Origin of the sequence: Paenibacillus solani (assembly GCF_001277345.1) — a bacterium.
Lineage (GTDB): Bacteria > Bacillota > Bacilli > Paenibacillales > Paenibacillaceae > Paenibacillus_AQ > Paenibacillus_AQ solani.
The window spans coordinates 3004119-3061789 of the sequence record NZ_LIUT01000001.1 but is presented as its reverse complement, the minus strand read 5'-3'; the positions used below and the strand labels follow the sequence as shown (position 1 = coordinate 3061789).

The 57671-nt window shown below is 46.9% G+C and carries 57 protein-coding genes and 1 riboswitch (1 of these 58 only partly in view); of the genes, 39 read left to right on the top strand and 18 right to left on the bottom strand.

Going from position 1 to position 57671, the window contains the following annotated elements:
* From AM231_RS13855 to AM231_RS13845, 3 genes are all read left to right on the top strand, one after another.
* On the top strand, positions 1–344 hold the 3' end of the coding sequence (locus tag AM231_RS13855) for a DEAD/DEAH box helicase (protein ID WP_054403063.1). 2980 nt of this gene lie to the left of the window's left edge; the window shows 344 of its 3324 coding nt (coding positions 2981–3324); its start codon lies off the left edge, out of view; the stop codon is at positions 342–344.
* Positions 345–403: 59 nt separating this feature from the next.
* A complete protein-coding gene (locus tag AM231_RS13850; RefSeq protein ID WP_054403062.1) occupies positions 404–979 on the top strand; it encodes a hypothetical protein in 576 nt (191 codons plus the stop codon).
* An 80-nt stretch (positions 980–1059) separates the two neighbouring features.
* Positions 1060–1392 (top strand): potassium channel family protein, encoded by a 333-nt coding sequence (locus AM231_RS13845; protein ID WP_054403060.1) that lies wholly within the window; start codon positions 1060–1062, stop codon positions 1390–1392.
* 102 nt (positions 1393–1494) lie between these two features.
* Here AM231_RS13845 and AM231_RS13840 read toward each other — a convergent pair whose 3' ends face one another.
* A complete protein-coding gene (locus AM231_RS13840; RefSeq protein ID WP_054403058.1) occupies positions 1495–1977 on the bottom strand; it encodes a hypothetical protein in 483 nt (160 codons plus the stop codon).
* Positions 1978–2123: 146 nt separating this feature from the next.
* Here AM231_RS13840 and AM231_RS13835 point away from each other — a divergent pair, with 146 nt between their 5' ends.
* Positions 2124–2741 carry an NUDIX hydrolase gene (locus AM231_RS13835; protein WP_054403056.1) on the top strand — a complete coding sequence of 206 codons (618 nt, stop codon included), beginning with the start codon at positions 2124–2126 and terminating at the stop codon, positions 2739–2741.
* Positions 2742–2770: 29 nt separating this feature from the next.
* A complete protein-coding gene (locus tag AM231_RS13830) occupies positions 2771–4825 on the top strand; it encodes a peptidoglycan D,D-transpeptidase FtsI family protein (protein WP_054403054.1) in 2055 nt (684 codons plus the stop codon).
* A 98-nt stretch (positions 4826–4923) separates the two neighbouring features.
* Here the strand turns inward: AM231_RS13830 and AM231_RS13825 are convergent, their stop codons facing one another.
* On the bottom strand, positions 4924–5328 hold the full coding sequence (locus tag AM231_RS13825; RefSeq protein ID WP_054403052.1) for a hypothetical protein: 405 nt from the start codon (positions 5326–5328) through the stop codon (positions 4924–4926).
* Positions 5329–5560: 232 nt separating this feature from the next.
* Here AM231_RS13825 and AM231_RS29965 point away from each other — a divergent pair, with 232 nt between their 5' ends.
* The 11 genes from AM231_RS29965 to AM231_RS13780 all read left to right on the top strand — a co-directional run bounded on the left by AM231_RS29965 (position 5561) and on the right by AM231_RS13780 (position 11742).
* Positions 5561–5764, top strand: a complete 204-nt coding sequence (locus AM231_RS29965; protein WP_242615146.1) for a Gfo/Idh/MocA family oxidoreductase — start codon at positions 5561–5563, stop codon at positions 5762–5764.
* Entirely contained in the window at positions 5731–6645 is a 915-nt protein-coding gene (locus tag AM231_RS13820; protein WP_242615145.1) for a Gfo/Idh/MocA family protein, read from the top strand. The genes AM231_RS29965 and AM231_RS13820 overlap by 34 nt, the downstream gene beginning before the upstream one ends.
* A 10-nt stretch (positions 6646–6655) precedes the next feature.
* Entirely contained in the window at positions 6656–7543 is an 888-nt protein-coding gene (locus tag AM231_RS13815) for a sugar phosphate isomerase/epimerase (RefSeq protein WP_242615144.1), read from the top strand.
* A 116-nt stretch (positions 7544–7659) separates the two neighbouring features.
* Positions 7660–8451, top strand: coding sequence for a lipid II flippase Amj family protein (locus AM231_RS13810; protein WP_054403049.1), 792 nt, complete (start codon positions 7660–7662; stop codon positions 8449–8451).
* A 42-nt stretch (positions 8452–8493) separates the two neighbouring features.
* Entirely contained in the window at positions 8494–8787 is a 294-nt protein-coding gene (locus AM231_RS13805) for a hypothetical protein (protein ID WP_242615143.1), read from the top strand.
* Between the two features lie 24 nt (positions 8788–8811).
* Positions 8812–8994 (top strand): hypothetical protein, encoded by a 183-nt coding sequence (locus AM231_RS13800; protein ID WP_054403048.1) that lies wholly within the window; start codon positions 8812–8814, stop codon positions 8992–8994.
* 20 nt (positions 8995–9014) lie between these two features.
* Entirely contained in the window at positions 9015–9386 is a 372-nt protein-coding gene (locus tag AM231_RS13795) for a PfkB family carbohydrate kinase (protein ID WP_082341633.1), read from the top strand.
* Between the two features lie 226 nt (positions 9387–9612).
* Positions 9613–9798: a hypothetical protein gene (locus AM231_RS28180; RefSeq protein ID WP_082341632.1), complete on the top strand. Its 186-nt coding sequence runs from the start codon at positions 9613–9615 to the stop codon at positions 9796–9798.
* Between the two features lie 232 nt (positions 9799–10030).
* Positions 10031–10579 (top strand): nucleotidyltransferase family protein, encoded by a 549-nt coding sequence (locus AM231_RS13790; protein WP_054403047.1) that lies wholly within the window; start codon positions 10031–10033, stop codon positions 10577–10579.
* Positions 10580–10714: 135 nt separating this feature from the next.
* Entirely contained in the window at positions 10715–11185 is a 471-nt protein-coding gene (locus AM231_RS13785) for an NUDIX hydrolase (RefSeq protein ID WP_054403045.1), read from the top strand.
* 14 nt (positions 11186–11199) lie between these two features.
* A complete protein-coding gene (locus AM231_RS13780) occupies positions 11200–11742 on the top strand; it encodes a histidine phosphatase family protein (RefSeq protein WP_341271609.1) in 543 nt (180 codons plus the stop codon).
* A 121-nt stretch (positions 11743–11863) separates the two neighbouring features.
* Here the strand turns inward: AM231_RS13780 and AM231_RS13775 are convergent, their stop codons facing one another.
* Both AM231_RS13775 and AM231_RS13770 read right to left on the bottom strand, forming a co-directional pair.
* Positions 11864–13114 carry a methyl-accepting chemotaxis protein gene (locus AM231_RS13775; RefSeq protein WP_054403039.1) on the bottom strand — a complete coding sequence of 417 codons (1251 nt, stop codon included), beginning with the start codon at positions 13112–13114 and terminating at the stop codon, positions 11864–11866.
* Between the two features lie 183 nt (positions 13115–13297).
* Complete coding sequence (locus AM231_RS13770) at positions 13298–14020, bottom strand: class I SAM-dependent methyltransferase (RefSeq protein WP_054403037.1); 723 nt, start codon at positions 14018–14020, stop codon at positions 13298–13300.
* Positions 14021–14384: 364 nt separating this feature from the next.
* Here AM231_RS13770 and AM231_RS28175 point away from each other — a divergent pair, with 364 nt between their 5' ends.
* Positions 14385–14480, top strand: coding sequence for a sporulation protein YjcZ (locus AM231_RS28175; protein WP_082341631.1), 96 nt, complete (start codon positions 14385–14387; stop codon positions 14478–14480).
* A 70-nt stretch (positions 14481–14550) separates the two neighbouring features.
* On the opposite strand, the gene AM231_RS13765 is transcribed toward AM231_RS28175, so the two are convergent.
* Positions 14551–15150, bottom strand: coding sequence for a YkoF family thiamine/hydroxymethylpyrimidine-binding protein (locus tag AM231_RS13765; RefSeq protein ID WP_054403035.1), 600 nt, complete (start codon positions 15148–15150; stop codon positions 14551–14553).
* Between the two features lie 103 nt (positions 15151–15253).
* Positions 15254–15357, bottom strand: a riboswitch (TPP riboswitch).
* A gap of 196 nt (positions 15358–15553) precedes the next feature.
* On the opposite strand from AM231_RS13765, the gene AM231_RS13760 reads away from it, so the two are divergent.
* The 3 genes from AM231_RS13760 to AM231_RS13750 are packed head-to-tail and all read left to right on the top strand — an operon-like array spanning position 15554 to position 18666.
* Complete coding sequence (locus AM231_RS13760; protein WP_278044633.1) at positions 15554–16096, top strand: sigma-70 family RNA polymerase sigma factor; 543 nt, start codon at positions 15554–15556, stop codon at positions 16094–16096.
* Positions 16089–16442, top strand: coding sequence for a hypothetical protein (locus tag AM231_RS13755; RefSeq protein ID WP_054403029.1), 354 nt, complete (start codon positions 16089–16091; stop codon positions 16440–16442). Before AM231_RS13760 ends, AM231_RS13755 begins: the two co-directional genes overlap by 8 nt.
* Positions 16399–18666 (top strand): carboxypeptidase-like regulatory domain-containing protein, encoded by a 2268-nt coding sequence (locus tag AM231_RS13750; RefSeq protein ID WP_082341630.1) that lies wholly within the window; start codon positions 16399–16401, stop codon positions 18664–18666. Before AM231_RS13755 ends, AM231_RS13750 begins: the two co-directional genes overlap by 44 nt.
* Positions 18667–18760: 94 nt before the next feature.
* Here the strand turns inward: AM231_RS13750 and AM231_RS13745 are convergent, their stop codons facing one another.
* Entirely contained in the window at positions 18761–19363 is a 603-nt protein-coding gene (locus AM231_RS13745) for a nitroreductase family protein (RefSeq protein WP_054403027.1), read from the bottom strand.
* A 475-nt stretch (positions 19364–19838) separates the two neighbouring features.
* Here AM231_RS13745 and AM231_RS13740 point away from each other — a divergent pair, with 475 nt between their 5' ends.
* The 5 genes from AM231_RS13740 to AM231_RS13720 all read left to right on the top strand — a co-directional run bounded on the left by AM231_RS13740 (position 19839) and on the right by AM231_RS13720 (position 25273).
* A complete protein-coding gene (locus tag AM231_RS13740; protein WP_054403026.1) occupies positions 19839–20792 on the top strand; it encodes an ABC transporter permease in 954 nt (317 codons plus the stop codon).
* Positions 20782–21729, top strand: a complete 948-nt coding sequence (locus AM231_RS13735; RefSeq protein ID WP_053492545.1) for an iron chelate uptake ABC transporter family permease subunit — start codon at positions 20782–20784, stop codon at positions 21727–21729. Before AM231_RS13740 ends, AM231_RS13735 begins: the two co-directional genes overlap by 11 nt.
* Positions 21726–22484, top strand: coding sequence for an iron ABC transporter ATP-binding protein (locus AM231_RS13730; protein WP_054403025.1), 759 nt, complete (start codon positions 21726–21728; stop codon positions 22482–22484). The genes AM231_RS13735 and AM231_RS13730 overlap by 4 nt, the downstream gene beginning before the upstream one ends.
* 208 nt (positions 22485–22692) lie before the next feature.
* Positions 22693–23667, top strand: a complete 975-nt coding sequence (locus AM231_RS13725) for a siderophore ABC transporter substrate-binding protein (RefSeq protein WP_054403024.1) — start codon at positions 22693–22695, stop codon at positions 23665–23667.
* A gap of 181 nt (positions 23668–23848) precedes the next feature.
* On the top strand, positions 23849–25273 hold the full coding sequence (locus AM231_RS13720) for an NAD-dependent succinate-semialdehyde dehydrogenase (protein WP_054403023.1): 1425 nt from the start codon (positions 23849–23851) through the stop codon (positions 25271–25273).
* A 157-nt stretch (positions 25274–25430) separates the two neighbouring features.
* On the opposite strand, the gene AM231_RS13715 is transcribed toward AM231_RS13720, so the two are convergent.
* From AM231_RS13715 to AM231_RS13690, 6 genes are all read right to left on the bottom strand, one after another.
* Positions 25431–26393 (bottom strand): Gfo/Idh/MocA family protein, encoded by a 963-nt coding sequence (locus AM231_RS13715; RefSeq protein ID WP_054403022.1) that lies wholly within the window; start codon positions 26391–26393, stop codon positions 25431–25433.
* A gap of 193 nt (positions 26394–26586) precedes the next feature.
* Positions 26587–27570, bottom strand: a complete 984-nt coding sequence (locus AM231_RS13710; protein ID WP_054403021.1) for a Gfo/Idh/MocA family protein — start codon at positions 27568–27570, stop codon at positions 26587–26589.
* Positions 27571–27585: 15 nt separating this feature from the next.
* Complete coding sequence (locus AM231_RS13705) at positions 27586–28608, bottom strand: Gfo/Idh/MocA family protein (RefSeq protein WP_054403020.1); 1023 nt, start codon at positions 28606–28608, stop codon at positions 27586–27588.
* A gap of 43 nt (positions 28609–28651) precedes the next feature.
* Positions 28652–29488, bottom strand: a complete 837-nt coding sequence (locus AM231_RS13700; RefSeq protein ID WP_054403019.1) for a carbohydrate ABC transporter permease — start codon at positions 29486–29488, stop codon at positions 28652–28654.
* A 16-nt stretch (positions 29489–29504) separates the two neighbouring features.
* Positions 29505–30446 (bottom strand): carbohydrate ABC transporter permease, encoded by a 942-nt coding sequence (locus tag AM231_RS13695; protein WP_054403018.1) that lies wholly within the window; start codon positions 30444–30446, stop codon positions 29505–29507.
* A 122-nt stretch (positions 30447–30568) separates the two neighbouring features.
* Positions 30569–31831: an ABC transporter substrate-binding protein gene (locus AM231_RS13690; RefSeq protein ID WP_054403017.1), complete on the bottom strand. Its 1263-nt coding sequence runs from the start codon at positions 31829–31831 to the stop codon at positions 30569–30571.
* A 428-nt stretch (positions 31832–32259) separates the two neighbouring features.
* Here AM231_RS13690 and AM231_RS13685 point away from each other — a divergent pair, with 428 nt between their 5' ends.
* The 4 genes from AM231_RS13685 (at position 32260) to AM231_RS13670 (ending at position 38066) form a co-directional block, all read left to right on the top strand.
* Complete coding sequence (locus AM231_RS13685) at positions 32260–33468, top strand: ROK family transcriptional regulator (protein ID WP_242615207.1); 1209 nt, start codon at positions 32260–32262, stop codon at positions 33466–33468.
* Between the two features lie 69 nt (positions 33469–33537).
* Positions 33538–35028, top strand: a complete 1491-nt coding sequence (glpK, locus tag AM231_RS13680; RefSeq protein WP_054403015.1) for a glycerol kinase GlpK — start codon at positions 33538–33540, stop codon at positions 35026–35028.
* 189 nt (positions 35029–35217) lie between these two features.
* Entirely contained in the window at positions 35218–36948 is a 1731-nt protein-coding gene (locus tag AM231_RS13675; RefSeq protein ID WP_054403014.1) for a glycerol-3-phosphate dehydrogenase/oxidase, read from the top strand.
* A 125-nt stretch (positions 36949–37073) separates the two neighbouring features.
* Positions 37074–38066, top strand: a complete 993-nt coding sequence (locus AM231_RS13670) for an aldose 1-epimerase (RefSeq protein ID WP_054403013.1) — start codon at positions 37074–37076, stop codon at positions 38064–38066.
* A 93-nt stretch (positions 38067–38159) separates the two neighbouring features.
* Here AM231_RS13670 and AM231_RS13665 read toward each other — a convergent pair whose 3' ends face one another.
* Entirely contained in the window at positions 38160–38927 is a 768-nt protein-coding gene (locus AM231_RS13665; RefSeq protein WP_054403012.1) for a YwaF family protein, read from the bottom strand.
* A 130-nt stretch (positions 38928–39057) separates the two neighbouring features.
* Here AM231_RS13665 and AM231_RS13660 point away from each other — a divergent pair, with 130 nt between their 5' ends.
* The gene (locus AM231_RS13660) at positions 39058–40005 is read left to right on the top strand and encodes a hypothetical protein (protein ID WP_054403011.1); all 948 of its coding nucleotides are present in this window, start codon (positions 39058–39060) and stop codon (positions 40003–40005) included.
* An 84-nt stretch (positions 40006–40089) separates the two neighbouring features.
* Here the strand turns inward: AM231_RS13660 and AM231_RS13655 are convergent, their stop codons facing one another.
* The 3 genes from AM231_RS13655 to AM231_RS13645 all read right to left on the bottom strand — a co-directional run bounded on the left by AM231_RS13655 (position 40090) and on the right by AM231_RS13645 (position 43001).
* Positions 40090–40434: a hypothetical protein gene (locus AM231_RS13655; protein ID WP_053492561.1), complete on the bottom strand. Its 345-nt coding sequence runs from the start codon at positions 40432–40434 to the stop codon at positions 40090–40092.
* Between the two features lie 130 nt (positions 40435–40564).
* On the bottom strand, positions 40565–41749 hold the full coding sequence (locus AM231_RS13650; RefSeq protein ID WP_054403010.1) for a peptidyl-prolyl cis-trans isomerase: 1185 nt from the start codon (positions 41747–41749) through the stop codon (positions 40565–40567).
* 181 nt (positions 41750–41930) lie between these two features.
* Positions 41931–43001: a permease gene (locus AM231_RS13645; RefSeq protein ID WP_054403009.1), complete on the bottom strand. Its 1071-nt coding sequence runs from the start codon at positions 42999–43001 to the stop codon at positions 41931–41933.
* Between the two features lie 287 nt (positions 43002–43288).
* Between AM231_RS13645 and selD the strand changes: the two genes are divergently transcribed.
* From selD to bcbE, 7 genes are all read left to right on the top strand, one after another.
* Positions 43289–44341, top strand: coding sequence for a selenide, water dikinase SelD (selD, locus tag AM231_RS13640; protein ID WP_054403008.1), 1053 nt, complete (start codon positions 43289–43291; stop codon positions 44339–44341).
* Positions 44342–44380: 39 nt separating this feature from the next.
* On the top strand, positions 44381–45433 hold the full coding sequence (mnmH, locus tag AM231_RS13635) for a tRNA 2-selenouridine(34) synthase MnmH (RefSeq protein ID WP_054403007.1): 1053 nt from the start codon (positions 44381–44383) through the stop codon (positions 45431–45433).
* Between the two features lie 276 nt (positions 45434–45709).
* On the top strand, positions 45710–46387 hold the full coding sequence (locus AM231_RS13630) for a phosphatase PAP2 family protein (protein WP_054403006.1): 678 nt from the start codon (positions 45710–45712) through the stop codon (positions 46385–46387).
* A gap of 117 nt (positions 46388–46504) precedes the next feature.
* A complete protein-coding gene (locus tag AM231_RS13625; RefSeq protein ID WP_053492567.1) occupies positions 46505–47563 on the top strand; it encodes an FUSC family protein in 1059 nt (352 codons plus the stop codon).
* A gap of 290 nt (positions 47564–47853) precedes the next feature.
* The gene (helD, locus tag AM231_RS13620) at positions 47854–50184 is read left to right on the top strand and encodes an RNA polymerase recycling motor HelD (protein WP_054403005.1); all 2331 of its coding nucleotides are present in this window, start codon (positions 47854–47856) and stop codon (positions 50182–50184) included.
* 310 nt (positions 50185–50494) lie between these two features.
* Entirely contained in the window at positions 50495–52198 is a 1704-nt protein-coding gene (locus AM231_RS13615; protein ID WP_054403004.1) for a methyl-accepting chemotaxis protein, read from the top strand.
* Between the two features lie 110 nt (positions 52199–52308).
* The gene (gene bcbE, locus AM231_RS13610; RefSeq protein WP_054403003.1) at positions 52309–53589 is read left to right on the top strand and encodes a bacillibactin exporter BcbE; all 1281 of its coding nucleotides are present in this window, start codon (positions 52309–52311) and stop codon (positions 53587–53589) included.
* 99 nt (positions 53590–53688) lie between these two features.
* Here bcbE and AM231_RS13605 read toward each other — a convergent pair whose 3' ends face one another.
* Positions 53689–54927 carry an MFS transporter gene (locus AM231_RS13605; RefSeq protein ID WP_054403002.1) on the bottom strand — a complete coding sequence of 413 codons (1239 nt, stop codon included), beginning with the start codon at positions 54925–54927 and terminating at the stop codon, positions 53689–53691.
* Positions 54920–55384 (bottom strand): MarR family winged helix-turn-helix transcriptional regulator, encoded by a 465-nt coding sequence (locus AM231_RS13600; RefSeq protein ID WP_054403001.1) that lies wholly within the window; start codon positions 55382–55384, stop codon positions 54920–54922. Before AM231_RS13600 ends, AM231_RS13605 begins: the two co-directional genes overlap by 8 nt.
* 225 nt (positions 55385–55609) lie before the next feature.
* Here AM231_RS13600 and AM231_RS13595 point away from each other — a divergent pair, with 225 nt between their 5' ends.
* Together AM231_RS13595 and AM231_RS13590 are read left to right on the top strand one after the other, a co-directional pair.
* Positions 55610–56347 (top strand): glycerophosphodiester phosphodiesterase, encoded by a 738-nt coding sequence (locus AM231_RS13595; protein ID WP_054403000.1) that lies wholly within the window; start codon positions 55610–55612, stop codon positions 56345–56347.
* Between the two features lie 4 nt (positions 56348–56351).
* A complete protein-coding gene (locus AM231_RS13590) occupies positions 56352–57557 on the top strand; it encodes an SLC45 family MFS transporter (RefSeq protein WP_054402999.1) in 1206 nt (401 codons plus the stop codon).
* Positions 57558–57671: the final 114 nt, after the last annotated feature.

The window sequence follows — 57671 nt, the reverse complement described above, 5'->3', positions numbered from 1 at the left end:
AGCTGTGCGAACGCTTTAACGAGGGAGAACGTGAGTTATTCCTGATTTCGCTGAAAGCGGGTGGGACAGGCTTGAACCTGACTGGGGCGGATACGGTGATCTTGTATGACCTGTGGTGGAATCCGGCAGTGGAGCAGCAGGCTACGGATCGGGCACATCGAATTGGTCAGAAGAAGGTGGTCCAGGTCATAAGGTTAGTCTCTCAGGATACGATTGAGGATAAAATGGTCGCACTTCAGCAGAAGAAGAAGAATCTTATGGAAGAGCTCGTTCAGCCGGGAGAAGGGGCGCTGTCGAGCTGGACCGAGGCGGACATTCGAGAGCTGCTGGCACTCCAGGGCTAACTGCCGTCCGGTAATATTCAAGGGTCAGTCTCCCAAATGGATGACAAGGAGTTGTTGTTGTGAAGAAGATATCTTTTCTTATACTGGCAGCCATTGTGGTCGTCATTAATTATACGCCACTGTTTCTAGGCGGTTATATGTACAATGAAGAGCAGGCCGTGCGGCGTCTCTATCCTGAGTATACGGGGAATAAACTTTACGAGAAGAGGGAAGATCAACATAAATTGGTTGTCTGGTCGGATGGTAATCAGAAGATAGTTACTGTCGTAGAGAATAAGTGGGGATGGCTGTACCGTGCTCGGAACTCAGTTGAACTGGTCAGGACGTCTCAAGATGAACCTTTCATTCGGACCTGGTCTGCTACTAATCATGGAGGGAATGATATCTATGATACCATACTGGCAGTTGAGACTTCAGAGAACGAGAGCAGTACAATAGTTGTCACGAATGAGCCGATGGATGAAGAGCCTGTGGCTGATCTGGAACGGCTTAAAGCCTTATCGGGGATCTACATCGAAATGGATGTGGAACAAGGGTATGCCGTCTATTACGGACAATTGCCTGCCGATCAGACTGGGGGCTTTGTATTTCGCAGCATCGATTCCGAAGGAAAGATCCTCTCTATTCATAGGTAATGGATGGAGAGGTTATGATTTTGATATACTAGCAATATGTGATTCTTTTAACTTACACTCCGGAAAGAAAGGATTTTAGGATGCTCTCTTTTTTACTAACCTTAAAACGCCTCATCAGCGGCTTAATTCGAGCCTTTAAGCAGCGATATTTCGTAGCGCTGTTTGTATTAATTGTCATCATGCTGTTATCAGGGACGTTGTTTTATACCGGTCAAGAAGGATTATCTGTACTGGATGCTCTTTATTTCTCTGTAGCGACCTTAAGTACGGTAGGTCATCCGGAATTTGTGCCGCAAACTCCGCTTGGCAAGGTATTCACCATGGTATATATCGTAGTTGGTACAGGTCTATTCCTTGGAATGGTTGGGCAATTGGCGTACGCAATTATCAAGACCAACCAGAAAGAAGAATAGACCGTTAAAATTTCCTATATGCACAGTGCAAACAAACAGCCCTCAATTCATGAGGGCTGTTTGTGTTTAGACACCGAGGTGGGGTACTTCATCTTATTAAACTTATTGAACTGTGACCGCAAAATAGAAACTGGCGTGTCCCTGATCCATAAACCATGAGCAGTAAATTTCGTAGAGATACGAACCCGGTTCAGTCGGTACGGTGTAGCCGTCGATTTCGGGAGCAGTAAGGTTTTTGATCGTAAATTCGTTAATTCCCTCGGGTGGCGTAGTTATAATCTCAACTCCACCTTTCACCACGACAGGCGTCATATCCTCCAGCGTGAGCGGAGCAGCATCCGTCGTTACACAGTTATCAGCGTTGCACCAAGAATATCCGCTGCGGCGCAGCGTGATATCAGTATCTTCGATTACCACCTTGGGCATTGGAGGTTCATCAGATTGCACCCATAGCAACTTAATAGCTTGTCTGGCATTTTCCTTGGTAATCGGCTTTACGTTCTCGGAACGGGAGCCAACATAATATCCGGTACCGAACACAACGATAAGCAGGATTACATATAGAACCGATCGGGTTTTCTTCATATAATAATGCCTCCTAAATACAACACTCGTCTCATCATTCATCTGTATTTATGTTATAATCTTGAAATCGTATGTTTCCATTATAAACCATTCGCCTGCAGTAGGCGTTATATTTTATGAGATGATACCGAAAAGGAATGATATCTATGTCAATAAAATGGTTGGAATGGGCAAAGGAAATTCAGGCTATCAGCCAGGCCGGACTGGCATACACGAAGGATGTTTACGATAAGGAACGGTTTGAACAGCTGAGGGAGCTTAGCATTACCATTATGCAGGAGTATACAGAAGCTGGCGAAGAGAAGATTCGTACGCTGTTTGCGAGTGAAACGGGGTATCAAACGCCGAAGGTAGACGTGAGGGGCGTAATTTTTCAAGACGGAAAGCTGCTGCTGGTGCAGGAAAAGGCAGACGGAGCATGGGCACTTCCAGGCGGATGGGCAGACGTTGGCCTGTCACCTGCCGAAGTGGTTGTGAAGGAAGTGAAGGAAGAAGCGGGTTATGATGTGACTGCAACGAGGCTGCTGGCTGTCTTGGATAAGAAGTTTCATCATCATCCGCCCTCTGCCTTCCACGTGTACAAAATGTTCATCCAGTGTAACATTATGGGCGGAACTGCAGGCGTAGGGACGGAGACGTCAGCGGTCGGTTTTTTCAAACAGGGCGAACTGCCGCCCTTGTCCGAGGAGAGGAATACCAGAGAGCAGTTGAACCGACTCTTTGAATTTGAGAAACAGCCAGATCTGTCAACATGGCTGGATTAATACAGTTCACCAAAAGGAGCGTATAAGATGTGAAGGGCTTTAAACCGTACAAAGATGTACCCGATGAATCGGAAATCAAACGCAGATTTAATGGAAGGATCAATATTTTCTTTTTTAGTACATTTGTTATCTTTTGTGTCATCATTATTCGAATGGCGATCCTACAATTTGTTGAGGGACCAGAGCTCGCGAGTCAGGAAATCGGAGGAGAGCAGAAGAATTTCCCCTTGCAGCCGATCCGTGGCTCCATCATTGATGCATCCGGCAACAAGCTTGCCTACTCTACTTCATCGGATTCTTTATATATTACACTCATGAAGGATTACAGCAAGAAGACGGACAAGGGAAAAGCCAACAGGCCTGAAGCCGAGGAAATGGCGAAGCAAATCGTCCAGGCGTTTAACAAGTATGGGGACCCAAAGGCAGAACCGATAACGGTGAAGGAAGTAATCAAACGCCTCGATTTGGAATATAACAAGCAGCATGGATATGAACCGAGACTCATCAAGTCGGATTTGTCCAAAAAAGAGATCGCTTATTTCATGGAGAACCGTGCAAAGTTCCCAGGCGCTCTAATCGTAGAAGAGAATGTGAGACACTATGATCCGGATACGGTAGCGGTTCAGACGATCGGATACCTCAAGCAGTTTAAAGGGGCTAAAAGTTTAAAGGACTACGAGGCAATCGACCAAGGCAACAAGGATCAGAAGGATCCTGGACTAATCTACATGGAAGAAGAATGGATTGGCTTTGACGGATTGGAGCGAATGTTTCAGGAAGAACTTCGCGGCAAGAGCGGATATCTCAACATTCCGATTAATCCCCAGAATATGGTGGATGGCGTACCGACTATGGTCGCTCCTGAGAAAGGCTATAATATCCACACCACAATTCATAAGGACATTCAGCTTGCGACAGAACAGGCCATTATGGAACAACTCGAGTATCTACATACCCACCCCGTATCGGGAAAACTGCATAAGGACGCCTTAACCGGATACGCGGTCGCCATGGAAGTTGATACGGGCAATATAATAGCAATGGCCAGTATGCCGGATTACGACCCGAATGAAGGACTAGACATAAATGCGTCGGGTAACGGCACGATAACGATATTTGGATCGGGACGCTCTGGACACAATTTTGAATCCATGATTTTTCTAGGTTCCGTTATTAAGCCGCTGACGGTGATGATCGGGCTTAATGAGGGATTATTTGGCCCTGACTATATATATAACGACCAGGGTTATGCTCTTATAGGTCGGGAAGGAAGCGAAACGAGAATCTCCAACTCCAGCGGGCATCGGAATGGGCCAATTAAACCTAGCAAAGCAATTCAGCAGTCTTCGAATGCTTTTATGATTGATATGATTGGCAAGGAGCTGGTCAAAAAGTACGGCGGGGAAAAAGGTGTTAAGAAGTGGGATGAATATATGGAGCTGTTTGGTCTAGGCGTATCGACCGGAAGTGGCTTGCCGGGTGAATTATCGGGCCGCAAGGAATACTTTGATATCAAATCAGCAGGAAGTAATTTGGCTGCGTTAGCTTATGCGTCATTCGGACAGATGGGTAAATACACTCCTCTGCAGCTTGCTCAATACACGGTTATGCTGGCGAATGAAGGGAAGCGAATCAAGCCGCAGCTGGTCAGTAAAATTACGGATCAGAACGGTAATGTGGTCGAGAAATTCGGAGTTGAGGTTCTTAATGAAGTCGATTATCCCAAAGCGTACTGGCAGACTATTAAACAGGGGATGAATACGCAGGGACTTGCTGCCTTTAGTGACTTCAAATATGATTTTGCTCGCAAGACAGGAACCTCTGAACAGGCCGCAAGAGTGGATGGACGTTGGACAAAGATTGATAACGGTGTTTTTATCGCTTTTGCTCCGCGTGAGAATCCGAAGCTGGCGGTAGCCGTCGTTGTACCGGAAGGCGGCTTTGGGTCCCAGAGTGCTGCGCCAATCGGGAGAAAAATATTCGATGCTTATGATGAAGTCTACGGCTTGGATGGGACACCTCATCCAAAGAAGACTGAGGAGCAGACCGAAGATAGCAGTCAAGGAGAAGCGGAAGGAAACTAGCTCGAATTTGATAATAGAATGTACAGCGATAGAAACAGAAAGGGCTGTTCCACAAGTCATCGAAAATGGCTGTGGAGCCCCCCTTTTGCTTTTGAAACTTAGAATTTTGCATTCTCAACCATTTCATAGACTCCAATGGAATTTTCGCGTATTTCCAGGGCAATCACTTTAGCGTCTTTTTCGAAATAGTGAAAGTGCCCCGCGCGCTTATCTTCTAATTCGTCCCATCCTGAAGCTTGGATTTCTTCGAAGTATCGTGTGGGCAATGATAAGCCTTGTTCACCGCCAATGCCCTTCACTTCATACTTAGCCCCATTATCTATATTCGGATTTCCAGTCTCCGTAATCGTTTGCAAAAGGGTTGCGCTGTTCGGGATTGGGAAATCGTCATGTACGGATGAAGATTTATAACTGTCCACGGGTTCTTCATAGACAGAAGTACAACCGATGATCGCGCTGAACAACAAAGAGAGAATGACAATGATTGTTGTATTCCTTCTCATATAGACACCTCCTCTCTATATTATGAACGTTTATATCTGGAAAAAGTTGTGGGTGTTTGAGAACATCTGATTTAATACTAAGCTGACCATATAAAACAATAGAGTTATCATTGCCTCGGTCTAATAGTACTAAGACGCAAGAGGGAAAACATGGTAAAATAAACATCAGGCAGACTGCTTGGTGTTTATTTTGTGTTCGTTCATCTTATTATTTATTACGAGGTGACCCAGGATGAAATCAATATCCGTAGGAATCATCGGGACTGGGTTTGGCGGGGCGGTTCATGCGCCCATTTTTCAGCTTCACCCGGGGTTCGAAGTAAAATCTATCGCCAGTGTTTATCGAGAGAGAACGGAAAACCGAACATGGCAGGGAATTTCTTATTACAGGGCTGGCGTTGCATGCTGGGATCTGAGCAGCTGGATCTGGCCGTAATCGTATCAGCACCGGTTCATCATTATAAAATGACGATGCTGGCCTTGCAATCTGGCTGTCATGTATTGACTGAAAAACCACTGGGGATAGATAAAGAACGAACATTACATATGCTGAAGGAATCAGTACGAGTCAAACGTAGAGCTTTTGTGAACTTCCAATGGAGATGGACGCCGATCAGGCAGCGGATCAAGCTTATGCTTCAGAGCAAGGAGCTAGGAGATATTCAGCATATCAAATATACAGGAAGTTTCTCCGGATATAATATGCTGGCTAATTCTTACCGGGGATGGGAATCCCGCACAGAAGAGGGGGGAGGGTTCCTGTTTGCCGTTGGTTCTCATATGGTCGACTCCCTTCTCTGGTGGATGGACGAAGAGATTACCGATGTGTATGGCGAATTGCGGACGCAGATCCCGGCTTATGCAGGAGAAGCCGGACTTGAAGTCAGGGATGCAGATGATGCTTTTACCTTAAACGGTCGTTTTAGAAGCGGTGCTTCGCTTCTTGTGGATGTTTTTTATCCTGGAGTACGCGGTACTGGCTGGATGCTGGAGATGTACGGGAGTAAAGGGACACTAAAAATGCGGGATGACCAAATCCTCGAGTGCAGCTTTGGCGGATCGTTTGAGCCGATTGAGATCGAGCCATTTCCACCCCCGGCAAATCTGGAAGCACCAGCGATACACTATTATAACGGCTTTTTTCAAATGGTTGATGCCATATATAACAGCCTGACAGAACATACAACATCGGCAAGCATGCCACAATTTGCTGACGGGCATAAGGTGCAGGCCGTTCTGGATGCGATCCGTCTTTCGTCCAAGACGCACAGTCGAATTCTTGTCGACTATGGTCCTTATATTGATTCGGAATGTTGACAAGGAGGTGGTGACTTTGAACTCGAGACGTTTACAAGTCGGAATGTGGAATCAATTCACGGAAGAGGACTGGGGACAGCTGGCAGACAAGCATATCAGTGGGATGGAAATATGCAGCCTTCCAAGTCAGGATGCTTTACGGGAAGTAAGCCATTTTTGCCGCAATCATGGGGTTGAGATGGGGGTACATGCCCCTGTGCTCGGGGACGCAGGCTTCTGGCTGCCTCAAGTTAATGCACCAGACCCTGAACGATTTCAGTTAGCACTTGGGCAAGTCGCTGAGGAAGTCCAATTAGCCTCCTTGTACGGTGCAGATTATGTGTTGTTCCATTACCCATTTTATCCAGTCTTCCAGGAACCTTTCATGACATACCCAAGACTTCCTGATTCTAAGCATCGTTATAATTACAGCCAGTTGAGCAAAGATCGGTTTCGTGACATCTCACAGCGGTTATTCGAGCATCTCTGTGAGCTTCAGCTGCGTTACGGGCAGCGAATTGTGTTAGAGCATGATTTTTTTGGTGAGTATGGCGATGTGCTTGTAGATAGCTTTTGCGCTTATCCCGAAATCGGGTTTGTGCTGGATACAGCCAGACTTGATATTACCCACAGAGCTTTTCACGGATTCGATCCATATCATTTTCTCGATCAGATCGCGCCGTCAGTATATTTGGTTCATTATAGTAATGTGTATTATGAGGAAGAAAAATTTACTCACCATCTGCCTGTACTGCCGGAGCAAGACCATGATGGAAGGTATGGGGATGCCTCCGCTTATTTACGATACCTGGCTGCGAAGAACTCCAGGTTTCATATTACATTTGAACATAACGCCAGTCTTGTTACTCGCGAGCAATTGATCCAGCTCTATGATCGAACCGTAGGGATGCTTGAATAGCAGGGAGGACATGTACTAATCCGATAATTCTCTGGATAGATATGAAGGAGAGCCGTTACAGCAGCAAGGATCTTGAAGACGGCATGACCTGAATATCAGATGGGGAGGAACCCTTAATGATACATAGCTTGATCGTTGTATTTGTGCTGACGATGATTATTCATACGGCGGAAACATTGTCGTATTCAGCGAGATATGCTGGCGTGAAACTGAATAAGATTGCCGTCGCATTATCATTGACCGGGATCATTGTGTTAGTATCGCGAACATCCAATTTGGTCCAAGCACCGCTGACGGCGAAATTCGTGGATTATGCAAGAGAGGAGCCTACGTTTGATGTGCTCTCCTATTTCAGGGCGATTTTGTTGGCAGCCTCGATAGGAACCATCGCTGCCATTGCGTTGTTTCCTACCTTCGTCAATCTGTTCAGCAGAGTCATCAGCAAGCTGGAGGTTGCCGGATCAATTCCTAAGCTCGTAACAAGCGTAACGATTGGGCAGCTCAAAAACACGAGGCACTACATTAAGAAACCCAATTTAGCGTGGAGTCAGTTTCGATATTTAGGAGTGCCCAAGCGGTTTGTGATGCTTAACATTGTCGTTACGGCCTTTTACACGGTGGGCGTTCTCTCCTCGTTATATGCTGCCCACCTTACTCCCCAGTTCAGCACGACAGCCTCTCAAGCATCTGGGCTGATTAATGGAATTGCCACCATTATACTAACGATATTTATCGATCCTCAGCTAGGATTGATTACGGATAAGGCCACTCGAAATGAGGAGGCGAGAGATCAATTAGGCAAAGTATACACGATGTTAATGGTCTCCAGATTCTTCGGGACGATGCTGGCACAGCTAGTTATTATTCCCGCCGCTTATGTAATCAGTGAAATTGTGAAATGGATTTGAGGAGTAGTGAACAAACATCTTAATGAAAAAGGAGGAGTCATAGTGACACGCAAACGTATCGTATTAGAGTCCGTACTATTCGCTGCAGCGATTTATGCAGGTTGTATGGCATTTATGGTAGTGCAAGGCATGATACTTACACAGAGATATGTGCCCAATCTGGAGATAACCAGCCAATACGAACATGCCCAAACGCTGCAATCTCAGGTCAACTTTGGAATAATGGAGCAGAATAGCGGCTGGGCAGTGGTGACAACCATTGGAGGCCTCATCCTGGCTGGCGGATTGTATGGCTATATTCGTTGGTTTTTTACTAGACGAAGAAAGCAAACTTAGTTCGTGAGTTGAATATCAAGGAGTATGAACCCTGTTGTAGACTCCACTGAGAAGGACCAGTTCAGCTTGTACATTAATGGAGATCATGTGCTCGAATGCAAAGACGACGCCTATGCTCGTGGCATGTTCGGCTTTGGCTGCCTGGAGGATGGCGAGAACGAGATTAAGGATGTTCATGTTCTAACGTCCACGCAGAAGCTGGTTTAAGAGAAAGGAGCGAGTTATCTTTGCGTAGACTCGTTGTAATTGGTAGCATTAATATGGACGTTGTTAGTAATGTAGCACAGTCCCCCCAGCCGGGGGAAACGATTCATAGCAGGGATACATCGTTTTTTCCCGGAGGCAAAGGAGCGAATCAGGCTGTGGCCGCATCATCGGCAGGTGCCGATTGCGTCATGATTGGTGCCGTGGGACTTGATCCATTTGGACATACATTAATGGACTCACTGAAGGATCGCGGCGTTGGAGTAAAGTCCGTGCTATCCAAGAAAGGGACCTCCGGCATTGCCATCATTACGGTTAACTATTTCTTTATATTATTGCCATCGAACGGATGTAATGGGTGGCAGACCGCTGGAGTGAAGGCTGTTGTCGGGTAAATCTACATGTCGTCAAGTAGTAGGCCTATCCTATTAAAGATATGTCGGAAGATAACTGCCCCACCAGTTTCGATTCACTGTACACCGAGCTACTGTTAAAAGGTTCCGTAACTTCTCGGATGTAATGCGTAAAAATGCTATGAAGCTGACCGACATGTTCTGCTAACCCCTTTCATATAGTTAAGAGTGACGATAACGAAATGATGAAACGGGGGAATTTCAATTCATGGCAAAACAAAAAAGAGGCAAATCACTTTGGCACTTACCCACTCGCGCCCGCGGCACATGTCCGGTATGCAAGAGTACTCGAACCAAGCTGTTATATCCTCGTACCAAATCGGATGGGACTCCTCTAAAAGTATGCAAGCGATGTGACGGCGCTTCGCAGAAACGTGTGGATGCAGCTGTATAGACAGATATCGGCGGCAGTGTCAGACAGCACGATGAATGATCTACTTCCTCTTGCCGATTAGGGATTATCTGGAATATAATAGTTTGGCATAGACCGTTTTCCTTGAGAAGCGGTCTTATCTTTTTTATACGGAATTAGGTATCAGAGTGTTCCTATTCGATGGTGCGACTAAACTCCTTGGAACGTTGAGATGCGATAACCAGGGGGGATATCAAGTGATGGTGGTGATTGAATGCTAGAGCAGCGATTAAAGGATTACATAGGGCACCATAAGCAATTAATGACAGATTTGGGGATCGTTCGCGATTTAGGCTTGCCGCAATGCTATATAGCTGCAGGTTACATTAGGAATTATGTATGGGATCTGCTGCATGGGCTGGAGGGGACGGACAGGCATACGGATATCGATGTCGTATATTTCGACCCCAGCGATGTGTCTGAAGAGCGAGATCTTCGATTGGAGGATGGCTTAAGAAGCGTAACGGGTAACCCGAAGTGGTCGGTTAAGAATCAAGCCAGGATGCATGAGAAGAACGGCGATGAGCCCTACAGTTCGACATATGACGCATTAAGTCATTGGACAGAAACGGCTACTGCCATTGGGGCGCAACTGAATGAGGCGGGCGAAATTGTTCTCTGCTGTCCTTATGGACTCGAGGATTTATTTGCTCTTCGCGTTCGAAGATGCCCGGAATTCCACAAACGAAGCTACTATTTGCAGCGCGTGCAGAAGAAACAATGGAAGGAACAGTGGACGCAGCTTACCATTATGGAAGATTAAGATTAGAAGAGTGTTGCGTTCCATAACGAATACATAGTGATATTTTGGCATTAAATACGAGATTCAGGTTGGCAGGGGCGTTTTCATTCAGTGTGTTACAGATTACGCCTTTGCCAAATAACAGGGGGCTTGATCATGGAGAAGTATACACATCTGGGTGTTTATGGCGTACTGGTCCGGGATGACCATATTCTGTTGATCCAGAAAGCGAGGGGGCCGCACAAGGGAAAATGGGATTTGCCGGGCGGTTCCATCGAATTTGGAGAAGAGCCTGAACTTACCCTGCAGCGGGAGTTTATCGAGGAAACCGGACTTGCACCCATTACAGGAAACATCCGGACAGCCGTATCTTATACCATCATTTATCAGTACGATGTAAACCAGATGGAGGAGCTGCATCACATCGGCATCATTTATGACGTCGAGCTGCTGGATGATCAAGCGGTGCTAAGAACGGACGGTGATGGTCAGGACTCATTAGGAGCAAAATGGATTCCGCTGGAGACATTGGGGTTGCTGCCTTTAACACCATTCGTTGAAATGATCATGGAGCCTGCCGTACAGGAAGAGTCCGATGTGGGAATGGGAACAGAGGTGGAAGGATGACAATTTTATATTTTGTGAGACATGCGGAATCTCCATTTATCGAGGGGAAGGAAAGAGCTCGCGGTTTGTCTGTGGAGGGAGTGCGGGCGGCAGAGCGAGTAAAGGATCTACTCCTAAAAGAGGATATTGACGTTGTCATTGCGAGCTCATATCAACGGGCGAAGGATACCATCCAACCGTTGGCGGACGCTTTGGCATTACCGATCGAGGAGTATGAGGACTTGAGGGAACGAAAGGTTGGGGATTTTCAGGGATATTCTTTTCTCGAAGCGAAGGAGAAGTTGTTTCAGGATTTTGCCTACTCCTTCCCGGGAGGAGAATCGAGTACAACTGCGCAAAGCCGTGCAGTACGGATGATTGAGGAGGTCTTGAACGAGTATTCAGGAAAGCGTATCGTGATTGGTACGCATGGTGATATTATGACGCTCATGCTGAATCATTATGATCAGCGGTTTGATTATCATTTCTGGCAGGGAACCACCATGCCGGACATATATCGGGTCGAATTTGATGAAGGGCAGCTTGTTCATATCGCAAGGCTGTGGAGCAGTAATTGAAGCTGTAAGCATATATAGAAAAAAGATAAAGATAAAGAGGACCCAAAAGGCCAAGAATCCAACTGCGATTCTTGGCTTTTGGGTTAGATATAGCGTAAGGCTTATGTAGGCCGTGCTCTACTTAGAATTTAAATATGTTGATGGTTTTCTGCAGTTGGAAGACAGCATTATTCATTCCTTCTGCTTCCTCAGCCATCTTCTGGATGGACGAGATGCCTTCGTTCATAGATGCCGATACTTGCTCCGTTCCAGCGGCAGATTGCTGCGTGATGGCAGATATATTCTGAATTGCTGAGGAGATGTTCTGGGCACTTTCCAGCATAGATTCGCTCTCCTTCGAGAATGCAGAGATCTGTTCTGAAATATATTGTACACTTTTGACAATTTCCATGAAGACCTGCTCTGCTTCACGGATCATTTCGGTTTGCTGCCGCACGACCTCTTCATTAATCTTAATATTCTGTGTTGCATGCTTTACGTCGGATTCGATGCTCCGTACAAGATTGAATACCTCCCGGGTCGAGGATGTAGATTCCTCCGCCAATTTACGGACCTCTTGGGCTACCACGGCAAACCCTGCACCATGCTCGCCAGCTCTGGCTGCCTCGATGGAAGCGTTAAGAGATAATAAATTGGTCTGATCGGCAAGTTCCGATATGGTTTCCGTAATTTTCGTGATTCCTATTGCACTTTTGGCCAATGCATCAATGGACTCGGAGACTTTGGAGGTTGCCTCGATATTTCGCTGCATTCCTGCCGATTGTTTGGCAACGGAGTCTCTGCCTTGCTCAACCAGACCTAATGTTTCCCTTGATCGTGTATTCATTTCCTGGGTCGAATGCGTATAGTTACTGACCTTTTCTTCGATTTCACGGATGGAATTCGTCATCTCGGATACATCCTCTGAAATTTCGTTAGCTCCGACGGCCAACTCATTGGACGATAACGAGACTTGATTCATGACTTGAATGAGCTCCTGATTATTAATTGAAATGTTGGAGCTAGACGTCATTACCTGCCGACTGATGGTGGAGGTTTCTTGCAGTATTTTACGAAGCTTGTCTACCATGCTGTTGAAAGTTCTGCTAAGATCATTCATGCCCCCAACTTCTTTCACCTGGAAAGTGAAATCGCCTTTGGCAATTTTGGCGGAAACACTGGAAATTTCCGAAAATGAATCGGTAAGCGCTTTCTCGATCACGCTGGATAAAGGAAGCGCAATGCCGATAAGTACCACCACAAGTATGATACCAATGATGGCTTTACCCATAAGAATAAAGGCCACCAGCATTGGAATTGCAAACAATGCGGCGATGAGATAACAGGCTGCGGTAATCTTTCGTGAGATTGGGAGTCTGTTGAACCATGTCATAAGAATGAGTCCTCCTCAACAACATAGGATATTTTTACCATGATTATAGCATCGACAGGCAAAACTAGATACAAGGAATTGAAAAAAAGTGTAGGATTAGGTCGAAAGTCTGTCGTATAAAAGAAAGAGGGGCTGCACAGATCTCATGCAGTTTCCCTCATCACGTTTAAATATGAAGTCGTATTACTTTACGGCACGGAATAAGGCGGAAGCCAAATAATCGGTATTATCGAGAATCATGCGGTCATGCTTAAATAGCGTCTCCCAGAGCGAAGCATCAAATAGCAGTCCTTTATCTCGTTGTTCGTATACATCCAAATGGCGGGTTTGCTCCTCCTTTAATTGTTCATTGAAGCGGTTGTATTCCAGAATATCCACCTGTGTAAAGCCGCTGGCCATTAGAGATTCAGACCATTCTTCGCTCATCATCAGATTCGGAATCCCGAAGAATTCCAGCAGTTCCTGGAGCTTCGTCTCCGGCATCGGCTTATCAAGCAGCAATTCTCTGTCCATGAGGGCGCCTCCGTGATCTAGAACGCGGTAATACTCGGGCAGCGACTTGGCGGTATTTGTGAATACTGTGACCGATTCAGCCATAATGAGATCAAATTGATTATCCTCAAAAGGCAATGCACACACGTCCGCCTGAAGGAACTGCACATCCATCTCCATGGCTGCGGCTCTCTTACGCGCTTTGATAATCATATTCTCGTTTAAATCAATAGCAGTTACTTTGTATCCCATCTCGGACAGATGACACGCGGTCCGTCCTGTTCCGCAACCCACTTCCAGAATGCGGCTGTTTGGTTGAATAGGGTAATTATTCAGCATTCGAAGGGTTGCTTCGAATCCGCCGGGATGAGCACTGCCCATGCCTAATTTGGAGAGCATTTGAATATAGTTCATCTTATCTATCCCTTCTTCCTTGAGAGCATCATAAGGGTCATCGTTTATTTACCATATGATTCAGGAGCGGCCGGGGTTTTTGCTGAATTAGATTGTCCAAGCCCTTTTTTTCAAAAGGAAGGGAACCGAGTTGAAGCAGTCATGAAATGGAATTGATGAACGATGTTATGTAAGCTATATACACTATTTACGCAGACGCAGACAATCAAATCCATCGAGCAAGCGCGGCGCATATCAGGGAATAATCAAGCTCGTCATATAAAAAATGGGGTACAAACGCCGTGGCGCATGCCCGACATGAGCAATACTATAATCATGTGATTTGCTTACATCACGACATTATTTGAATCCAGGAGGGATATTCATGAGCGGAACTTATGGCGGAAACTATGGCAATTCTGTAGGAATTATCTTGGTTCTTTATATCCTGCTCGTTATCATCTTGAGCGTTTGGGTTTAACTCATCAAGAATTGCAACAGCATATGATAAAGGCCCGGCGCTTGCCGGGCCTTTGCCTGTCATCTGGACATCATTTCGATTTGGCTGATGGACTGTGGGCCGACACGACCGCGGTCATGACCAAATGGCTGTGATCAGATTGAATTGCGTGTTGAAACGCATTTTCCAGTGATTCAAACACCTGCGATAATGCTCCGTCCAATCGACTGGCGTAATGAACACTGCCATTGAAGGTTCCGGCGGCCTTCGCCCGATGAACTTCATTATAGATGACTTCCATATAATTGTCCGTTCCCAGTGGGTAAAGAGCAAATTGACAGGCAGTTTCAATATCGGCATGTTTGCCGATATCGCAGTTTAACAGAGTCGGATCTTCGTCCATATATACATCAGCATCCGTATCACCTGGACAACCGATAGAATAGGTGCCCTGGAAGACCGTGTGGACTCCACTCGCAGCAGCATGGGCGAAAATAGCCCTTGTCACATCAAACACATGCTCCATACGTCCACGTACACAGGTACTCACATCATCTGTCTGGACCCATACCTTGGTGGTATCGACAGAATGAAGGGCTCCCATGATCACTTCTACAAATCGGTCTGTCATAGGAAACACCGAGAAACGGCACCCTACAATCCTGCTGGTCCCGCATACCAGCTCACTCATCACTCATCTTCCTCTCCATAATAAATAGTAAGTACGCAAAATAAGCACGCAAAAAAACCGCACCCTCCATAAGGAAGTGCAGTTATGCCTACATAGCGAAATAAACATAAATGCTACACTTCCCCACGCTAGTATGACCTAGATCGGGTGGTTAAGGGTTAACGGCGGCACGCCGTCTCTCAGCACAAGGCACCCCTAGTACAGCCAACATATATGCAGTTGCTTATCGTGAGATATCATCCAGTCCATTTTATGATTCAGACAGGGGGTCTCACTTGTGTTATTGTATCTTTTTAACCATAGGTTTTCAATCATTCCCAATGTATTTTGGGGTATTTATTTCAAATTCATGCAACCGGCGAGCGATGAGGCGCATCCATATATAAGAGAGGGGTGAAATGGCCTGGATGTTATCCAACGTTTAAAAAATAAAGATGAGGCGGCTCTCCGGGAATTGATGGAGCAGTATGGAGATTACTTGCTGCGCACCACGGTGCTGCTGCTGCGTGACCGTCAAGCTGCTGAAGAGGCTGTTCAAGATACATTTATCCAGGCGTTTGAGAATATCTCTCAGCTTCGTGATGCTGACAAACTGCGGAGCTGGCTGACCCGGATTGCGGTGAATCGGTGCCGAATGCGGCAGCGTACTTGGGATTGGCGCCACATTTTTCCCAACCCAAGAATGGACCTTCATGTAGACGAAGTCGCTCCCGCAGCGGAAGAGGCAATGATCCATCATTGGCGTGAGGGTGAAATGACTAAGTCGATCCAGCAGCTGCCTTATACATATCGTGAAGTGATTACGCTGTATTATTTCAATGAATTAGGTGTACTGGAGATTGCAGATCAATTGCAGCTGAATGTGAATACCGTGAAGGCGCGTTTAATGAGAGGACGCAATAAGCTTCGGCAGATGATTATGGAGATGGGGGAGAGCGATGGGTAACGGGAAACAGGATATTGCTGAAAAAATAAATCAGGAGCTGGAGGACATCCGTTTCCATGGTGCGGATAAGGTTATATCACGTACCTTTCCCAAATCAGGTCGGGAACGTCTGGCTTCATTATGGAACAAGGAGATCGAAATACGGGCAACTGTGATTGGTTATGTCAGTGCGAGCGTGTTCGTCCTCGTCATTGGAATTTACTTATGGAAAGACCCTGTGATGAAGCCCGCTCCATCTGTGTCACTACAGGCAGGGACGGAGCTGCTTGAAGTTGGTGGTAGTATCTACTGGAAGGATCAGTATGAGAGGATGGTGGCCAGGCTTGAAGATTCGGATCAAGATTAAGCACTTGGTGCTGGGGGTTGTGAGTGTGATTCTCCTGTTCATTGTCCTGCATAACATCTCGCCTCGAATAGAATTGATGATTGCACAGAAACAGCTGGAACAAGGCAATCTTGAGAGTAAGGCCAAGATCCTGAGCCTTATTCATAATACGAAAAGTAATAAGCATAAATGGAAGCTGATCGAGAAGTATGTGATTGAGCCCAAAGAAACTGAGCTCATTCACCGGTTTGATGTCTTTATCAGCCCGGGATTCACCATGGCAAGTGGAGATATCGATGGGAAAATCCATTTTACTCAGGATGAAGGAATGCAGCTATTGCGTCAATATGTACAGGGGGCTCCTGCAGGGAGATTCCTGATGTTTGCAGCGGTTCAGCTGTCAGACTATTATGCAATGGACGGGGATTTACAGGCTGCAGCAGATTTGCTGGAGATGGTAATTCAGAAGTTTGAGAATGACATCCATAATGGATTGAATTCAGACCGTGCGATTTCTTCTTATCTGTATGAATTAAAATTAGAGCTTGCGAGCACAAATGATGGGCTGGATCAGCCTGAGCGGGCGGCACAGCAATATGAGTATTTGGCAGATGCCCCTTATGGAGATCGCGATGACATTATTGGAAAAGCGGCCTTGTATCATTCCGAAATGCTGCTGCGCCGGGGCAGCCCCCATGCTGCGAAAGAGGTATTAAATCAGTTGTCTGAAGGTTCCAACCGGCGAAATAAAAATTCTGAGGTTACGAGCCGTATAAACCAACTTAATAATCGCTTGCAAAGTATATTGGATAGAGAGTTACTCTCAACGGTCAGCGGAACTGTGCAAAGCAGCGAAGGAGAGCCCATGCCTTTTGTTGGCATTATGCTGCGAAAGAAAATAGATCAATATCACAGTCCGCTGAGAAGTGAACCCTATCAGATGCTGACGGATGCAAAGGGACAATATCGTTTCGAGAGTGTAGAAGCTGGAAGTTACCAGCTTGCCATCGGTTTGAATTATGAGCAGATTGACGGCAGAACCTGGTCTATCGACGCAGGAGATTGGGTAGAGGTTGCCCGAGGATCACAACAAAGCATCGATGTTACGATGCAGCCGCTCATTCAGTTGAGAACCCCGGTGAATAATGAAGAAATACGTGACGATACCATTTATTTTGAGTGGGATTCGTTTCCCGAAGCTGCCTACTATAAAGTGAATATTGGTATGCAGTTACAAGATGGCGGGAAAATCATGACGTCGATTGCTAATTATATAGAAGGAAATTCGCTGCGGGTTTCGGTTCAAGATCTGTATGACCAAAGAGTTGGTATCTCTTATGAGGACCGTAATGAATGGACAACAGTGGACCCTGGCGGTGTGCTTGGCTTTGCTAATCCGGCAGGATTTTTCTTCTGGTCTGTGGATGCCTACAGGGAAGATGGTACGAGATTAACAAGCAGCAGCGGTTATCGGTTAAATGAGCAAACGATAGATTCTTTACCCTATTTTCTGTTAAAAGAACGAGAAGAGACGCCAGAGGATCGTCTAGTGCTCGACCGTAAATATGATGAAGCGTTGGAAGGCTATACTCGGAAGGTGAAGCTGAATCCCGGGGATGTTCACAGTCTTAGAATGAAGCTTCGTATGTTGCAGCTGAAGGACATGCTGGCAGAGGATATAGCATCCAAGGGTTCCAAGGAAACCCTGATCGCCTTAGAGGCAATGATCGGGCAGCGCCCAGCGCCTACGTACCTGTGGGAGTTGGCGGATTACTTCTACAATCATGAGGAATGGGATGAATACAACCAAGCGTTCGATCGATACTTGTCTATTCGGGGAGATCATGAAGACCGTTCCTACACCGACTCTCTTCATGCAACCGCACTTATGAAGCAAGGAAAGTACCGGGAGTCAGAGACGTGGTTTGAACAGAGTATTCCCTTGGACCCAAGTCATCGCTTTATCGGTAATTATTTGGCCGCTCATTTGCTAGGAAAAGGTACACTCGAAAGTGTTCTTCGGTTGGCAGAGAAGTATCCGGATCGAATGAATTCGACGGATTGGGCTGTTCTGGTTAAACGAATGCTGATCGAATCCAAAGGAGAGCCTGATTTTACCGAGATATTGAAAGATAAACTGAAGTGGATCGTGGACGGGGACGAAACAGCCATTCAGCGGTGGGAACCGGAACAGGGCTATAAAGAGATCAAGCCGTTTCTTAGGGCTCTATTAGATGTAGACTGAACTGAGTCTTAACATATTATTTAATGAAGAAAGTGTACGAAAAAAAAGAGGCGCCATCCAAGTTATCATAAACTTAGATGGCGCCTCTTATGAATTAGTTATAGAATTTCACGCGGTCTTCGAGCGGTGCGAATTCTTTCTCGCCTGGCTCAGCCACTGGTTTACCAAAAGGCATTTGAGCTAGCAGCTTCCAGTTCTCAGGAATGTTCCATTCAGACTTCACTTTCTCATCGATCAATGGGTTGTAGTGCTGCAAGGAAGCGCCAAGGCCTTCAGCCTCGAGGGAAGTCCATACAACAAATTGCAGCATGCCGTTGGATTGGTTGGACCATACCGGGAAGTTATCGGCATAAGCAGCAAAGTTCTGCTGCAATTCGGCTACGACGTTGTTGTCTTCGAAGAACAATACAGTACCATAACCAGCGCGGAATGCACCCATTTTCTCAGCGGTGGATTTGAATGCTTCCTCATCACCAACAACTTCTTTCAGAATATGTTCTGTGAGGTTCCACAGTTTGTCATGCTGCTCGCCAAGAAGTACCACAACGCGAGCGCTTTGGGAGTTGAAAGAAGATGGAGTGTACTTTACAGCTTCGTTTACAATTTCCTTGATGCGCTCATCAGAAATGACGGAGTCTTTGCTGATTGCGTAGTAGGAACGACGATTCTTGAGTGCGGATGTAAAATCTTTAGACATGAATTAACCTCCTGAGTAATCAAATATACATGACTCTGATTAGAAAGATGTCCTTAACAAGGAGCAATTATGCATATTCGATTCTGGTAATAGTATAATAAGAAAGATCATTCCACACTAACTAACAATTAGTTAGGAATAATAGTTATGTTAGTATATTAATATAATATAGATTCATTGTCAACGATCCATTGTTCAATTTATCAATGAGGGTGAAGGGGCGATTATGGAAAAATGAGAACGGATCCCCGCAAACCTGATGAAACTTCATATTATGAACATTCGATGAACAAATAATCCCAAAATGAAACATTTAAATGATTTTGATTCTCAATTATACTTGTCGATTGAGAATGAGGATGATATAATGCATATCAGAACGCGATTGATAATCAATCTCAATGAGAATATTCATAATTATGAAGATTACAAGCTATGAGGCTAGAACAGAGACAAACGTGTAGAAGGAAGAGCCATGAAATTAAGATATTTATTAGCAGCAGTTGTGGTACTCTCCATCATTTCCTTATTTATTGGAGTTAAAGATATATCGCCACTCGAACTGTTCTCCATGACCGAACAACAACAGCATATTATGCTTGTCAGCCGCATTCCCAGGCTAGTCAGTCTCATATTGGCGGGTGTCAGCATGAGTATCTGCGGTTTAATCATGCAGCAGCTCAGCCGTAACAAGTTCGTATCGCCAACCACGGCAGGCACGATGGACTCTGCGAGGCTGGGGATATTGGTGGCCATGCTGGTCTTCACGACTAGCGGTCCGCTTATCAAAATGCTGGTGGCTTTTGTATTCGCCTTGGCAGGTACTTTTATCTTCATGAAGATCCTGGATCGAATCAAGTTCAAGGATGCGATCTTTATCCCGCTTGTAGGGCTTATGTTTGGTAACATCGTCAGTTCAATTGCTACCTTCTTTGCCTACAAATATGATCTGATCCAGAACATGTCCGCATGGCTCCAGGGTGACTTCTCCATGATCATGAAGGGCCAATATGAAATGCTTTATATTAGTATCCCGCTGGTGATTATGGCATACTTGTTCGCCAACAAATTCACAGTGGCTGGGATGGGAGAAGAATTCGCAACGAACCTGGGACTTCGTTACAGGAGAATTGTGAATGTGGGTCTGGTCATTGTAGCGCTGGTTACGGCATCCGTTGTGTTAACGGTTGGAGTGATTCCGTTTCTTGGTCTGATTATTCCGAATATCGTCAGCCTGTACTTAGGAGATCACTTGAAGAAGAGCCTTTCGCATACCGCACTCTTGGGGGCCGGGTTCGTATTGTTCTGTGACATTCTTGGCCGGATTGTAATCTATCCCTACGAAATTCCGATTAGTCTAACCGTGGGCGTACTCGGAAGCGGCATATTCATTTTCTTACTGATGAGGAGAAAGGCTTATGACTTATAAAGCCAAACTCGGCCTGTTGGCCGCGGCGGCAATCATCCTGGTGGCAGTCTTTCTGTTCATAGATCTTGGGGGCAGTTGGGATTACGCTTTTCCAAGAAGAATCAAGAAAGTGCTTGCCATTATTCTGACCGGCGGAGCGATTGCTCTGTCAACCACGGTGTTCCAAACGGTCACGAATAACCGGATCTTGACGCCAAGCGTGATGGGATTAGATTCCTTATATATTTTAATCCAGACCACAGTTATCTTCGTCTTTGGATCTTTCACGCTGCATAAATTGGGCAGCAATGTAAACTTTCTGATCAATGTCGGCGCGATGATTCTGTTTGCCGGAGTGTTGTATAAGATTCTGTTCCAGAGGGAAGGAAACAACATATACTTCCTGCTGCTGATCGGCATGATCTTTGGAACTCTGTTCTCCAGTATGTCTTCTTTCATGGAGGTGCTGATTGATCCGAACGAGTTCCAGTTTGTAGCTGACAAAATGTTCGCCAGCTTCAACAATGTGAAAACCGAGCTTCTGGTTCTTTCATTCATTGTAGTAGCGTTGACCCTGCTGTATTTTGCCCGGTTTGCTAAGTACCTAAACGTGCTATCGCTCGGCCGTGAGCAGGCGATTAATCTGGGTGTGAATTATGATTATGTTGTCAAGCGGCTCCTGATCATTGTAGCCATATTAATCTCGGTTGCGACCGCGCTGGTTGGGCCGATCACATTCCTTGGTCTGCTCGTCGTCAATGTTGCTTATGAAGTGATGAAAACCTATCGGCATTCACACTTAATCACTGCTTCCATTCTGATTAGTATTATCGCCTTGGTCGGCGGACAACTGGTTGTAGAACGGGTATTTACGTTCTCTACTACGCTCAGCGTTATCATAAACTTCATCGGCGGTGTTTACTTCATATACCTGCTACTAAAGGAGAGTAAAGCATGATCCAGGTTACGAACGTATCGAAAGTCTATGGCGGCAAAAAGGTCGTTGACAACGTGTCAGTTACGATCCCGAAAGGTCAGATCACTTCCTTTATCGGTCCTAACGGCGCCGGTAAGAGTACTTTGCTGTCCATGATTAGCAGATTGACTGGCAAGGACAGCGGTCAAATTACCGTTGACGGCAAAGAGGTAAGCCAATGGAAGAGCGGAGACTTGGCGAAGAAGGTTTCCATACTGAAACAATCCAACCATATCAGCCTACGCTTAACGGTACGCGAGCTTGTATCCTTCGGCCGTTTTCCTTACTCGCAAGGTAGACTGAATGCAGAAGACGAGAAATACGTGGACGAAGCAATCTCTTATATGGAGCTTGGGGATATGCAGCATAAATTCCTCCATCAGCTCAGCGGCGGTCAGACCCAGCGTGCTTATATTGCAATGGTCATCGCTCAGAACACGGATTATATTCTGCTTGATGAGCCCCTGAATAACTTGGACATGAAACACTCCGTGCAGATTATGAAGATTCTCAGAAGGCTCGTTGCAGATCTGAACAAAACGATTGTCATCGTAATCCATGATATCAACTTCGCTTCCTTCTATTCGGATTACATCGTTGCATTGAAGAACGGTGCCATCGAGAGCGAAGGTCAGACCAAAAATATCATTCAGAGCAATGTCCTTCGTGATATCTACGATATGGATATCGAGATCGAAGAGATTAATGACAATAGAGTATGTGTATATTACGCCTAAAAGCGATGAAGAGATCGTGAGGTGAGGATAGGGGTTCTATCAAGGAAGGAAGAAAGATCGGAATCCTTATCTCCACTCATCAGGAAGCTGCCTTGAAATAGAGGTCGGCACGAATCCATCTGTCTCCATAAGATTACATAATCAACCATAAATTCAAATATATGTTGATTTATATGAAAATATCAAAAAAATTAATGAGGTGCAGACAATGAGAAAATGGTTAGCTTTATTTATGGTAGCAATGTTCACCCTTGTGCTTGCTGCTTGCGGACAAAGTGACAAAACAGGCGGAGCAAGCGGTGGAGATGCTGCTGCTGGGGATTCTCCCGCAGCGACCGAGAAATTGACAATCGAGCATAAACTGGGCAAAGCAGATATTACTAAGAATCCTTCCCGCGTCGTTGTTTTCGATTTCGGTATTCTTGACTCTCTGGATAAGCTGGGCGTTGATGTCCTGGGTGTACCACAAGCGAATATTCCGGCATACTTGTCCAAATTCGAAGATAAGAAGTACGAGAACGTAGGCAGCTTGAAAGAACCAGATTTTGAGAAAATCAACAGCATTAAGCCAGACCTGATCATTATCTCCGGCAGACAGCAAGATGCTTATGATGAGCTGAACAAGATCGCACCGACCGTCTTCCTGGGCGTAGATACCAGCAAATACATGGAATCCTTCAAGTCCAACATGAATACACTGGGTCAAATCTTTGGTAAAGAAGCAGAAGTTGAAAAAGAGCTGGCTACCATTGACGAGAACATTAAAACTTTGAACGAGAAAGCAACGGCTACAGGTAAGAAAGCACTGATCATTCTGGCGAATGAAGGCAAAATTAGCGCCTATGGACCAGGTTCCCGCTTCGGTATTCTGCATGATGTGTTTGGCTTTGAAGCTGTAGATCCTAATATTGAGGTCAGCACACATGGTAAAGACATCTCCAATGAGTATATCGTTGAGATGAACCCGGATTATCTCTTCGTTGTTGACCGCGGTGCTGCTGTTTCCACTGGTGAAGGGGAATCAGGTGCCAAAGCTGTTGTTGAGAACGAGCTTGTAAATACAACGAAGGCGGCAAAAGAAGGCCATATCGTTTATCTGAATCCAGATTTCTGGTATCTTTCTGGCGGCGGCTTGACGTCCGTATCGGAAATGGTTACTGAAGTAGACGCAGCCATTAAATAAGATGATGCATTGATACGAATATTTAAAACACTGGGACTTATGATATAAGTTCCAGTGTTTTATTATTTTGCATGAGGGTAAGTGGTTATCGGATAATAGTAGTGAGTACGTTTTACCATTTTAGCTGCGTATCCACAGAATAGAAGCTCACAAAGTAAGATTGTATAAGGAGGTTGTTACGATGTTTAGGAATCAGAATTATATTGGCGGACAATGGATTGAGACGGATGAACAGATGGATGTATATAATCCTGCGGACGGCAAGAAAATCGGTAGTGTTCCCAAAGCAGGCAAGGAGGAGGCGAAGCAAGCGGTGGATGCCGCAGCTAAAGCTTTTCCGGCATGGTCACGCAGAACGGCGAATGAGCGGGGAGATCTGCTTCGCCGCTGGCATCAATTAATAGAAGAGCATACGGAGGAACTGGCCCGGATCATGACCACGGAGCAGGGGAAGCCGCTTCAGGAAGCGGCTGGCGAGATTGCTTATGCAAATAGCTTTGTGGCTTGGTACGCGGAAGAAGGTAAACGCGTATATGGAGAAACCATACCCGGATCGTCGAACCGTCAGCGTATTATTGTTACCAAGCAGCCCGTTGGTGTAGTGGCAGCCATTACGCCTTGGAATTTTCCTGCTTCGATGATTACAAGAAAAGTTGCTCCTGCCCTGGCGGCCGGCTGTACGGTCGTAATCAAGCCATCCAGTGAAACGCCTTTTACGGCCATCAAGCTGGTGGAGCTAGCAGAGGAGGCTGGTATTCCTGCCGGGGTCATTAATATCGTAACTGGATCTTCAAGCGATATCTCCAGTGTATGGCAAGAGGATTCTCGGGTAAGAAAGCTTTCTTTTACGGGGTCAACTAAAGTCGGGAAGCAATTGATGGCAGGTGCTGCAGCTAACGTGAAGAAAATATCGCTTGAGCTTGGCGGCCATGCTCCGTTTATCGTGACCAATCAAGCAGATTTGGACCAAGCTGCTGCGGGCTTAGTCTCTTCGAAGTTCCGAAATGGGGGACAAACCTGCGTTTGTGCGAACCGGGTTTACGTACAGGAGGAAGTGGCCGACCAGTTTGCAAGTAAATTTGCCGAGCGCGTTAAGCAATTGAAGGTAGGGAATGGACTCGAGGCTGGTGTCGATATCGGTCCTCTGATTAATCAAGACGCTGTAGATAAAGTTGTAAAGCAGATCAAGGATGCTGTAGAGAAAGGCGGTACCATTTTGGCAGGAGGTCAAGTTCTGTCTGAGCTAGGAAGTCACTACATCGAGCCTACAGTCTTGGTCAACGTAACCGATGATATGGAATGCATGAATGAAGAAACCTTTGGTCCGCTTGCTCCGATCACGACTTTTGCTACGATTGATGAAGCAGTGGAACGTGCCAACGACAGCCCTTATGGATTAGCGGCCTATGTATTTACCCAGAATCTTGGGGAAGCCGTACACATTGCTGAAGCATTGGAATACGGGATTGTTGGTGTGAATGATCCTGTGCCTTCAACTGCGCAAGCACCGTTTGGCGGATTTAAAGAGAGCGGGCTTGGCCGGGAAGGCGGACATTATGGTATGGAGGAGTTCCTGGAAGTGAAATACATTTCCCTGGGGCTTTAAGAATGGATTGGGCTCAACTCTCCAATACGGATAACGCGCAAGTAGCAAGCTTCCTGGATATAAAGCAGCTTGCTGCGTTACACGATCTAAGCATTTTTTAACCTAAAATTAAGGGGCATGCTCAAGGTATACAGACCACGAGCATGCCCCTTTTTTACTATTTCTGCAGGATGACAGGTTGGCCGGTTTCCGCAGATTCATTAGCAGCGAGCGTCGCTTCCAGCGTCTTGAAGCCGTCTTCATAAGACGCCAGCACGAGGCTCGGGTCGTTGTTACGAATAGCGTCAATCAAGGCATGGGTTAGATTTTTGTAAAAGTCTGTTTTGCTGCGATACACGATTTCCTTCTCTTTGTCTACAATGGAGAGCGTGGTTCCGTCCAGCACTAAGCGGTAGTCCCGGCCCATAATTTCGATTCCGTTGCGGTGATCAAACTGGATGAAGCCTGTTTGCATATGGCCGACAGCTCCGGATTCCAGCACGAACTGAATGGCACCCACATCCGGAATGTCCAGATCCGGAATGTCATCCATAAGCAGGAGATTCATATCGGCATATAGACGGTTTATATCCCCGCACAGGTAACGAACCAGGTCCATTGTGTGGGTGGATTGTTCAACAAGCTGCCCGCCGGACAATGCTTTTTTGCGCCACCAAGGAGTGGGTACGGGTGTTGTTATGTAATGGGCACGGACCATGCCGATTTTTTTGTCCTTAAGATAATCCTTGGCAATCGCTACGGTATCCAGGTACCGCAAGCAATAACCGGAAGCTGCAATGATCCCGCTTTCAGAAATAACCTTGGCTTTATGTCGTACGGACTCGATGTCCAGACCAAGCGGCTTCTCTACCATCAAGTGAATCCCTTTCGCGGCGGCTTGTTCTTCTAAATCTCCATGGCAAAAGGGTGGAATGCATATATATAGTACGTCCAGCGGTTCCTGCTCCAGCATCGTACTGCCGTCCGTATAATAAGCTGCACCGTATTGTTCAGCCTGCTGCTTGGCTAATGTCTCATTCGTATCACATATTGCAGCCAGTCGTACATGTTCGTTCTCATGAAGGTTCTTGATGTGGACGGCACCCATGCCACCTGCCCCAATCACACCTGCTTTAATCATATGCTGCCTCACTTCCGATCGTTAAGATGTTGGTATTATGTTCCAGTGACTCGATTGCTCACACGTGATTATAGCTCCGGACTCTATATTATTCAACCCTTCATTTTGCGCTCTCAAGCTGGTATCCTCTATGAAAAAGAGCACAGAGAAGCCCCGCAAAATATGCGTGTGCTTCTTCTGTGCGATTGATGAATTACAGCTCAGCCATCGCAACGGTCCGATGACCTTCGGAGGACTGATAGGCAGCCAGAGCGATAGCAAGCGCCCTAAGCCCATCCTCTCCCGTGACTGAAGCTTCCGCTGCGCCAGACGAGATGGAGGATACGAAGTCTCTAACCAGACTGGCATCCATGCCATCTCCCCAGGCATGATGGCGGTAGCCGGATTCATCCGTGTAGACATGCAGTTTCTGACTGGTCGCGTCAATGCTCAGCGTTCCCTCCGAACCGATGATCTCAAGGGTGACATCGCCCCAGGTCGGAAACTCCTTGTTCCGCGACCAGCTGCAATCCAGCGTGGCAAACACCCCGTTGTCGAACTCCATCGTCAAAATGCCGCTGTCGTCGATGGGGTTCTCCGAGATCAGATGATCCACCTCGGCGTACACATCTTTAACCTCAGTTCCTGTAATCCAGCGCATGATATCGGCAACATGGACGGTATGATCGATAACAGCACCCCCGCCGGATAGTTCCGGATCGACAAACCAGCCGCCAGGGTTACGGCCGCGATTCGTGCCCTTCATGGCCAGTATGCGGCCTAACTTGCCTTCATCAATCATCTGTTTGGCACGTACGACTGTCGTATTGTAGCGTACCGGGAACGCAGTTTGCAGCAGGACACCATTCGCTTTGCAGGCGTCAATCATGGCCTGGGCGTCCTGTATGTTGGTGGAGAGCGGTTTTTCGCAGAGCACATGAACCCCGGCCTTCGCAGCGGCGAGGACATGCTCTTTATGGTGAACATTCTCGGAAGTAACAATGACCCCATTCAAACCTTGTTTTAACAATTCGCGATAATCCTGATAATAGACGGTTCCGAAATGCTCGGCATATTTCCGGCCGCGCTCCTCTACGGGATCTGCAATGCCGGTAAGCTCCACGCCTTCAATCTCCAGCAGAGCTTTTGTGTAACTAAACGCATGCATATGCGCAAAGCTGATCACTCCGATTTTCATAGTTATGTCTCCTTTTTAGGTTGAGGTAATGACAGGTGTAGTGTTATCGATCAATACGGGCTCTCCAGAGTCCATAGAGGCTAAAGCGGCAAGCGCGATCCGCAGTGCTTCATAGGCATCTTCAGCAGATACGAGCGGCTCGCTGCCGTCTCGAATGCATGACATGAAGTGTTCCAGCTCCCGGTAATAGGGGCTTCGTGCCAGCGGGCTTTCCGGGACAGCAACGCCGGGAATTGTAGCGGCATTGCTTCTTGTTTTGAACAGGATCGGGCTATCCTTGGCACTGTCGTAATCAATGATGCCCTTGGTGCCTGCCATCTCCAAGTTCATGGAGAAACCCTCGTGTGCCCAGGTTCCTTCCACATGAGCAATAACGCCAGAGCGGAAACGAAGGGTTACCAGTGCATAATCCAGCTGGGCCTGATGACGGCCATGTAATCCTTTTGCATAGACACGTTCCACCTCACCGAAGCACCAGCGGAGGTAATCAAAATCATGGATCATGGCATCCAGCGTAATACCGCCGCTTGCTCCAAAGTCACTGTACCAATGATTCCAGCCAATGGGATATCCGCCGCCTCGGCCAGCTCGTATCACAGCCGGTTTACCAATGCCGCCTTGATCGAGGATGGATTTGGCTTTAACATATTCGGGGAAAAAGCGAAGCACATGACCGACAAACAAACGAACTCCCTTCTCCTGACAGTAGTCGATCATGAAGCGTGCGTCTTCTTCGCTCCGTGCCAGCGGCTTTTCGCATATGACATGCTTGCCGATATCCGCGGCCATGACAACATAATTTTTGTGAAGCGGGGTTGGCAGGCAGACATCAATGACATTGATTCGTTCTGTGCCTAAATCGCTTACTGCATCCTCAAAAGAGGGATAAGCGCGAGTACCACATTTCTCTGCAAGCTGCTGTGCTTGTTCCATTCGGATATCGGCAATGCCGATAAGCTGAGCGCCTGGCATTGAAGCGTAGGCGGCAGCATGGGCTCTTCCCATGGTGCCGGCTCCAATCACTAACACTTGTAACATGTCTGTACACTCCTTTTATCTCGTGTTTCACTTTTTTTGATGCTCAACCTTTTATTCCGTTCATGGCAATTCCTTCAATGAAATAGCGCTGAAGGAAGATGAAGAGAATGATGATCGGCAATGTGGCCATTAGTGCACCTGCCATCAGCAGGGGATAATCTGTAGAATGCTGTCCCTGGAAGCTGGAGATGCCGATCGAGAGTACGCGCATCTCCTCAGAGCTGGTCATGATGAGCGGCCACAGCAGATCGTTCCAAGAAGCTAAAATGGTGAAGATCGCCAAGGAGACGAGCGCAGCCTTGGACAGCGGTAAATAAATATTCCAGTAAATCCGGAAGTAACTGCAGCCGTCGATCTTGGCAGCTTCCTCCAAGTCCTTGGGCAGTGTCATAAAAAACTGTCTTAATAAGAACGTACCGAAGGCACTGAATATGCCAGGTATGATAAGTACATAGAACGTATCCAGCCAATTGAATTCGCGCATGATGACAAAGCTAGGTATCATCACAACTTGTGATGGCACCATTAATACGGCGAGCAGAGCGAGAAAGATCGTGTTTTTGAAAGGGAATCTCAAGCAGGCAAATGAATAGGCTGCTAGTGAGCACAGGATGAGCTGGCCCGCCGTACGTCCGAGCGTAACCAACGTAGTGTTCAAGTAATAAGTTCCGAAGTCAATCGTTTGGATGACCCGAAGATAATTGTCCGGATGCCAATCGATAGGGAGCCACTTGGGTGGCACGGACATGGAATCTGCAAAAGATTTAAAAGAAGTGGATATCATCCACAGAAACGGCATGATCATGAGCAGAGCACCAACAGCTAACAGGATGTGGACTGTCAGACGACCTGCTTTTCCTGAATGGGTTGAAGTATTCACGTCTTGACACCTCCTGTTATTGGTAGTGGACCCAGCGCTTCTGAATATACATTTGAACCATGGTGATAATCAGAATAACGATGAACAGAATGAAGGCTTGTGCAGAAGCGTAGCCCATGTTGAAATACTTGAATCCGTCTTCCCAGATGCTGTACACCACTGTCCGGGTGGACTCCAGCATGGTGGTTTGCTGATCCATCATGATGAAGATCAGGTCAAACACCTGAAACGAATTAATAAAGGACATGACCAAGACAAAGAACAAGCTTGGCGTGAGTAGTGGCAGTGTAATTCGGAAGAACTTATACATTTTTCCTGCACCATCAAGCGAAGCCGCTTCATAATAGCTGCCCGAGATGCCTTGAAGCCCGGATAACAGAATGACGGCATTATATCCGATGGTGCTCCAGACACTGACAAGAACGATCGACAGCAATGCGAATCGCTCATCAAACAGCCAGTTTGGCTGCGGTAAGTTCATGACACCCAGCACATGATTGATTAATCCGAATTCGGAATTGTACAGCCATTTCCAAACCATACCGACAGCGATTGGCATGGTGATCACAGGTATAAAGTAGAAGGTACGGTAGAAAACCATGCCTTTGATCTTCTGGTTCAGAAGCACGGCCAGCAGCGTGGCAATAGACACGGATAACGGCACGGTGCCGATTGTATACAGCATTGTATTCAGCATGGAACCGGTGAATTTCGCATCCTTCATTAGGTTCGCGAAGTTATCGAAACCGATGAATTGGGGCGAGCTTAGGCCGTCCCATGAAGTAAATGACAGAAACAGGGATGCCGCGGATGGTGCCATATAGAACAGGCCAAGGCCCAGAACAACAGGCAGAATGAAGATGAAGCCCCATACCGCTTCTTGTACAGCAAGTTTTCCGACCTTTCGCTTGGTTTTCGCTTTAGGAGGATCTGCATTTACAGTGATGTACGAGCTCACAGGCTACACCGTCCTTTGGATAGGATTCAAGTCAGCTCTGGGTCAATTAAAGGTAAGCCATTTAAATGACCACAGTGCTGACTCAACATTCATGATTGTTCACACTAATGATCGGCTGAGTGTCACTTGGTTTCTGTTGCCAGAATGGCATTCATCTGTTCGCCAGCATTTTTGAGTGCCTCTTCAAACGTTTTCTTGCCAAGGAATGCCGCCTGGATTTCCTTCACTTCTGCATCCTGCCACTCGGCGGTTTTTTGGGATACAGGATAAGGTACGGCAAATTCCAGGCTGTCCACAAACACCTGCAGGTCAAGGGATGGAATGGAGTCCAGCCAGCCGCTCTCTGTTCCTTTGTACGCAGGCATCGAGAAGCCTGATTCAGCGAGCAGCTCTTGTCCTTCCTTGCCGGAAAGGATCTGAATCAAATCCCAGGATTCCTGCTCAACCTTTGTCTTGCCGTTGATAGCCCAGCTGAGTCCATGCACAATGGATGCTTTTTTCTTGCCGGCAGGAAGCTCGGCAACAGCGAGTTTATCGCCGAGGAGCTCAAACAATTCGGGGGAGTTCACCGAAATTCCCGGTAACATGGCGGCCTTGCCGGAGCCGAACAATTGACGTGGTTTAGTCTCCAGCTGCTGCTGCGCACTTGGGGAGTAGCCTTTTTCCATCAAGCCCTGCTCCCACTTAAAGGCTGACAAAGTTTCGGGCGAATCAAACCCGGAGGATTTTTTATCATCGGAAATAACATATCCGCCTGCTTGGGCAATAAAGTTGTAATAACCGATTTGGCTGTCGATGGGTGCTATGAAGCCGTATATGCCGCTGGACTTATCCGTCAGCTTGGCTGCATTCTCCTCTACGGTCTCCCAGGTCCAGGTGTTGTCAGGATAAGAAACTCCTGCTTTGTCAAATAATTCTTTGTTATAGAAGAGCGCGATGGAATCCTGGAAGTATGGAAGCCCATGAAGCTTTCCCTGATAGGTATACATATCGACGAGGGCTTCATTGTAAACCGAGGTGTCCAGCCCGCTTTGTTCGATAAGAGGAGACAGATCCTTGATCAGACCCGAGGAAGCATAGGAATGAAAGTTAGGCCCGTTCATCCAATACACATCAGGACCACTATTGCCCGCCAGGCTGGTCTTCAGCTTAGTCCAATAATCGGCCCATGGAGTGTAGGTGACTTTCACTTGAACATCAGGATGCTTCTCATTGAAAATTTTGATGGATTTGTCCAGCGTATCCCGCACATTTTCGTCCCAGAGAGCAACGTTAATGACCTTCTTGCCCTGATTTCCTCCAGAGGCATCGCCTCCTCCGCAAGCAGTCAGTAACAAACTGAACATGAAGAGAACCGAAATAAGGACAGACATTCTTCTTTTCATCAAATTTCCTCCTTGAATTCATATGATTGTTGAGCATGCGATGGTGATGGTTAGGCAAGTACGTAGGAATGCCTCTTGTGACGAGATGCCCCCTTTGTGTATGATTTTGCAGTTTAGTTTCTCCAACGACCAAAATAAGTTTGGGGCAAAAGCAGCCCCTTTGGCAAAGAATCTTGGTCTCTGTTGGGAAAGATTATATAATTACCTCGCATATTTTACAAGATAGCGTTTACATTTTTGTATAAATGATTTTTTTCACAATAAAATGCGTCAACTTTCAGATTGGTTATGGTATATTATTTTCGTTACTGGAATAAGTTTATAACCCATCTTGGAAAATGTTATAGTGTAGCTAACCTTAATTGACCGATACCGAACGTAGCCCGAAATAGAAGAATTCATAGAAAGGTTGAGCTTGCTTGAACAATATGAAAAAAGGCGACTATAAGCTGATCCAGGCACTAAACCGCTCCAAGATCCTGAACAAGATCCGCACGGAGGGTCCAATATCCAGGATCGATTTAGCCAAAAAAAACAGTCTGAGTCCTTCAACGGTTGCGTCAGCCGTTCAGGAGCTTATCCGGGAAGGCTACGTCTCCGAGATGGGAACGGGTTCCTCCAGCGGGGGAAGAAAGCCCATTCTGCTTAGATTCAATCCGGATAACCATTATTTATTTGCCGTCGCAATAACGAATTCCGTTATGACCCTGGCTCGGATGAACCTGGAGGCCAAGGTTCTGAAGCGGGAAACGCACAAGATCGCCGGTTTACAGGGAGAAGCGGTGATCGAACGTCTGTTACATCTGATGGATGATTTCATAGCTGGGCAAGAAACAGAAGGTGCGGAACGCTGTGTCGGGATTTCCATTACGGTGCCTGGCATTGTTAGCAGCAGTGAGGGTATCGTGCACTATAATACAAAACTCCGCATGGTTAATGTTCCACTAAAACGGATATTTGAGGAACGATACGGGATACAAACCTGGGTTGAGAACGATATGAATTCGATTGTTCTGGCTGAGCGGCGTTTTGGAGATTATGCCTACCCCAACCTGATCTATATTTCAATTGGCGATGGGCTTGGTTCCGGCATTTTAATTCATGACCACCTCTTGCATGGCATGCATGGCGGCGCTGGTGAATTCGGACACACAAGCGTGGACCGCAGCGGTCTTCGATGCGAGTGCGGTAATGTTGGCTGTCTGGATAGTTACATCAGCTGGTTAGCTATTTATTCCCGGATTATTACAGCTATAGCAACGGGGCGGCCTACGCTGATCCAAGAATTGAGCGGAGGAGATTACAATAAGATTGTACCGTCTGTGTTTAAAGAGGCGCTGCACAGAGGAGACAAGCTAGCTAACGATTTAAATGAAGAAGTGGCAGAGCATCTGGGAGCAGCGATCGTTAATCTAATCAATATGTTTAATCCTCAAGCCTTGATTCTGGGCGGGGACATGGCTCATGGCAATCCGGAATTGCTGGATATGATCCGTGTCTATATCGATCGGCACGCGATGCCGATTCTCAAGGATGACTTGTTATTCGGCTTGGCGTCTCTTGGCGAAGAAGATAAACTCATCGGCGCTGCTTCGATTTTGCTGCAGGACCTGTTTGGCTTCTCCTTAACAGAATAATGGATTTGACAACGTTTCCATCTGCAAGTTATCTTTGTTTCAGTGCTTAAGCGAAAAGGGGAGAGATGATTGGAGAAGTACATTCTGGCGCTTGACCAAGGAACGACGAGCTCGCGTGCAATCCTGTTTAACCGGCAAGGAGATATCGTGCACTCCGCTCAAAGGGAATTTCCGCAGTATTTTCCGCAGCCGGGCTGGGTGGAGCAGAATGCAAATGAAATATGGGGTTCGATTCTTGCGGTCATCGCGACGTGTTTATCTGAAGCGGGCGTGAAGGCGGACCAGATTGCCGGGATCGGAATTACGAATCAGCGTGAGACAACTGTAATCTGGGATCGTCAGAGCGGGGACCCGATCTATCATGCCATTGTCTGGCAATCCCGGCAGACGGCCGGCATATGCGAAGAGCTGGCTGCGGCAGGGCATGATGAGAAGATCAGACAGAAAACAGGTCTTCTGATCGACCCTTATTTCTCGGGGACGAAGATTAAGTGGATCCTGGATCACGTGGATGGTGCACGTGAACGGGCCGAGCGTGGAGAAATTATATTTGGGACCATCGATACCTGGCTGATCTGGAAGCTGTCGGGGGGCCAGGTGCATGTGACCGATTACTCCAATGCGTCGCGTACCATGCTGTATAACATTCACGATTTGGCATGGGATGATGAGCTGCTGCAGCTGCTGGATATCCCCAAGATCATGCTGCCTGAAGTAAGGCCATCCTCAGAGATTTACTCCAATACAGCCTCATATCATTTCTTTGGTCGTGAGGTTCCGATTGCCGGAGCTGCCGGCGATCAGCAGGCGGCTCTGTTTGGTCAGACCTGCTTCTCGGAAGGCATGGTGAAGACAACCTATGGAACTGGCAGCTTCATGTTGATGAATACAGGCGATAAGCCCGTTAAATCAGAGCATGGGCTTATCACCACAATTGCCTGGGGGCTAGGTGGAAGCGTGCAATACGCCCTGGAGGGCAGCGTGTTTGTGGCTGGCTCAGCCATACAGTGGCTGCGCGATGGTCTGCGGATGTTTCGCGAGGCGAAAGACAGCGAGCCTTATGCGCGGCGGGTCACATCCGCCGATGGTGTCTATGTGGTTCCCGCTTTTGTCGGGCTTGGCAGTCCTTATTGGAACAGCGATGTAAGGGGTGCAGTATTCGGGCTGACAAGAGGCACCACAAAGGAACATTTTATCCGGGCGACGCTGGAATCACTAGCCTATCAGACCCGGGATGTCCTGTCTGTAATGGAAGAGGATTCGGGTTATCCTATCAGCTCCCTGCGCGTAGATGGCGGGGCCGTCTCCAATTCATTCCTTTTGGAATTCCAAAGCGATATTCTGAACGTTCCTGTGGAACGGCCGGACATCACCGAGACAACAGCTCTTGGCGCTGCTTACTTGGCGGGGCTGGCTGTCGGCTTCTGGAAGGATCAAGAGGAGATATGCAGTAAGTGGAGCGCCCAGCAAATCTTCAAACCGACGATGGAAGAAGAGGTAAGGGAGCAATTATACAGCGGATGGAAAAAAGCTGTTTATGCAGCTATGGCTTTTCAATAGCACTTTCTATGTTATAATGAATCACAAGTGAATATATGTCTGGAGACTTGGAGAGACCACTAGGCGCGAAAATTGACCTCAGGAAATGAGGTTTCATACTGCGTGCTTTGTGGTCTCTTTGTGCTGTCATTTTTCATTCAAGAGTAACGATAGGCTATACAGGGTAAAGCATACTGGGAGGGATTTGTTGTGAAGCAGGTACAGTCATTTTCTAGCAAGGATCGCAAGGCTCGGTTTCAGGGGATTGCCAAGAACCACTACGAGCTGATCATCATTGGCGGGGGGATCACTGGGGCGGGAATTGCGCTGGATGCGGTAACACGCGGAATGTCGGTGTTATTAGTGGAGATGCAGGATTTTGCCGCAGGTACGAGCAGCCGCTCGACCAAGCTAGTGCATGGAGGACTGCGCTATCTGAAGCAATTTGAAGTTGGCATGGTAGCTGAAGTTGGCAAGGAGCGGGCGGTTGTATATGAGAACGGGCCGCATGTGACCACACCTGAGTGGATGCTGCTGCCGATCCATCGGGGAGGCACTTTCGGGAAATTCAGTACGTCCATCGGTCTTCGGGTATATGACTTTCTGGCAGGTGTGAAGCGGGGAGAGCGACGCTCCATGTTATCTGCTTCCGAGACGCTGAAGCGGGAGCCACTTCTGAAGCAGGATGGGTTGAAGGGCGGCGGCTACTATGTCGAATATCGGACAGATGATGCTAGGCTGACGCTGGAAGTTATGAAGGAAGCAGCAGCACGGGGAGCGGTGCTGTTCAACTATGCCAAGGCAGAATCTCTGAACTATGATGCGAATGGACGGGTTACGGGAATCACAGTTAGAGATATGCTGGATGGAACAGTAAAGAACGTATCCGGAACCAAAATCGTAAATGCCGCAGGTCCTTGGGTGGACCAGGTTCGTGAAATGGATAAGTCCAAGAAGGGGAAAATGCTCCAGTTGACCAAAGGAGTCCACCTGGTCATTGACCAATCCAAATTCCCGCTCCGTCAAGCGGTGTACTTCGACACTCCAGATGGCCGAATGGTCTTCGCTATCCCACGCGACGGGAAAGCCTATGTAGGTACGACTGATACGGTATACAAGGCTGATCCGACTCATCCCATCATCACGGTAGAAGATCGGGATTATATATTGGAGGCTATTCACTATATGTTTCCCGGCGTAAAAATCACTGCTGCTGATGTGGAATCAGGCTGGGCTGGCGTTCGTCCGCTAATTCTGGAGGAGGGCAAGAGCCCATCCGAAATATCACGCAAAGATGAAATCTGGGAGTCTCCGTCCGGTCTGATCACCATAGCTGGCGGCAAGCTGACTGGTTACCGCAAGATGGCTGATACGGTTGTCGACCTTGTTGCCAAACGAGTTCAGGAGGGCGGCGGAAAAGCATATGGCCCGGGCTTAACGAAAACCCTTCCTATCTCCGGAGGTCATGTGGGAGGTTCCAGCAAATTCCCTGATTTCGTGCGCCAGCAAACCGAGACCGGGGCAGCGCAGGGAGTTGATCGTAAACTCGCTGAGCAGTGGGCCCGAATGTATGGTTCAAATGTATCGGTATTGTTCCGTATGGCGAAGGAAGGTTCCAATCAAGCGGAAGCTTCTGCTCTTCCCGTAGCGGTCCTGGTTCCCTTGATGTATGCGATTGAGCAAGAGATGGCTTCGAAACCGGTGGATTTCTTTATCCGCCGAACAGGTTCACTGCTGTTTGACATCGAATGGACGAGAAAGTGGAAGCAGCCTGTGATCGATTATATGGCTGCCGAATTGAGCTGGAGCGACGTGCAGAAGGCCGAGTACACGCAAGAGTTGGATGAGGAGTTATCTTCCGCAACACAGCCGGCAGCGCATGAACCTTCAGCAGCGCCTTCCGTCTCGAAATCATATTCCGATAAGAAATTATCATCGTAGAATATCTTTTACCCAAAACGGCAGCAGGGGCGAGAGAGGAGATGCCATCCGCCCCCGAATTATAGAAGTAAGGGCAGTGGTATGATAATCTATATACGTTCACACTTGAGAGGAGAGATGACCCGATGAACCATAAAGCGTATGAAGGATCATATCATGGAGAGAAAGCAGTTTGGCTCCAGCACGGCTCTTATGAAGCTGCAATCTTACCTGAAATCGGTGGGAATCTTATTGCCTTCAGAGATAATGAGCAGGGTTACTGGTTCCTGCGTGAACCTGAAGCAGGCGAAATGGAATCCTTTAAATCCAATCCTGGTGTTCACGGTATGCCTGTCCTGTTCCCACCGAATCGATATGAGGATGGCAAATTTCCATGGAACGGACAAGTGTATCAATTTCCGATAAACGAAAAGGAAACAGGCAATCACCTCCATGGCTTTTTACATACCATCCCATGGAAGGTTGAGGGCTTTGGCAGCAGCAAGAGTGAAAGCTATGTCGAAGTCTCCGTGACGATTGATGAGCATCATCCGGTATACGCCATGCTTCCGCACCGGTTTACGTTTCGGCTTCGTTATACGCTAAATCAGGATGGGTTGGCCCAGCATGTATTGATACGGAACCAGGGAACCAGCAGCATGCCGTGCTTACTTGCTTTTCATACAGCGATCAATGCTCCGTTTGCTCCTGATAGTACGGCGGATGATTGTGTCGTCAGAATCACCCTGGGCGAGCGGTGGCAAATGAATGACCGGATGCTGCCTACTGGGAAGTTCCAGCCTCTGACGCCGGAGGAGGAACTGCTTCGCACCAGCGGAGTGAACCCGTACTTTGATTCCTTGGACAATCATTACACAGCGGTTCCCCAAAATGGCCGGAATCGAATGGAATTGACGGATACCAAGCTTGGCAAAACATTCGTATACGATGTCGGCAATTCATATAAAGAGTGGATGGTGTGGAATAGCGGGGCTTCTCGTAAATTCTTCTGTCCCGAGCCGCAAATTAACGTAGTTAATGCGCCGAATATGGATCTGCCGGCTGAGGAAATCGGTCTGTTCGGTTTGGGACCGGGCGAAATATGGGAAGCATGTTCCCGGCTGTATCTTAAAAATTAAAAGTTATCTTCCGACAAATAAAGCGTATGGATTGAAAACGCCTGTAATAAGGGTGTCAGCACTCCATACGCTTTATGTTTGACTGCTTCTTTATTAGCCCCCGGGAGATAAGGAAGCAGGCTCCTTTTTATTAGGAAAACGGCGTTTCACTCGATCTGGAAGGGCAAAAAACACGAGATACATGAGTGTAAACAGCCCAAGTGCGATGAGTTCTTCGACGAATATGTATACAGGATGAGGTCCTAATAGATCCAGAAGCGAAGCATTCTCTGGCTTGCGCATCAGAAACATATAATTAGATCCGACAGCAAGGTTGATCAGACCGACAAGCAAGGCAGATACATTCAGGAAAACCATCGTCCAGGCAATGGATGCCCATCTTGGGCGGTAACCCCGAACCCATGTCATGTATAGAGCTGTTAAGATGATGGCGATATGGACGATAAAAAAATGAAAGAAACGAAAATGGGGGAAAGGGTACCCCAGGTCGGGTGTAAGTATAGCCTGCATCGCTCCGCCGATGCCAGCGAAATAAACAAGCGGATATAACCGGCGTTCATCCGTAAGCAGGATGGCTATGGAGAGAAACAGGGTGAGACTGCACAATTCGAGCGGAAGCGAAGTGGCCGGGTCCCATATGCCCATGGATACATACCATATGTGAAGGGAGACTTCAGGCAGCAAAAGCGCAGATAGCAGGCTCCATTTCGCGGCTTTTTGCAGGAAAGGCTTGGAGGCAATGGCAGACCTGAACAAGTACATCAGCAGGCCAAGCGAGATAAGTATGATAATGGCTGCCCAATGTTCACGGGAGAAAGCGGCAAAAGCCTCAGGATACCACGGATCAAAATAGGAATCGATGCGTAATCATCCTCTCTGTAGTTCATTCTCATAGAACTGATATTACCATAAGGCCGGCCATGGAAGAAATAGGTGTCCCGAGGTACAACGAATCATCAAGAATGGTATACAGAAGAAAGGAAACAACATAATGAATACACTCTATGGAAAAAAGCGATATGTGTGCATCCTTCTAAGCATAGCAATGGTCCTCGGTTTAAGCGGATTCACTCATCCCGAGGAGGCTGAAGCAGCTAGCTCGAAATACAAGAAGTTTTTTGAGATCAGCGCAAAGGGAGCCCCTATCCCAGGCTATTCAGAGAACAAGGAATGGATTCCGCAAGGACTGGCGCTCGTTCCCAGCAAGAATTGGATTATTATTTCGCACTATTGGGGCAATAAGAAGAACAGCAATCAAGCCAGCGTTATCTCCATTACCAGCAGCATAACCAACAAGCGTATCAAGACACTTTATTTATATGAGAGCGAAAGCATGAAGCATACTGGACATGTCGGCGGCCTTGCGGTCAGCAAAAGCCATTTATGGGTTGCTTCAGGTAAAGATATATACAAAATACCGCTGAGTACGATTAACAGCCAGAAGGATTACAGCAACATTGTGATGTCAAAATATGTTCTTGGCCACAAAGCGTCCTACGCGACTTATTCAGATGGCGTTCTATGGATAGGTGAATACAAGGATGGACAGGATCATGGCGGCAAACTATGCTCGCCGGGACTTAAGGGTAAGCTTCGCGGCTATAAACTGACATCAAATGACGACATGCCGTCAAATCAGGAAGCTGCTTACACATGGAGCACTCCTGATCGTGTACAAGGAGCAGTCGTGACAACATCACGCGTCGTGTACAGCCAATCCTGCGGTCGTAACAATGTGAGCAAGCTGCATATCTATACGACGGGAGCATTTGGTAAGGCGGTGACTGCACCATTGACCATGCCGCCTATGTCGGAGGGGATCGCTATGCACGGTAATGATCTGTACGTTCTGTTCGAGTCCGGTGCCCGGAAATACCGGAATGGAGCGATGCCGCTTAAACATCTCTATGTCATGAATACCAACAAACTGAAGCTGTAAACCCTGTAAACGCAAAGATCCCGTCTGTCGGTTAATCACCTCAGACGGGATCTTGCTAGTCGCGCTAAGTCTGAAACTCACAGCTTAAACAGGCTGCTTCACTTCAGCGACATGGCGCTTGAGCGACTCCTGTCTCCATCTTGGAATCCGAAGATGTTTAGCAGAAGGTGCTCTCTCTCCGAAGTAAACAATACCTTGTTCTACCTCTGTAATCTTGTCAGCGTTGACATAGCAATTGCCGCCGACATAATAGAACTGTTTACCGGAGAGAAGGGATGTGATTTTTTCGGCAGTCATTCTCTTTTTAATATTATAGTTCCTGCCATGGAAGCTGACCAAACCGTGCGACCCGGTTTTAAAGAACAGAATGTCTGTCTCCACCACGAAGTCCTCATACATGTTGCGGGATTCCGATACGTGCTTCATCATTCTGATTCCCCCTTTTTTAAGATCAACTCTTGGTAACGCTTACATTCTAACATGTTTTGCCTGGGGTTGAAAGCACTTTTTATTAATACACCCAAAAAACCCCATACCGGAAGGGTATGGGGCTTGGACTTTACTTCGTATCAGCTGGCTTCTCTGTTGATTTCTCAGTTTTCTCAGCTGGTGCTTCTTCAAGTGTATTGGTGATGGTTGCGTTATCTTTCAACTCTTGAATATACGCGTTCGATCCCTGATATACCTTTTGGTTCTCAAGTTGGCCGCGGATTTCTTCTTTCTTATCTTCAAAGGTAGGATTGGTTGCTTCCTTATGGTCAGTTACTTTAATAATGTGATAACCGAAAGAGCTTTTAACCGGGGCGCTGATCTCACCCTTTTTCAGTTTAAAGGCTGCTTCTTCGAAGGCAGGGTCCATCTCACCGCGTCCGAAGAAGTTCAGATCGCCGCCTGTGTCCTTGGTAGCATCTTGGTTTTTCTCTTTGGCAATCGCTGCAAAATCAGCGCCTTCCTTCAGCTGCTTCTCAATTTTCTCGGCCTCTTCTTTGGTTTCTACAAGAATATGGGAAGCGCGAACTTGTTCCGGAGTAGCAAAGCTGTCTTTATTCTGGTCGTATATTTCTTTAACCTCTTCATCCGTAACTTTGATCTTGTCGCCCATCAGTTTTTTGAGCTCGATTTGTGTTTTGGTTTGCTCTTTAAGATCATCCATCGTCATGCCGTTTTGTTGAAGTGCTGACTCGAATTGAGCTTCGGATGGGAAGGATGCTTTCAAGGTTTCTATATCCTTATCAACATCGGCATCGGTCACCGTAATGGATTTCTTGTTCAGTTCTTGCTGAAGCAATTCTTCTGTGATCATGGTGTTGAGAGTTTGCTTACCGCCGATTTCTACAAGCTCATCATACAATTTATCTTTCGTGATGCTGACATCATTGACTTTGGCTATAGCTTGATTGCCAGATCCCTTGGCAAATGGGGGAACGATCAGAACGACAATTAACGCTGCCGCCAAAACCAGCGAAGCAATCATCCAGCCCTTGCCTCCATTGCTGCCGCCATCTGCTGGAGGCTGCTGCTCGTAATGTGGTTGATCCCCTGAATGCATTACAGGAATAGAAGGATCCTGCTGCTCGTGTGATGTCACATCATGTTCAGAGTTCTCGGGATAGGTTGAATCGATTCGTTCTTCTTCATTAGACAAGCTGCCTGAATCTGGTTGATTGTTCTCTATCTCTTGAGCTTGTCCTTGATCATCCTCGGGTTGTCCCGGGTGGTTTGGCTGCAAATCGTTATCTTTCATTTAATAATTGACTCCCTTCGACTGCATGTAATAAAGAGTTGGTTCATTCTTTTCTTTAATCACTTTACCAGATTAGCTGTGAGTTTACCTTAAGAAAAAATAAAAATTAATAACATCATCTAATAACGTGGAACCGATCATGGTGGCAGCATAAATATCGTTATGCAAAAGAATGGTCCATCTACAATATAAACATTCCGGTTATGCCGCATGCAATGCCAAGCAATATCACGGATGCAACCACAAACCATAGCGCTTTACTTGGGAACGAACGGCGCACCATGAGCAGAGAAGGAAGGCTTATGGCCGGCAAGGTCAGGAGAAGCGCTGCCGCTGGCCCTGCTCCCAGTCCCGCTGCTGTGAAGGCTTGAATGATCGGAATTTCCGCCGCGGTTGGAATAACGAACAGCATGCCCATGACCGAGAAGAAGATAACGGTCAGCAATGTGTTGCCAGCAGCTGCTCCGATATGTGGAAACATCCATACTTGCAGTGCTCCTAAGAGCAAAACGGCGATAAGGTATGCTGGAACAACGCGGATCAGCATAACGCCCATACTGCTGAGCCATCGTTTCCAAAGCGGCCGCTCGTCGGACGGTTCGGTCAGTTCAGGCTCGTCCAATTCAATAGACTTGGCCCCCTTTGCAAAGCGATTCGCCAAATAGCTGATGCCGAAGGTCAGAATGATACCGAATATCAATCGAAGCAGAGTAAATTTCCATGATAAAACGAATGTCATGAAGACAAGTGTTGCCGGGTTCAAGGTCGGATTTCCGATCCAGAATGCAAGCGCCGAACCGACGGATACCTTTTTCTTGCGCAGACCAATAGCGAGAGGTGCTGCGCAGCAAGAGCACATCATTCCGGGAATAGAGGCAATTCCCCCAATCGCTGTGCTGCCAAAAGTAGTTTTGCCAAGCACACGGAGCAGCCATTGAGAGGGAAGCAAGGATTGAACCAAGGTTCCTAACAAAATCCCGAGCAGAGCTGCTTTCCAAACCGACTTGAAATAGATAACTGCATAATTCCAGGCGGCTTGCCAGGAAGGCGTGGTGCTGCCGGGCTCCATTCCTAATATAGATGAGCCGATGCTGTGCTCCACAATAGCTTTAAGTGCTTTATCATAATAAGGCCACCACTTCACATAAGTCAGCCCGGTTGCGGCAATGATGATGAAGACCGTGATAAGCCAAATGTTTCTTTTGCGAATCGTATGGTCTAATGCCATTCTGTCGTCGCTTGAGTGGTTCATGATGTTTACTCCCTCGAATGTGACTTGTAAACTTTAGTTATGTCCAATCAAATAGTGTAGCATAAGCCGCCGGACTGAAGAAACATTTTGCCGATAATTGTAAGAAAAAGGGGGAGTGTTAGACTTAAAGCCCTCGATTTCATATAATATAATTATTGTGTGCTTGACATGGAATTCGTAAACGGATTGATATTCCCGGGGTAGATGACACGTTTTTCAAACATCCGCGCCGGGGTTATTGCGTGTACTATGCCAAAATTCATTTTATAACGAAGGGAAGACCCGAAATGAGTCCATCGGAAAAAATAAAACTAACCTCCTATTCCTCCAAAGGGGGATGCGGCTGCAAGATTGGTCCCGCCGATCTGGCGCAGGTCATTCGTAAACTTCCGCAAGCGGAACCGAATCCCAATCTATTGGTGGGTCTAGACACAAGTGATGATGCGGGCGTATACCGTCTCACCGATGACTTGGCTATGGTTCAGACCGTTGATTTTTTTACACCGATTGTAGATGATCCTTACGACTTCGGACAGGTTGCTGCTGCGAATGCCATCAGCGATATTTATGCTATGGGAGGCAAACCGCTGACAGCACTGAACATTGTCGCTTTTCCCATCTCGACGCTGGACAAGCAGGTGTTAACAGATATTTTAAGAGGTGCTGGAGATAAACTGAAAGAAGCAGGAGTAACCCTGGTTGGCGGACACTCCATTGATGATAAAGAGCCGAAATTCGGCCTGGCAGTAACGGGTACGGTACATCCAGATAAGGTAAGAACAAATGCGGGAGCCAAGATCGGGGATGTACTGATTCTAACGAAACCGATTGGTGTCGGCATTCTCACAAGTTCTATCAAGAAGGACCTGCTAAGTGATGAGGAGATTCGCCGGGTTACTGCTGTTATGGCTGCGCTGAATAAGACGGCTGCCGAGATTATGGAGCCATATGAGGTTCATGCCTGCACGGATGTAACTGGTTTTGGCCTTCTTGGTCATACACTCGAAATGGCCAAGGGAAGCGGTACCGGGATTCGTATTAGCAAGTCTGCGGTTCCTGTGCTGGAACGGGTCAGAGAAATGGCTGAACTCGGCGTTATTCCGGGTGGTACCAAAAATAATTTTGACCATGTAAAGGAAGATGTGAGTTTCCCGGATCACATGGATCAGCTTGATAAGTGGATTTTGTGCGATGCCGTTACTTCGGGAGGACTTTTGATCGCGGTTGATGGCTCGCAGGCCGATCAGCTTCTGTCGGAGCTTCGCCAAGCCGGACTGGAAGCCGGAAGGATCGGAGAGGTCGTTATGGATCATCCGAATCGTATCGTCGTTGAGGAATAACGATAGCTAGGTTTTGCATCGATAAAGGAGCGAACAGACATGTTTCAAGACATCACCGTTCATGAATTAATGGAGCAGCGAAACACCAAGAAGATTACGTTGATCGATGTCCGTTCCCCGTCGGAATACAAGGACTCCACTATTCCGGGAAGCGTGAATATTCCCGTTTTTAATGATGAAGAAAGAGCCGAAATTGGTACCATTTATAAACAGGTCAGCGTCGATGCAGCCAAGGAACGCGGACTCGCCATTATGTCGGCCAAACTTCCGAATTTTGTGAAGCAATTCAAGGAGATAGAGGGAGATAAGGCAGTGTATTGCTGGCGTGGCGGTATGCGCAGCCGGACTGCCGCTACGGTGCTCTCACTGATGGATATTCATGTCAACCGGATTACAGGCGGCATCAAGGCATACCGGAAGCATGTGCTGGATTCACTTGAGCATATGCAGCTGGATGCGGATGCCGTTGTGCTTCAGGGCTTGACAGGCACAGGCAAGACAGCTGTCCTAAAGCAGCTTCAGCTTGAAGGCTACCCCGTCGTGGACCTGGAAGGATTGGCAGGTCATCGAGGCTCTATTTTTGGACATATCGGATTACAATCGAACAATCAGAAGACATTTGACTCGGTATTGTTTGAACGTCTGAAGGAATTACAATCGGCTCCCTACTTGTTGGTGGAAGCGGAGAGCAAGCGAATCGGTAAAATCGTCGTTCCCGATTTTCTGATGGAGAAGAAGGCGTCGGGAACCACGATTGTGCTTGAGCTGCCGATGGAGGAGCGTGTGCGTCAGCTTATGGAGGATTATACCCCCGCTGCACATAAAGAGCATTATATGGCCGCATTTCAGCTGATTAAAGGCAGAATTCATACTCCCATAGCTGCCCAGATCGAAAAGCATCTGGTCGAGGGGCAGTTTGCTCAAGCCATACAGCTGCTGCTTGAACACTACTATGATCCAAAGTATACACACACCTTCGGTCAATATGAGGGGCAAGCTCTGATCGTTGTGTCGGTCAACCGAGTGGAGGAAGCTGTGGATGCCGTGAAGGAAATATTACGGAACCTAACGCTTAAGAAGACCGGGTCCTAACCCATTTCAGGCATGTTTCATTGATTAAAGCACGTCTATATGACCAGAACGATCTATCGTCCCTGACCAAGAAGGATACGAAAGTATCTGGTTCTTGCAGGGGCGATTTTTGTAATATGAAATGTTCATAAAAGAGTAATGATATGGATTTGTACATAAACTACGAGAATAATGCCTGGAAAGTCCGGGTGGCTTTCCTTTCTTGCAAGAAGATGATATTATCGTGACTTCACGAGACATACAGATTTGAACCCTAGGCAGAAGGAGAAATCAACATTGAATCGGCAGAAGATACACTGGATTTCTGGAAGACAACAGGAAATCTTCTACATATCGGTGATCAGTTTGTTAGGCTTCCTCATCCTCACCGTATTGGTAAAGCAGCATAGCCTTTCGTTCGATTTAGCGATCATATCGTCGGTCCAATCTTTCGAGCATCCGCTTTTGACGGATATTGCGAAAGGACTGTCCTTCATCGGTTCTTTTGGTCCAGTACTGATGTTATGTCTTATCTTGATCGCCGTGCTATATTGGATACTGGGGCACCGCATGGAGATTTATCTCCTGATTGGGGTTGTATTTGGCTCATCCATGCTGAACCTGTTGTTAAAAGGGGTACTGCAACGGGTGAGGCCTGACATCAACCGATTGGTTGAGATTACAGGCTACAGCTATCCCAGCGGACATTCGATGGCCGCCTTTTCGTTCTATAGCGTGTCGGCCTACTTGTTGTGGAGACATATGAACAGCAAGATTGGAAGAAGTATACTTATCGCTATAGCGATCATTATGATTCTAAGCATTGGTATTAGCCGAATTTATCTTGGGGTGCATTACCCGAGTGATGTTCTTGGAGGATACCTGGCTTCTTGTGCCTGGTTTGGATTTCTCGTTTGTTATTACGAGAGAAGAATGGGGGCAACGGATGAATCTGATGAAATGAATGATTTATAGAACTGCATAACTTTAGAAGGGTAAGGGTAATTGATGAATAGCAGATTCAAATGGAGGAGAATGAATGATGATGCGTGGCCATAAAATGGATGATGGTTTATCTAAGGAGGGCTGACTGTGGCATTCGGAGCAAGAATGTTTAAAACCGGCCTAGCCGTCACGCTGGCTCTTTATTTAGCCATGCTGTTTGAATTCAAATCCCCTGTAGTAGCCGCCATAGCTTCGATTTTTGCGATGCAGCCGTCTATTTACAGGTCATGGCGATATTTCCTTGACCAACTGCAGACGAGTACGCTCGGCGCGGTGCTCGCGATGCTTGGTGGTTTTTTTCTGTCAAATCAACCAATTTCCGTTGGTTTGGTATGTATTTTAGTTATTATGATCTGCATGAAATTAAAGATGGGTGAGACGCTTGGACTTACTTTGGTTACCGTCATCTCCGTAATGGAAGCTTCCGGTCAATGGGATTTTGCACTCAATCGTTTTATTCTAACGATCATCGGTATTATATCTGCATTTCTGATCAATATCCTGGTATTTCCTCCGAAACCCAAGGAACAGTACATCACGCGGATTCATGTTGTATTCGGCAAGATGTCGCTGCTGCTTCGCACGGCAATTTCTCATGAAATGAAGGATTCGGTATACCGTGCGGAGAAGAAGGAATTGGAGACTGCTATTAAATCGTTGTCTGACAAATATAATTTGTTTGAAGAAGAACAGAAAAAGCTGAAACGGGCAAAATATAGTCAAGCCAGGCAGCTCGTGGTATATAAACAATTGCTTCAATCTCTTCGCAAGGGGTACGAGGTATTGGATGCGGTGGAGAACCACTATTTCCAGGCCGAACGGTCCCCGGAAATTGACGAGCAGTTCGATCAAAATTTGGAGCGCTTAATGAAATACCATGAGCATATTTTTTGGAAGTTTGAAGATAAGCTAAAACCGAACGAAACCGAAGCTGAGACAATGGCGGAGAGCAATGAAGAGTTCTTGGAACGGGTCATGTGTGGACCTGGCGCGCAACCAGGGGGGCTTCGGCTCGCAGTAGTCGCAGCAGCCATGTACGATTACGGATACCAGCTTGATCGATTAAACAGGGTAGCTGACCATATCAGCCGAGTAGTTGAAGACAAGGAACAGGAGGAGGCTTTATTCTCCTGGCTCCGCAAATAAAGCAGAATCACATAGAAGGGGCCGATCAATTCATTTGATCGGCTGATTCATGCACGGTGAGGAAGCCGAGTTCCTTGGTGTAGGCCTGGAACAGGGCCTGTTCTGTAGAAAAAACAAAACAACCGCCCATCATGGTCGGTTGTTGTATGTTCAATATTGAATTATGCAGCTTAGGCTGTTATAATAAGCGATGGTCTGTCATTAAATATTAAAAATATGGTTAGAATACCACAATTATATTGTATCACAGACAAATCACGCTGTCAACCAGTATATTAGGGGGATGAATCATGGCTATCAGCGAACAAGATTGGCAAGAAGAACAGGTAAGGGTGACGGATGTCACCCGAAAGATCGGTAATAAAATATCCCAGTTGGAAGCCAGCGTTGGCGATATCCGTGAAGTTGTTATTGATATGCGGAAGGATTTCTGGGATGAGGTTACGGTTAACTTCAGCAACCCTGATGATTTGGGCGAGACATCGACCAACTTAAGGCAGCAGTCTCAGGTGCTTGCTGAAAGGGAGCATGCTCATCTGCAGTCCAGCAAACAGCTTAAGAAGTATAGAAAGCTTGTAGAATCCCCTTACTTTGGACGCATTGATTTTCAAGAGGAAGGATCGGGTGAGACGGAAACCATTTATTTGGGAACCGGATCGTTCCTGGATGAAGATTCAGAGACATTTCTGGTATACGACTGGCGTGCTCCGATTTCCAGTCTATATTACGATGGAGCTCCCGGTCCAGCACAATATGAGACGCCTTCAGGTACGGTCGAAGGCAAAATGCTGCTGAAACGTCAATTTGTCATCCATAGCGGCGAGATCAAGGTGTTATTTGATACGGGCGTGACCATTGGTGATGAGCTGCTGCAGCAGGTACTTAGCCATAGCGCGGATGATCGTATGAAGAGTATCGTCGCCACGATCCAGAAGGAACAGAATGCTGTTATACGTAACGACAAGACGCGGATGCTGATTGTTCAGGGAGCAGCAGGCAGCGGCAAAACTTCAGCGGCCCTGCAGCGAGTCGCCTACTTACTGTATAAATATCGGGAGACGCTTAGAGCTGACCAGATGATCTTGTTCTCACCCAACCCGCTGTTTAACAGCTATGTATCCACGGTGCTTCCCGAATTAGGAGAAGACAATATGCAGCAGACTACCTTCCAATCCTATCTTGAGCATCGGCTCGGCAAGGAATTTGACCTTGAAGATGTGTTTACACAGACGGAACATTTGTTAAATGCGGACGATTCGCCACAGTACCGTGCACGTTTGGAGAGTATATCCTACAAATCGTCTGGAGCCTATTTGGATACGATTAGACGATACAAGGAGCTTCTGGAAAAGGATGGGATGCTCTTCAAGCCGGTTGTATTCCAGGGCAGGGTGATCGTCAGCTCAGATGAGATGAGTGCAAAGTTCTACGGGTATGACTCGGCGGTTAAGCTAGCTGGCCGGATTGATCTCATGAAGGAATGGATGCTGAAACGACTGTCTGAGTTTGCTCACGATGAATTAAATGCCCCTTGGGTCGAAGAGCAAATCGAACTATTGGATACGGAGGATTACCAACGGGCCTTCCAAACGATGAAGCGTAAGCAAAGCCGTAAGACGGAGACCTTTGATGACTTTGAGAAGGAGAAGGAAATTCTCGCCAAGATGGTCATCAGCGATCGTCTCAAGCCGATTAGACGCTGGATCAAACGGTATAGATATGTGGATGTAAAAGGAATGTACCGTAAACTCTATACGGATGAGTCGCTTTTCCGTCTTGCTGCAGGAAATATGGAAGAGCTTCCTCCATATTGGGAGGATATCATCAGCCTCACTGTATCTTCCCTGGACAATAAATCGCTGCTGTACGAGGATGCGACTCCGTTCCTGTATTTAAAGGAGCTGCTTCAAGGTTTCCGCACCAACACATCTATTCGTCATGTGATTGTCGATGAGGTTCAGGACTATTCCGGCTTCCAGCTGGAATTTCTGAAACGTCTGTTTCCGCGAGCGAAAATGACAGTGTTGGGAGATCTCAATCAAGCCATTTATGCACACGGGGAGGCACTTGGCAGCTTGGAGAATTTGGTGAGTCTGTATGGAAAAGAGGATACGGAGGTCATCAATTTAACGCAGAGCTACCGGTCTACTTATGAAATTGTTGAGTTCACAAGGCAGATGATACCGGGCGGTGAGCGAATCGTACCATTTAATCGTACCGGAGAAGCGCCGCGCGTAGTTCAGATCACAGATGAAGAAGCCCTTCATGGAGCCATTGTATCGGATATTAAGGAGCTTCATCAGCAAGGTCTCCAGTATGTTGCGGTGATCTGCCGCACAGAAGAAGAGAGCAGACGCGTACATGAGCAGCTATCCGAGGATATTCCTGCGCGCTTAATCACCAAGTCCACCCCAGCTTTTGAGAAAGGAACGCTTGTCGTCCCTGCCTACTTGGCCAAAGGCGTGGAATTTGATGCCGTTATTATATATAACGGATCCGAAGAGGTGTATCACAGAGAAAGTGACCGTAAGCTGTTTTACACAGCTTGTACTCGTGCGATGCATAAGCTGCATATATATTACACCGGGGAAAAGAGTCATTTTATTCCTCACAAGGTTTAAAGAGATAAGTCTGCCCGAGCCCAGCTCGCGGCAGGCTTTTTTAATGATGGAGCTTGTTAAGAAGCATCTCGGTATTCAAGTTAATAAAAAAGGAAAATGGATTTTGATAGGACATAACTTGAATTTGGTGTTGTGACATAAGCAGGGAGTTATCCATTATTTTTCAGTATTTGACCGCTGATTAATAAATTTTTGTGAAAATTGTATGGATTAAGGCATTTGTAACCATTTCAGCTATTCATTTTCATGATCAACTGGACGAAAAAGGGAATGGAGGAATATTACTAATTTGAAGGTTGGGGGTTTGCGAGTGAGGATTAAAACGAAATTAATTCTTTCGTCTACGATTCTAGCGACGGTTACGGCGATTATCGTGATTATTGCGTTTATTACATCGAGTATGACGGAGAAGAGGTTTACTACAATTATAGAGGAGGATCAAAAGGTCATTTATAACTTGACTCAATTGGAGTCCCTACTAGCAGGCATATCCAATGATGAGCGAGGTTACTTATTGACCGGAAAATCAGACTTTGTAGATTCATTGAAGTCGAAACAGGATGGCATCTCAAAGATCCTGGTCGAGACGAAGGACTTGGTAACAGCGGAAGAGGATCGAAAGGTATTGGAACAGATCGAGTCGGGATATGTCATATACACGGAGGCCGTTACGGAGGTTTTAAACAAACTGGGATATGACACCGGCTTTTACAAAGCAGTACCGTTTCGGGTATATGAAACTGCGTTCAATCAGGAACGTGAGGTTAGGAAGTCCTTCAATACACTTATCGAGCAGTTTACAATACATAAGAATGAAGCATTAGCTAAGCAAGCTGAGCAGATTGCGGACAGCAGCAGATTCCAGAATATGATGATCATGCTGATAGGCATTGCAGCCGTTGTATATTTCGCCATACAAGGATATTTGCTTACCCGCTCGATTCAGCCTTTGAATCAGATGAGCGAACAGCTCACGAAGATCGCCGAAGGCGGCGGTGATTTGGTTACCAGATTACATATAACAACTAAAGACGAAATTGGCGCGGTAGCCGAAGGTTACAACAAGCTCGTTGATGGCTTCAGGGGCCTTGTCGTGCAGGTACAGAATACGGCTGAACAAGTGAGCGTATCGGCAGCGACCCTTCAATCAACAACGGAGGAGATTCGCCAGGCCTCCCAGCAAACCTCCGGTATTATGGAGGAACTCGCGGCTGGTGTTGAGAGTCAGCTTCAGGACACAGAAGTCACCACGAATACAGTAACAGATATGGCAGAAGGTATGCAGCAAATTGCTCTGGCGGCACAAGATGTATCCAGTTTGGCGGCAACGACGAACCAACTTGCGGCTGAAGGAGAGCAGGCTATTGTTCATACATTAACTCAGATGGATGGAATCCGTACAAACGTGGATCGGTCCGCAGAGTCCGTTCGCAAGCTTGGGGAAAAAGCCGCTAACATTGGAGCTATGGGGCAGATCATTATTGATATTGCAGAGCAGACGTCCCTGCTTGCGCTGAATGCATCGATTGAGGCTGCACGCGCCGGGGAGTATGGCAGAGGCTTTGCGGTGGTTGCGGCGGAAGTTCGAAACTTAGCCGATCAGGCCTCGGATTCCTCTGTTGAAATCAGGCAATTCGTGCATGATCTTCAGCAGGACATCTATAACTTGGCAACGGTTATGGAGCTTGGCACACGTGAAGTAACCGAAGGAATGCTTGTTGCGCAGGGAGCCGAAAGAGCATTTAAAGATATTGAGCAGTCCATCGGTGAATTGCATGATCAGATTCAGGGGGTTACCGGTGCAACCGAACAGATGAATGCCGGAGCGGGAGAGCTCGTACAAGCGATTCGACGGATCCAGGAAGTTACGGAAACGACGGCGGGCGGTACTCAAAGCGTAAGTGCGGCGACGGAAGAACAGTTGGCTTCTATGGAGGAAATCACACATTCTGTAGAAGATCTTAATATTGTGTCTGGCAGATTGCGCCAGTTGATGTCCGGATTTAAAGTATAGTTAAGAAACAATAAAATGTAGGGAAAAACTGGCCACCTTGCGGTCATGCATATTCTAGGCAAAAGAACCTACAATATGGATGACAGATAACGCAAAGGTGGTCTTCTCTCATGGAAAATAAAAAAGGGGATCTGGTTGCCCTTGCATCCATACCACTCATCATGACTCTGGGCAATTCCATGCTGATTCCCATCCTGCCTCAGATCTCTAAAGCTCTGAAAATCAGCTCGTTAAAGGTCAGTATGCTCATAACCGTGTATGCTGTTGTAGCCATACTGCTGATTCCGATTGCTGGTTATTTATCAGATCGGTATGGAAGGAAGAAGATCATCATCCCAAGCTTGATCATTACAGCGTTAGGTGGAGCCGTCGCGGCTGTGGCAGCTTGGCTGCTGAGCGGGACTTCTGCGTATTATGTTATTTTGGCGGGGCGATTTCTGCAAGGAATAGGTGCTGCAGGAGCGTTTCCAATTGTCATTCCTCTCGTTGGCGATATGTTTAAGGGGGAAGAAGAAGTAAGTAAGAGTTTAGGAATAATTGAAACTTCGAATACGTTTGGCAAGGTTGTCAGCCCAATCCTGGGTGCTTTGCTGGGAAGCTTTATTTGGTTCTTGCCCTTTATGGCGATTCCTTTCCTGTGTCTTATTTCACTGGTGCTTGTCTTATTTCTTGTCAAAACACCGAAGTCAAACAGTGACGATAAGCAATCCCTTTCAGAATTCTTGAAAACAACAAAGCAGGTATTACGCGAGAAGGGGCGCTGGCTGTATGCGATCTTCGCCATCGGCGGCATTGCTATGTTTGGCGTGTTCGGTGTTCTATTCTATTTGTCCGAAACCTTGGAGAGCACTTATAAGCTGGACGGTGTGGTGAAAGGGCTGGTGCTCGCGATTCCTTTGGCGCTTCTATGTCTGTCCTCCTATCTTGCCGGCAAATTTACGGGCAAGAACAAAGTGGCCAAGAAATGGGCTGGCTTTGCCGGTATGGTATTATTAACGGGTTCGTTGATCGTAACGGGATTTAGCGACCAAATCTATTTTGTTGTCGGTATGATGACGCTCGGAGGAATCGGGATTGGCATGGTACTTCCGTGTATGGATACGCTCCTGACAGAAGGAATTGAGAAAGAGCAGCGGGGTACGATTACTGCCTTATACAGCAGTATGCGGTTTATCGGCGTTTCATTAGGTCCACCGGTGGTCTCTCTCCTGCTGGGAGCAAATCACTGGGTGCTGTTCGGAACTTTGGCGGCGGTCTCCGCTGTTGGAGGCCTCCTAACCTTGTTCGCCGTGAAGCCGGAGGCAAAGGAAGGGGATTCCGGAGGGAATGCATACCGGATGGATTTCAAACAATCGAAAGCTATAAAAAAGAAAGGTCTTGTCCAGAAATAGTGGACAAGACCTTTCTTTTCTTTACTAGTATATGCAGTTGTGGTTACTGCCGCTTATGAGAATAGATCATAGTAATCTAATTGTAAGCCAATATGTGAGTTATCCTGTAACCGAAGATCCGGATTTATCACTATCCGTTTTGATTTGCAAGCGAGATTTGCCGGAGATCTGCATAACTATATATATGAGGATGAACAGCACGAGCGCGACGGCAGAATATCGATACATGACGGTATAGGAAGTGGATTTGGCGATAGACCCCAGCAAGATAGAACCGATGGCAACGCCAAAATCGATAGAGTTGAAGAACATACCGTTTGCCATACCGCGCTGCTGCGGATGGACCTCCTGAATCATCCATGTCTGGATGGATGGCTGCATCGCGCCAAAGCCAAGGCCATAACACAGCGCCGACAATAGCATCGTACCCGTTGAAGAGGCATAGGTTAACATAAGCAATCCGGCGATCATCAGAATGGCCGCAGGTACGACCAGCGCCTTATGCCCATATCGGTCATAGATTCTCCCGGAGAATGGCCTTACCAGAATAATGGCAATGGCATTAAACAAGAAGAAATACTGAGGGTTGCTAAGATGTGCTTCAGCACCGAACAGCGCCATGAAGCTCAGCAGCCCGCCATAGGTGATGGACATCAAAAAGTTAAGCACGCTAGGCAGTATCAATCGTTTGTTGAATGAGCTCTTTGGTTTAGGCTCGGCAATGACTTGCTCGGGTATAGGCCGGTCGATGACCCGCTTCGGCACTTTTGACGTTAAAACGTAGGCAAGCGGGAAAATGAGGATATTAATGATGACGGTAATGATCACGAGCGGAGTGAAGCCGCCTCCCTGAAGCAGGGTCAATCCAATCATGGGACCGATCGACATGGCAAGTGTGGTAGATAATCCAAAATAACCCATGCCTTCTCCAAGTCTTTTGATGGGAATGACATCGACTGCCATTGTTGGGAACGAGGTGCTAGTCATGCCGAATCCGATGCCGAAGAGAACCCTCATGAACAAAAGAAAAGCTATACCGGAAGCCCAGTAATAGCCGATGGTTGCAGCTAAAGATATGAGGAGACCAACGTATAGTAGAAGCCGTAGCTTTCCCTTTTCCAGTGCTTTACTTGATATGAAACGGGAAGCGATCGCGCTAAAGGCGAACAGGCTTGTAATCAGGCTGACTTGCAGGGGACTTGCCATAAATGCGTCTTTGGCGTAAGCCGGCAGTGTGGTCAACATCATCTGCAAGGTTAGGAATAAAAAGAGGTTGCTGACCATTAGTGTGATAAATTCTTTAGTCCAAAGTCGCTGTTTTGTGTTGATATCATTCATGTGAAACATCTCTCCTGTTGTTGTGTAAATGTTGTAGGTTGTTATTGATGCGTGAGAGAGTGTCCCAGAACATCTCCAATTGACGCTCATCAATTCCTTCAATAATCTGGCTTTCGCATATCCGTTCGATGGCTGTGGTTGCTTCGATCAATTCTTTTCCTGAATCAGTCAAGTAAAGCTGAAAAGCCCTACGGTCGTTAATTGACACGGATTTCTGCGTATAACCTTTTTTCTCTAGCAGATCCAGGATACGTGTTGTCGTAGGCTGGTCTTTGTCTGCTTTTGCAGCAATTTCCTTTTGATTCAATCCTTCATGTTCCCCGATCTGATACAGAACAAGCCATTGCTCAGGGGTAATGTCATAGGGCTTCAAGGCATTGGCAAACCATTGGGAGGCACGGCGGTAGGTATAACCTAGATGAGAACCGATAGAGGGGGTGCGATTGGGCTCTTTCAAGAAACAACTCAGACCTTTCTTTTCATGTTTTCAATAATAGTTGTCTTAACAATTATACGCCTGACATGTAAATGAGTCAAATTTAAAATTAATCTATTCTTTAAGACAGGGTTTCGAATTCTGATGTGGAATATGAAATTTGGAATGATAACATAGCTCTAACAATAGTGGGCTATACTCGTCATCATAGAGGACAATATCTCATGCACACAGGAGGAATAAAGAATGACACAATTGATTAATTTTGCACACCGCGGTGCTTCGGCAGTATGCCCGGAGAATACGATGGCGGCTTTTGCCAAGGGACTGGAGCTTGGAGCTACCGGGATTGAAACCGATGTTCAGATGACCAAGGACGGAAGGCTGGTTCTGATCCATGATGAGAGTGTTACCCGGACTACGGGTGCTAAAGGATTAGTCCAGGATTATACATACGAGGAACTGTCCAAGCTGGACGCAGGCTCCTGGTTTGGTGAGGATTTTCACGGAGAGCGGATCCCGCTCCTGGAAGAACTGCTGGAACTGACGAAGAGCCATGGTACGATCATAAACATTGAGCTGAAGAACTCGATCATCCAATATCCTGAGATGGAGAAGCGCGTGATTGAGGCCGTTTCGCATTACAAAATGTCTGAGCAGATCGTGATCTCCAGCTTCAATCATTATTCCTTGGTGGAATGCAAAAATATTGATCCGGAAATCCGTACAGGGCTGCTGTATGGCGAAGGCCTGTATAAACCGTGGGAGTATGCCAAGCTGGCTAAAGCAGATGCTCTTCATGCAGATCATCGAGCAGTTCTGCCGGAATGGGTAACGGAAGCGAAGCAATCTGGTGTTGTCTATCACCCATGGACTGTAAATACAGAGGAGCGCATGAAAGCCTTAATCAAGGCTGAGGTTGCGGGCATTATTACGGATTATCCGGACGTGCTGAGCAGATTACTTCAAACCAAGGGAGCGTGACTTTGTGAGAAAAACATGGCTGCTGGGCTTTGGATTTTTCAGCATTAGTATTACCTGGGCGCTGTATAATGCGTTTGTGCCCTATTTTCTGGAACGTTATATATCCAGTGTCGCCTTGATCGGTTTTTTTATGACGATCGACAATTACTTTGCCTTGTTCTTGCAGCCATGGATCGGAAGTCGCAGTGACCGAACTCATACCCGGTTTGGCAGACGAATGCCTTACCTCCTGATCGGTATGCCGCTCGGCGCTTTGTTTACCGCTATTATCCCTTTTCACAACGGAATGGCAACACTAATCCTCTTCATGGTACTTATGAACTTGGCCATGAGTTTGTATCGTTCGCCTACCGTTTCTCTAATGCCGGATATTACGGAGGAGAATCGGCGCACAAAAGCGAATGGCATCATTAATTTTATGGGCGGGCTTGGTTCTATATTGGCTTTTGGGGCGGGCTCGTTGTTATATAAGGCTCATCCATCACTTCCTTTCATTGCCGCGGCCTGCATAACGCTTGTGTCTTTGTTTATTTTGAAAGCATTTATACAAGAGAAGCGTGATGCCCCGGGCTTTCAGGCTCAGACGGAAGCCCAAGCCAAGGTGTCCTTCAGGAGCCAGATCAATCGGACGACAGTCCTGCTCCTGGCGGCTATATTTTTCTGGTTTGTTGCTTATCAAGGGGTAGAGACACTGTTTACTCTGTATGGAAAAAATGAGATGGGGCTGACCGAATCGCAGGCCTCCTTCTCATTGACCTTTTTCTCACTCGCCTTTGTTGTATTTGCCATTCCGAGCGGATGGCTTGGCGGAAAATTCGGCAAGAAACGAATGATTCTTATCGGTGTCAGCGGACTTTTCGTTGTGTTCGCACTGGTACCTTGGGTGGAGTCACTGTTACTGCTTCGCGTATTGTTAACCATGGGCGGTTTGTTCTGGGCATGCATCAATATCAATTCCTATCCATTCATCGTATCGACCGGCTCGGAGAACAGCATTGGCACGCGGACAGGGATGTATTATTTGGTATCCTCGCTGGCAGCCATTTCTTCACCGCCGCTTCTGGGCAAACTGATTGATGGGATGGGATATTCGATTCTGTTCTATTGTGCCGCAGGCAGTATGCTGCTCGCACTAATTTGCGTTTTGATGATACGTCATCCAGAAACGGAAAATCCAGTACAATCGCGGACCGCATCTGCCAGCCTATAAATGAATCTTTGAGTCAACGAATCGACCACTCGTCAGGTGATATGCTCCCATCATAGTAGACAGTAGAAAAAACAAAACTCTACTTCTACCATGATGGGAGTTTTTGTAATGTCC

What these genes read in the sequence shown, in the direction of transcription:
- AM231_RS28175 (WP_082341631.1), top strand. Translation starts at nt 14,385, where the DNA reads ATGAGCGGAACTTATGGCGGAAACTATGGCAATTCTGTAGGAATTATC.
- AM231_RS13720 (WP_054403023.1), top strand. Translation starts at nt 23,849, where the DNA reads ATGTTTAGGAATCAGAATTATATTGGCGGACAATGGATTGAGACGGAT.
- AM231_RS13840 (WP_054403058.1), bottom strand. Translation starts at nt 1,977, where the DNA reads ATGAAGAAAACCCGATCGGTTCTATATGTAATCCTGCTTATCGTTGTG.
- AM231_RS13785 (WP_054403045.1), top strand. Translation starts at nt 10,715, where the DNA reads ATGGAGAAGTATACACATCTGGGTGTTTATGGCGTACTGGTCCGGGAT.
- AM231_RS13740 (WP_054403026.1), top strand. Translation starts at nt 19,839, where the DNA reads ATGAAATTAAGATATTTATTAGCAGCAGTTGTGGTACTCTCCATCATT.
- AM231_RS13595 (WP_054403000.1), top strand. Translation starts at nt 55,610, where the DNA reads ATGACACAATTGATTAATTTTGCACACCGCGGTGCTTCGGCAGTATGC.
- AM231_RS13605 (WP_054403002.1), bottom strand. Translation starts at nt 54,927, where the DNA reads ATGAATGATATCAACACAAAACAGCGACTTTGGACTAAAGAATTTATC.
- AM231_RS13660 (WP_054403011.1), top strand. Translation starts at nt 39,058, where the DNA reads ATGAATACACTCTATGGAAAAAAGCGATATGTGTGCATCCTTCTAAGC.
- AM231_RS13835 (WP_054403056.1), top strand. Translation starts at nt 2,124, where the DNA reads ATGTCAATAAAATGGTTGGAATGGGCAAAGGAAATTCAGGCTATCAGC.
- AM231_RS13645 (WP_054403009.1), bottom strand. Translation starts at nt 43,001, where the DNA reads ATGAACCACTCAAGCGACGACAGAATGGCATTAGACCATACGATTCGC.
- AM231_RS13710 (WP_054403021.1), bottom strand. Translation starts at nt 27,570, where the DNA reads ATGAAAATCGGAGTGATCAGCTTTGCGCATATGCATGCGTTTAGTTAC.
- AM231_RS13745 (WP_054403027.1), bottom strand. Translation starts at nt 19,363, where the DNA reads ATGTCTAAAGATTTTACATCCGCACTCAAGAATCGTCGTTCCTACTAC.
- AM231_RS13845 (WP_054403060.1), top strand. Translation starts at nt 1,060, where the DNA reads ATGCTCTCTTTTTTACTAACCTTAAAACGCCTCATCAGCGGCTTAATT.
- bcbE (WP_054403003.1), top strand. Translation starts at nt 52,309, where the DNA reads ATGGAAAATAAAAAAGGGGATCTGGTTGCCCTTGCATCCATACCACTC.
- AM231_RS13825 (WP_054403052.1), bottom strand. Translation starts at nt 5,328, where the DNA reads ATGAGAAGGAATACAACAATCATTGTCATTCTCTCTTTGTTGTTCAGC.
- AM231_RS13820 (WP_242615145.1), top strand. Translation starts at nt 5,731, where the DNA reads ATGCTGGGATCTGAGCAGCTGGATCTGGCCGTAATCGTATCAGCACCG.
- AM231_RS13810 (WP_054403049.1), top strand. Translation starts at nt 7,660, where the DNA reads ATGATACATAGCTTGATCGTTGTATTTGTGCTGACGATGATTATTCAT.
- AM231_RS13770 (WP_054403037.1), bottom strand. Translation starts at nt 14,020, where the DNA reads ATGAACTATATTCAAATGCTCTCCAAATTAGGCATGGGCAGTGCTCAT.
- AM231_RS13765 (WP_054403035.1), bottom strand. Translation starts at nt 15,150, where the DNA reads ATGAGTGAGCTGGTATGCGGGACCAGCAGGATTGTAGGGTGCCGTTTC.
- AM231_RS13735 (WP_053492545.1), top strand. Translation starts at nt 20,782, where the DNA reads ATGACTTATAAAGCCAAACTCGGCCTGTTGGCCGCGGCGGCAATCATC.
- AM231_RS29965 (WP_242615146.1), top strand. Translation starts at nt 5,561, where the DNA reads ATGAAATCAATATCCGTAGGAATCATCGGGACTGGGTTTGGCGGGGCG.
- AM231_RS13650 (WP_054403010.1), bottom strand. Translation starts at nt 41,749, where the DNA reads ATGAAAGATAACGATTTGCAGCCAAACCACCCGGGACAACCCGAGGAT.
- AM231_RS13730 (WP_054403025.1), top strand. Translation starts at nt 21,726, where the DNA reads ATGATCCAGGTTACGAACGTATCGAAAGTCTATGGCGGCAAAAAGGTC.
- mnmH (WP_054403007.1), top strand. Translation starts at nt 44,381, where the DNA reads ATGTTTCAAGACATCACCGTTCATGAATTAATGGAGCAGCGAAACACC.
- AM231_RS13670 (WP_054403013.1), top strand. Translation starts at nt 37,074, where the DNA reads ATGAACCATAAAGCGTATGAAGGATCATATCATGGAGAGAAAGCAGTT.
- AM231_RS13790 (WP_054403047.1), top strand. Translation starts at nt 10,031, where the DNA reads ATGCTAGAGCAGCGATTAAAGGATTACATAGGGCACCATAAGCAATTA.
- AM231_RS13685 (WP_242615207.1), top strand. Translation starts at nt 32,260, where the DNA reads ATGAAAAAAGGCGACTATAAGCTGATCCAGGCACTAAACCGCTCCAAG.
- AM231_RS13705 (WP_054403020.1), bottom strand. Translation starts at nt 28,608, where the DNA reads ATGTTACAAGTGTTAGTGATTGGAGCCGGCACCATGGGAAGAGCCCAT.
- selD (WP_054403008.1), top strand. Translation starts at nt 43,289, where the DNA reads ATGAGTCCATCGGAAAAAATAAAACTAACCTCCTATTCCTCCAAAGGG.
- AM231_RS13690 (WP_054403017.1), bottom strand. Translation starts at nt 31,831, where the DNA reads ATGAAAAGAAGAATGTCTGTCCTTATTTCGGTTCTCTTCATGTTCAGT.
- AM231_RS13755 (WP_054403029.1), top strand. Translation starts at nt 16,089, where the DNA reads ATGGGTAACGGGAAACAGGATATTGCTGAAAAAATAAATCAGGAGCTG.
- AM231_RS28180 (WP_082341632.1), top strand. Translation starts at nt 9,613, where the DNA reads ATGGCAAAACAAAAAAGAGGCAAATCACTTTGGCACTTACCCACTCGC.
- AM231_RS13715 (WP_054403022.1), bottom strand. Translation starts at nt 26,393, where the DNA reads ATGATTAAAGCAGGTGTGATTGGGGCAGGTGGCATGGGTGCCGTCCAC.
- AM231_RS13725 (WP_054403024.1), top strand. Translation starts at nt 22,693, where the DNA reads ATGAGAAAATGGTTAGCTTTATTTATGGTAGCAATGTTCACCCTTGTG.
- AM231_RS13655 (WP_053492561.1), bottom strand. Translation starts at nt 40,434, where the DNA reads ATGATGAAGCACGTATCGGAATCCCGCAACATGTATGAGGACTTCGTG.
- AM231_RS13750 (WP_082341630.1), top strand. Translation starts at nt 16,399, where the DNA reads ATGAGAGGATGGTGGCCAGGCTTGAAGATTCGGATCAAGATTAAGCAC.
- helD (WP_054403005.1), top strand. Translation starts at nt 47,854, where the DNA reads ATGGCTATCAGCGAACAAGATTGGCAAGAAGAACAGGTAAGGGTGACG.
- AM231_RS13800 (WP_054403048.1), top strand. Translation starts at nt 8,812, where the DNA reads ATGAACCCTGTTGTAGACTCCACTGAGAAGGACCAGTTCAGCTTGTAC.
- AM231_RS13775 (WP_054403039.1), bottom strand. Translation starts at nt 13,114, where the DNA reads ATGACATGGTTCAACAGACTCCCAATCTCACGAAAGATTACCGCAGCC.